Genomic DNA, 57,671 nt, shown 5'->3' with positions numbered 1-57,671 from the left:
ATAGTGAGTAATGATAAGGAAACCACGCTCTTCGGAACGCATAGCGTTGACACCGCTAGCCACGATTCTCAAAGCATCGATATCCAGACCGGAGTCGATTTCATCAAGAATGACAATTTTCGGATCAATCATCATCATTTGCAAAATTTCATTCCGTTTTTTCTCACCACCAGAGAAGCCTTCGTTCAGGTAACGGTGAGCAAACTCAGGATTCATTTCGAGCTCTTTCATTTTGCTTTCCATTTGACGGATAAACTTAATCAGGGAGATTTCTTGTCCTTCTTCACGGCGCGCGTTAATCGCACTACGCAAAAAGTCGGAGTTCGTTACCCCTGCAATTTCACTCGGATACTGCATCGCCAAGAACAATCCTGCACGTGCACGCTCATCCACTTCCATATCCAGCACGTCTTCTCCATCCAAAGTTACTTTGCCATCTGTGACTTCATATTTAGGATGACCCATCAAAGCAGACGCGAGTGTACTTTTACCCGTACCGTTAGGACCCATGATGGCATGGATTTCTCCGCCCTTCATTTCGAGGTTAATACCTTTCAAAATTTCCTTGCCTTCAATGGTCGCCTTGAGACCTTCAATCTTAAAGTTTGTAGCCATATTCGCAATACCCTCCAAAAAATGTAGTGTGGTGTCGAAATCAGAAAGTATATTTAAACAGGGGAGCCCCCTGATTTCAAGTAATATTTAAAAATTTATTTATAATCATTCTAAACTGATTCTCAATGATTCTCAAGTTATTTTATAATAAATATCTTTAAGGGTGCAACCAACAGACACACGTTATCCAACTTTCTTCATAAAATGTTCACCCTACCAGGCACACAAATGGCAAAATTCATCCTGTGGTTGTTCATATAATTATAAATTTGTACAAAAAACATGGGATGCATGATCTTTTTCCAGCCATAAAAACGCTACTGACAGCATGACGTCAGTAGCGTTTTACATGTAGAGAGTTTATTTCAGAGCGTAACCCCATCACTATGGAGTGGAATTAATTTCACCGAACTAGGCATTGGGTAATGGAGCGAAATTCGGCCAATTAGCCCAAATAAGAGCGAAGCATCCACATATGTTTCTCCAGATCCGCTTTATAACCAATCAGCAAATCTGCAGTTGGCTGGTCGGAATTGCTTTCCGCCAGTTCGATACCTTCCTGAAACTCCTCGCATACAGTTGCAAAATCCTCGATCAAGGTTTGTACCATCTTAGGAGCATCTTCGTTGCCGGTTGCTTCCTGAATCGACGACAGCTCCAGATATTCCTTCAACGTTGCGGAAGGAGAACCTTTCAACGCGAGCAAACGCTCGGCGATCTCATCCATTTTCAATGTCACTTCATTGTATAACTCTTCAAATTTAACATGGAGTGTGTAGAAACTAGAGCCTTTCACATACCAGTGATAGTTATGAATTTTTACATATAACACATTGAGGTTAGCGACTTGACGGTTTAAAAGTTCCTCCACCGATTTGGTTTGCGTATTTTTCGAGTTACTTGTTGTTTTAGCCATCATAAATCCCTTCCTTTTTCATCAAATTGACTTTCAGGAACGTTTACATATCCATCACCGTCATTACTGACGGTAAGACGCCAGCGGGCATCCTAATATCACCTGCCGGACGTCTGTCTCATATTTACCCTCTCTATACGGAGACGAAACAAAAAAAGAGTTCTCCTTTCTTCCTCTTTCAATCCCCATAAAAAAAATGTACAAAACTTCAATGATTTTCGTTATACTTTCTCTATCCTATCAAAATACTTGGTTTAATATTGTGATATTTTTTAAACTATTTACATGCGCACATTTTATGGAGGTGACTTCGTTGTCCCAATATCATCCTTTAACGACTGAAGAAGCAATCGAATTCGTGAAGAACATCCCCGGATTTTTTAGTCAGGAAGCCCATCTGGAATGCCGAGAAATCGGTGATGGTAACTTAAATCTGGTTTTTCATATTACGGATTCTGAATCTAACAAGAGTATCATTGCCAAGCAGGCACTTCCCTATGTAAAAATTGTGGGTGAATCCTGGCCGCTTTCACTGGATCGTGCCCGTATTGAACGCGAGGCACTTCAGCAGGAACACTACATTTGCCCCGAATTGGTTCCTGCGGTACTGGCGTATGACGATGAGCTTGCGTTGACCGTGATGGAGGATCTTAGCTCACACACCATCATGCGCAAGGGACTAATAGAAGGAAACACCTATCCATATTTCGCTAATCATATTGGGGAGTTTCTGGCACGCACGCTCTTCTTCACCTCAGATTTGGGCATGAATCAGCAGGATAAAAAAGACCTGGTTAAACGCTTTATCAACCCGGATCTCTGCAAAATAACTGAGGATCTGATTCTGGATGAACCGTATCGGTTCTCAGATAATAACAACTATGGTGCGTACATCGAAGACGAAGCAGAGGCACTACGTACAGATCAAGTGCTTCACCTGGAAGTGGCTTTGCTGCGAGAAAAGTTTTTGACACGAACCGAAGCGCTTCTGCACGGTGACCTTCATACTGGTAGCATTTTTGTAACGACCGAATCGACTAAAGTCATTGATCCTGAATTTGCCTACTACGGACCCATGGGCTTTGATATCGGAGCGGTGATCGCCAATCTGCTGTTGAACTACGCAGCACAACCCGGATGGACCTCTGGCGAGAAGGCTCTAAAGGAAAGGCGTGACTGGGTTCTGGAGACCGCCATTCAGGTATGGGAGCAGTTTGAGCGTAGGTTCCGCAAACTGTGGGATGAGCATGTCACCGATCATATGGCACGTACAGCGGGATATCAGGACTTGTATCTCCAGAAAGTACTGCAAGATACGATTGGTTTTGCAGGGTGCAAAGTGATTCGCCGTATCATCAGCCTGTCGCATGTGGCAGATATCGACACCATTGCCGATCCTGCTATCAAGGAAGCTGCGGAACGTCTGGCGTTATCTATCGGTAAATCCTTGGTTCTTCGCAATCGCGAGCTTCATTCGATTCGGGAACTGGGAGACATTGTTCGGACAGCAACAGCTGCCCAAACTAAAGGAGCTTAATGAATATGAGTGAAAAGAAAGAATCGTCGCCCGTAACCTCTGGGAAAGCTACAGTGCCCAGTCAGGCTCTATCTTCGCTGGTGTGGAAAGGCAACCGCTTGTCTATGTTGGATCAGCGTCTACTGCCCGAAACGATTGTCATGCTGGATTTATTCACGGCCGAGGAAGTATGGGATGGCATACATGCCATGAAGGTACGTGGTGCGCCCGCTATCGGGATGGCTGCGGCCTACGGCGTTGTGCTAGGAGCTACCGCCTACGACGGCACCGACGCTGCTGGGTGGCTGCAGCATGTACACGCCGTGTGCGGACATTTGGCTACTTCACGCCCGACGGCAGTGAACCTGTTCTGGGCCTTGGACCGCATGAAGAAGCGGGCTGGGGAACTCATCATTGAAGCTAGCGGAGGTCAGGTCAAAGACTGGAATGCCGGGCTGGAGCGTGAAGCCACAGCTATTCAGGCAGAGGATGAGGAAGTATGTCGCCAAATCGGCATCCATGCTTTACCTCTGTTCGAGGACGGGATGGGCGTACTTACTCACTGCAATGCAGGCGGATTGGCGACAGCGAAATACGGAACAGCGCTCGCGCCGATGTACCTTGCGCAGGAGAACGGCATTCACCTCAAAGTATTTGCCGACGAAACCCGCCCCGTGCTGCAGGGGGCGCGCCTGACCGCTTTCGAGCTTCAGCAGGCAGGCATTGATGTCACCCTGCTCTGTGACAATATGGCGGGCATGGTGATGTCCAAAGGATGGGTACAGGCCGTTATTGTCGGCACAGATAGAGTCGCTGCTAATGGAGATGTGGCCAACAAAATCGGCACCTATAGCCTAGCTGTGCTAGCGAAGGCGCATGGCATTCCTTTTTATGTCGCTTCGCCACTATCTACCATTGATTTGCAGACCGCAACAGGCGCAGATATTCCGATCGAGGAGCGTTCTGCTGAGGAAGTTACCGAAAGCTTTGGTAAAAGGACCGCCCCGCAGGGCATCAAAGTCTACAACCCAGCATTCGACGTTACACCTCATGAGTACATTACCGCCATCATTACCGAAAAAGGGATTGTACAAGCACCCTTTAGCGAGAACCTGACCCATTTGTTTGCCGAATAATTGTTCTTGCATGTCATACCGTTCGTATATAATTCAAATGATAATTCTACTCGATAGAATAAAACTTTTCACAGAAAAAAACCGGAGCCAAAAAGTCCGGTTTTTTTTCGTTCTTGTTCCTCTACTCTTATGCAACATATGCACATAGGCTTCATTACACCAGTTTCAAAAGTGCTTCGTATCCTGGCATACCTGGCTTAATCCCCAGTTGCTCCGCTTCTGTCGTCACCGATTCCATCGGCGCTTCCAACAATTCTTTCAGCGTTTTTACCCCCACAGCTCGTGCGGCAAGAATTTTCCGATCCGCCAGCCGCTCATTGAGCAGCCCAACATCCAGTGCACCACACATGATGTAACCACGGGAGTTAGAGATCGTCAACAGCGTTGTTTTAGGCAGTTTGACCTCAACTCCGATAAATGTATGCTCACCCACTTGCACGGATTCCATGTGTATCATTGTTCTCACATGCACCTCCTCTTTGTTCACCCGGGATATTTTATGCGGCATTTGCGGGTAAGTGTGGACACTCGTGGATACGTTCAAAATTTTAGGAGGATTATGTATTTACAGCAAAACAGGACATATCAAAAAGACTAGATGATTCATCACATCTAGTCTCTTTATCATCGTTAATGTTCTAAGTCTACGCTTTGTCAAACTTATTTAAGTACTGTGGCGGTACAAGGTCAGCAAGCCAAAACACCATGGTTGGCTTTATAAAACTTCACTTGATTAGCTAATGCCTTTTCTGTGTCTACTTCGAGGATCACTAGTTCCCCACGTCTTTTGCCTGCTAAAATTGCAAACTCAAGGGATTCAGACAGATGTACATACTTCCTGCCCATTGGCTTAATTCCTTCATTGAAAATATTTTGGATTACCTTTGTGTTTGTACCGTGATAGAAGTTGTTGGTGGAGTAGCTTCCTTATAATCTACTCTGCCTGTACTGTGACCATAATTAGCTCTTATGTACCACAATGGTTTACTACTTGCTTGATATCCGACTCGCAGACATCGGCCCATCTATTCTCTGATCTTATCCCTTGAATCAAATCTTAAATGTCCCGTTAACATCACATACTCCTTGTAATAAATATTTGTTTTATTTATAGTAATCTATCCGATGATTCATAGCGCCTTGTGAAGTAAAGCACCAATCCCCCAATAAGGAAAAATGTAGCTCCAATTAAAAAAACTCTTATCAAAGCCATGATAAAAATCTCCGATTCATAAAACCCCTCCCCTCTAATAATCTCATTAGACTATTTTGTTCTTCCCATAATTTTGAGTATGTATCATACTTCATAACATTCACGTACCTTCCGTATACTTTAACCATATCACTAAGTAAGTAGCCTGATTGAAGACTCTCCTGTTTAAACCCACCTCTAAATTCTTAGGTGCATGCAAATTATCTTCTTTATCAGATAAATTACTATGAAAAATGAAAAAAGCTCACTCCTATTTTATTGTTAAAGGAGCAAGCTCGGTTCGTATTATTGAAGCTTCTTTATGATTCAAATGTCAACTTTTCGGGAAATATACCACCTTCTTTAACGAAGCAACGTGCCATCCGCTGTGCAGCCCTATCAAAATAAAATTTATTTGAATGACTCGGATCTGGTAAAGGTTCAATTTCAGAGAATAGCTTAGTCTCTTTGTTCAATTGAATTTTCCCCATAATGTGTTCATTTGGGCCATATCTATAAATAACTACATTCTCATCCTCATGCTCTTTAAAAAGTAAAACAAATGCTCCCATTATAAAATCTCCTCTATTCTATTTCCCATGGACGACCCGACCTTACCGCAGCTTTATGAGCAGTCTCATAGTCTGTTTTAAATATACCCTCAAATCTGGATTCAAACAATTCATGATTAAGCAAATCCATATCTTTTTCTGTTTGTAATCCTTTTTGTAATCTATCCCATGCTTGAGCTATTTCGTAATCAGAATGAAATCTGCCATAACCACTCGACTTTATATGTTCATTTATGAAAACGTGTTCTTTGATTCTTTGAACTCTACTTTCCTTCATTCCAGAATTTTCAGCTATTGCTCTTACATCACTATCAGACGCTCTGATTTGATCATACATCTCATCTGCTTCAGCTTCTCTACGAAAATATTCATCAATTGAAAGATCGTTTCTTCCACCTGTTTGTACTTCTGTTTTAGGTTCAGATTCTATTGAATTACGCAATTTCGAATTCGCATTATTCTTCGGAATCTCATACTTAATAGATGATTTCAAACCAATTTTAGGCTTGATTACTGAACTAACTCCTCCAAACAATCCTGCTGTACCGATCATATTAGCCCAGTGTTCCTTTGACCAGGCATTGTTTGGATTAAACGCCCCTTGAATCGTACCCGTTACTCCAAAGGTACCGAAATTGAGCATGTCATTCCATGAATCGTTTTGTTTAGCTGCCCGTTCCATGTACCCTTGATACATTCCTTTTGGAATACCATATGACATATAATCTAGAAAGCTCCAGACTGAATTAAACTTTTTCTCATAGCGTACTGAGTTAGCGTCTACAAAATCCTGACCTAGTTCAGTTAAGCTATCTACTGATTTTTGGAACGCATTCCGTGTATCTGGAGCAGGAACAGCACATGAATTCGGTGGAGGTGGTAAACAACTTGCGTCAATGTTACCTGCTTCCATCAGATCTGCTAATCTGAATTTATCTGCATGGTGACGTAATTCCCTAGCAATAGAATCCGTCAAGGTAACAAAGTCATTCATATTCTTCTGAGAGGTTTGGAAGGAATAGTAAAAGTGCTCTTTAGTCAGTCCTTCCCACAATTGCCCCATAGATGAAATTTGTTGTACTAAATTACTATTCATTTGAGTTGCCGTTTGCTGTGCTAACTCAAACTGCTTGGAGGCAGTCATAAGCTGCTCAGGTGTCACTTTAATTGTTGTCATAATATACCTCTGTTTGAGTTCGTTATGACATAGTAACATTATTCCGATTTATGGAAAACGAACTTAATTCCTAATTGTTATGTGAAGAGTTAATCTTTCTGCCTATGTCTAAAGGCCTTATAGTTGTAACGACAACCATATCCTGCAACTCAGGAATGAGTGTCAGAAGTTTTTATAATTATGTAGTTGTTGCTTGGTTGTGCTAATTTCTTGAGAAAATACTGAATTGTGTTTTAGGCTCATGTACTAGTAGCTTCAATACTCAATCCATAAGAATAAGCCCCTAACCAGATCGCCTCAACTTTCTGGCATGTATAGGGGCATTCATGTATGAACATATTTAATGAGCTGATAATTAATTCTTTGAATTTTTCCATTTTAGAAATGTATTTATGGCAATAACAATAATTAGAACGATGAGCAAAACATTTGTGATAGTAAGAGTGCTATTTAAGTTGCTCAATCTGGTTTCAATGTCCTGTAAACCTGAACTAGTTTTATCCCCTATTTCACTTATGCTAGAACTCATCCGATTTAAATACTGTACTAATTCACCTATATCCATCCAGCACACCTCCAGTTAATTATTTACAATAACATATTATTTTTATTATTTTTTTATAATTATTTCAGATAGTACTATAATGAGATCGTTAACAAATTCTATGGAGTTTATTGAAAAAAGGTTCAGGGAATGTGATTTACATTGTAGGCGAGTTGAAAGTAAGTAATACGATTAAACTACAACAAACGGCTACGAAACATGTACTGTATATCAAGACTATAAGGATGGGTTTGTAACTGCTAAATTATATTCGGTAATGTCAGTATAAGTAGTGGTTCATTGGCTGAGGTTTCGAATATTTCAGAAACATATTGGACACCTGTTAGTGGTGGATCTTGGAGTTTGGAAAATACACATGCTAATACCATTTCTATAACTGGTAAATTCCCTACCCAAAGGGTTCAAATTACTGGAACTGCTGTGGTTGGTACTATAGAAACAGAGTCTGGTGGGGTTTCTCTAGGTGTTTTCGGTTACAATGTAGGAGTTAATGGTCAAATGAGAAAAGCAATTAGCCAAGGCTTCACATTTAGTTATGGTAGATAAACAGTCCAAATTCTAACTCACTTTAGATCCTAATACGTAGCGGTGCCAACCAGTGTCTAAATTTTGTCATTATCGGTACCGGTGTTTTTTCTACAACTTAGTGAGGTAACCCTAGATAAATATTTTCAATTCCTCACATCTTTATCGCCCTATTCATTCCCTAACATACAAAAAAGGCTAGACGGACAGTCTCGTCTAACCTTTAATTATGATTTAATATTCTCCCTTGTTTCCCATTGGTTCGTATTAGGAATGATTCCTGTTGGGTTCGTAATAAGACCCATTTTATGACTGCATTATTTCAAAGCTTTTTCATTCAAATTTCAGTTCAAGCCCCACCAATTGGATCATAGTATAAAGTAATCTGATCACTAAACTTCCAATCTGCCAGCCCTAAACTTGAAACCAACACTTGGAGTTGCCGTTGGTATAGTTGTAACTTGACTACTCATTGTTTGTGTACTTATGACTAATACTAATAAGAAAGTCGTCGTGCATAGCTTTCTAAATTATGATACTCCGTCTTGGCTTCAGCTAAGACAAATTTCTGATACCGTTCGACAATTATCATGTAACGAAGGATTGAGCGTTCATTATTAATTATAATGGATTTCCTCATACCATCTAATAAGTACCGAACTCCCTTTTCGTACTGGCCTCTGGATAAACAATATTCAGCCAATTCACTCAATATGCCAACAAGCTGATTATTAATATTTTGCTGGTCATTAGTTTGTATTCCTCCGTGATAATCATGTATGTTTGAAACTTCACACTCTAATCGATTCAGAATATCATCAACGTCTATGCTATAACGATTGGCTGCGATCATAATGTTCCATAGACCCGGAAGAATCTCATCTTTCGTCCTTGTGATGAGATCAGTATATGCAGGAAGTACCTCTCTATTGCCAGCCATCAGCTTGGTCAGACACACATTAGCCTCACCCCACTCCTGAAATAAGTTTTTCCAGTGTTTTGTTTCTTTATCAGTCTCTTTCACCCATTCCAAATCAACAGATTCATAGGCTGCTTGCAGTGCTAACTCATAGTTTCCTTGCTCATAGTTAGCGCCTCCAATAAGTGAATTACTGAATGTTATATAAAAAAATAACGGTCGTAAAGGCTTCTTATGTTGTTCTCATTTTAGAGAGTGTGCTATAGAATATTGTGCTTTACCTAAAGTCCTTAAGTCCTTAGCAACTTCCTCAACCCGTTCCCATTTACGCAATGATCGATATACATTAGCCAAATCTACAAGGGCATCTAACTGATCTATAGCGTCGAGTCGTTTGACAAATGACTCAAATTGGAGTGCTGCTTGTAAATTTCTTTCCTGATCGTCTCCAATCTGAATCTTGAATATGCGATATTGACAGACAGCTAAGCGTTCAGAATGCTGATACTTTTCAGCTTCAGCTACACCCTCATAGAGAAGCAACGCAGCATCGTGTCGTCCTTGTTCATATAAGTTTTCCGCAATTTCGAATAACTTTGGCGAATAGAGAAGATTATCCATGATGGCTCCCACCATTCGACGAATTGAATCAAACTTATCCAGTTCTACACAACGATATAAAAATGGCTTGATTCGCCTCATATTTGTAGGGGTGTCGATGATGTAGTTTTCTATAAATAAATCATAAAAGTGACCTTCTGGTAAACTCATGCCCTCAGTCATTAGGTCAAGCTGATTAACAGACATAGATTTGTTTCCTGACACTATGCTACTTATTATTCCCCTATTCATCCCTGTAATTTGTCCAAATTGCGATAGGTTTAAGCCTTCTTGTTTTAGATATTGTTCCAATTCTGCTCTAATCGTGGGTGTAATTTTCATCTATAAACCACCCACAATACGATGCATAGTTAAAATTATTATGTAGTTGTGAAACAAGTATTAAAATGTTCTAACGATCTCGATTTTACCTTCTTTTGGAATAAAATCACATACCTTTCATATATGTACTTGAGATACCTATCGGGATAGTTTACGATGATTTTAGGGTTAAAATTATCATCCTCATATTGATGTATAGTTTATTGGGAAAATCATAATACTACTCATCCAATACAAAGTTACTCTATTGAATAGTCATGTACGTATTCCCTTGTAAATTAATCTATGAATAGAGTTTAGAATGGATGTATAGCATACAAGCAACCTCAATGATATTAGGAATGGTATCGAGTAAAAAAATGACCTGAGTATAGGAGTGGAAGTGCCAAGGGTAATTTTGGAAATTAAATAGACGTTTACGATGTAAAATCCCCCCCACCCTTTTTTTATTGTACCTGCTAGTATTGACCAATAAAACATTAAAAAGCCTAGAAATGAATTAATCTAGGCTTTGCAGATTGAAGATTATTCTATCCTACTTTTTGCTGTTCCTCAAATTCTTTTACCCTACGATAGAACGTGTTAGGCTTCATTTCTACGCGCTTCATTGCTTCGACTGCTGTTATTCCACCTTGCTTCCATTCCTCATATGCTGTAATAAACTCATCACTTATTGCCTGTTTAGGCCGACCAAATACCACACCATTATTTTTAGCTGCTGCTATGCCTTCATTCTGTCTTCCGTTAATCTTCTCCCGCTCACGTTCAGCCATATACGAAAGCAACTCAAGCACAATACTGTATATAACTTTCTCTAAGCCATTATGGTATTGTCTAGTATCAAGAATGGGCATATCAAGAATAACGATGTGTGCGCCTATCTCCTGCGTTATATCTTGCCATTCACGTTTGATTTCTTCTACGTTTCTTCCTAAACGATCCAGTTCCTTAATGAACAGAATGTCGCCTTTCCTAAGCACACTCTTCAATGCTTGATATTGTGGTCTATCAAAATTCTTGCCGCTTTTCTTATCAATAAAGTAATCTCGTTCCATGATACCTAAACCTTGCATTGCTTCCAATTGTCTAGCTTCGTTCTGATCTTTCGTCGATACTCTTATGTAACCATAGTGTCTAATCTCACTCATATGGATCATCCTTTGCTATGTCAATGATTATATTATAGAAAAAATATGTCAAAATGTATATAAAAACATATGAAATATTTCAAAATATTTTATATACTATTTGACACGTACCATAACCACTTATGACATACAATAGATCTCTATTGCAAAAGATATACTTTATGACATAGTGTTGGAAAAGACCTTAGCTAAATTGAGCATAATAAAAAGGGCAACCGAAGTCGCCCTAGATATTCCAATTATACAAATTAACTTTTCAAATGCTTTAGTACACAAATCTATTTACTGTCTTCTTCCTTGATATAAGTAGCATCATATTGAATGATTGCTTTAGTTTCATCAGTAGTCTTTGAAACATCGTAGACCACTTCATCTTGATTTAATTTATCTTCATCATGGAGAGATTGCGGTTTTTTTATAAATAATCCATCTTTAGTATAAATTTTATCAGGATGATTAAGTTCTTCTAATACACTATCAGGGACTATTGCTTTTGTAACGCCCTTCATTTCTTCAGAAGTATCGTCACTAGCAAAAACATTATTACTAATAACTACAGCAAACGTAACAGTAAGGGCAGCCACCCCCAAAAATTTTAATTTAGCCTTCACTTCTTCCCTCACCCTTCATTAATTAATTTACATATCCATTTCCATACAGATTTTAACTATTTATATGTATTCATAACCAATATATTCAAATTGTATGCATGAATTCAACAAAAGTCAAATTGCTCAACTCTTTTTTCAATACATTTGTAATCATAGTTTGAAAGTAATATTTTGATGTTATCAGTAATGAGGATAGGAAGTTGACGCTGTGTCAACCATATGAGGGTATCACCAACTTTGGAGACACTGTAGAGATAACCTGTATCGACACCCGTATCGAACCTCAATCGTAAAACTTGATCATATGTTCAAAAACTCCTTATTCCATATGGCTTTTTGAGCCATTGTGGTTAAAATTGTGCCTGAATATATTTACATCGTTCCATATCGAAAAAACAGTGAAAATGCAGATAAATAAAGGAATTTATAAAGAATTGCTTTGCAACGTGGTTTCAATCGTACGTACCGGAGAAAAATATTCAAAAAAAACTTGATGTATCAAGGGAATTTTGAGCTTTTATAAATTAAATTGTGAAAAACATAAATTTGGAATATCCTTTATTTATCTATGTTTTTGAAAACAGCAAACACGTATCGTAATCATAACAAGAATCGCGGAGTGGAAGACATGTTTTCATCAATTTTCACTCTATCAAGTTCGTTCAACTCATATATATAGAAGAAACTAAAATCTAATTCCCTCACAGTCATTTCATCCACCATCTTCTGTTCATCAGTCGTTGGGACGATATGTCCCTTCGTTATAAATTCTCCACGATCGATCGATTCAGGTAGAGAGAGCATTTCGAATATTTTACTGGTTTGTAACGATGTCGTTACATTTGAAATTGTTCGTAAGCCTGAATGAACCTATGTCCTTGCATTCTACTAAAATCTACATGATTAGCAAGCCACTCTCCCACTCACCATGCTCCAAATCATTCTCCTTAACGTGCTTCAATCGTCGTCCAATCTCAAACACGGACTGACCAGCAATTTGTTTGTAACTGTTTATTTCTTTATAGTAGTTCAAAATAAAAAAATAACCCCGGAATGTTTACCGGGGTAAAGTCTCTATTCTTTTGCAGTTTTAGGGAGAGTTATGTGTATTGAAAGTGCTGGTTTATCATAATTCACTTTCGCACCTATTGATTCACTAATGAACCTAAGATTCACATATAAAATATTCTCACCCAAGAAAGGCGTTTGCGATAAAGAATATGATTTTCCATTTACATATGCTGTCTTATTATCTTGGCTTAATTTTATGACTGTCGAGCCATCCTGACTGCTTGCAGTAACTGTTTTACTAGTATTATCCCAACTAACTTTCATATCATATTGCTCAAATATTTCACGAAAAGGAACCATCGCTACCCCTGAATAGGCTATAAGTGCATTAAAATCCAGTTTTTCATTATTAACATATATGTTAGCCCTCTGTGCTTCTCCGGCAGCGTAAATACTTGTTGAGAAAATAGAGGTGATAAAAAGAACAACCACCAAAACAAACATATTCTTTTTCACAATACTCCCTCTCTTCTTATCACAAATTTTGATCAGCTGTTATTGTAACTGTATTATTACCATCCCTTGTAATGGAAGCATGATCTGTAAGGGGAGCACTAAAAGCACTACTTGGAACCGCCACATCATTTACTTTTATACTTGAGTAAGTCCCCCTATTTCTACCTTTGTCACCTGTAGAAACAACGGTTGACAAGAGTTTCCATTGATTTACAGTATTAATATTAAGACTATTATCGGTTTCCATAATAGAAATTAAACTGGTGTTTGTTCCATCTGAACAACCAATATCCCTACATGTTGCTGTGCCGCTAATTTTCATTCTTGCTTTTCCATTGTAATTATACCATACGTACAAAACAACATCGGAATTTGATAAATAAGCATTAGCGGCTTGTACATTTGAATAGCCTGTAACAAAGCCAGAATGACTTTCCACTCCATTTCTTTTTACAACCATTGTTGGTTTCCAACCTTTTTCAAAAGAACCAGGACCAACAGTAGAATCATAGACTAACCCCATATCTGCTTCATAATCCCCCGAAGTGAAACCAGAATAGTTATATGCCGCTGTCTCTTGGACAACTTGCGAATCAAGTGGAAGTCTTAACAAAGTAGATAGGTAGCTTCCATTTTTGACTATGTTCTGTCTACCTCCAATACCATCCCCAATATTATAAGCAGAAGTGGTGATTCGGTCGTTTTGACCTTCAGTTAAATATTTAACATCCGGCTTCTCAATAGTAAGTTCTGGAGCCTTATTGGGAACCTCTTCATATTTGTATACATAATCTTCACCTATAATAGTGTAGTCATAAATTGTATTATCATAAACACTTTCCGACACATTTTTATTGATACTTATCTTTTGGTTGCTAGCTCTGTCCTCTTCGATTCCCTTCTTGAAACGATTTACAATTTCATTAATTTTTGCAATAGAGATGTCATCCTGTTTATGTATTACAATTTCCCTACCATTAGTCCCCTCCAAAGTATTGTCTGCACTTTCTGCGCTTGCAATATGTCCAGCAAACGGAGAAAAAACTAAAGAAGCAGCTGCCAAAATTGGTAATACCATTTTCTTTTTCATTTTCGCTTCCTCCAAATAGAAAATTTTTGAAATTGTTGCATGAGATAATATTACCTCTTTTTTCCTATTTGTCAACATTAAAATCTATTTAAAACATTATATGTTAATTTTAAAGAGCAAATAGATATATACGCACTTTATTATTAGTCAATTAGTCTCTGTTCTTATTTGGGTTAATATAAAAAGAGCAACCGACACATGTCAGTTGCTCACCTCTCCACGAAATACCTATTGGTCATATACCACGCTTTTCCCTTTACTGTATCCACCATACCCTTTTTACTATCCAGAAACACAATCTCACCACATTATTTGCAGCCCCACTTGTTCCACTTGTACACTGACTCCTCTATATATGAAGCTCCACATTTACACTCTACCTGAATTAATGTTTTATACTGGCTGTATGCTTCCGACAACTGTTCGCTAGCCTTACTTGCGACTGTAGGTTGAATAGCTGCTACATGTTCCCTTTGCTCAGAAAATTCATTATGTACTTTAAAATCTGCTATAAGCTCAGGATTCAATCCAAAATGCTCTTTGCCTACTGTTGTTACGTACCTACTGCTTACTCGATACGATTCTATCCATTCCTGTATTTGTTTGCTGGATAGGTTAACTGACCCTTTAATGCCGCTATTCAAAGTGTAAGTCATTGTGTGATGTTGGTTTGAATTCATATACATCAGATCAACATCCCCAATGCTATAAATTGATTGGCTTTGAATAAATCTTCTTATTGAGTATGTCTTCTTGTTTCTTTAATATTTTAAATCCATCCCTAGAATAAACGTCTGGTTTATCAGACAATAAAATATAGCCCTCATTAGTAGTTTTTAATAAGTAAAGCTCAACATTTGCACCGCTTATGTTATCTATGAAATAGTAAACCCTTCCTTTCTTCTTTGCTACAAAATATAAAAACGCATAAAGAATTAAGCATAATAATAAGCTAAGAATTGAAGATCCTAATATTATAACCTTTAAATCTTTTATAGTTTTTATATCATTTGTAAAAAAACTCATGATGACAATTAATATATCAGTAGAAGCAACAGTTGAGCAATTGACAGTGGTGTTACCATATATTTTTTGTTGCTCTTGTACAATAGCTTTTCAAGAGGAGTTGAGTTAATTAACGCAATTCCTTTGAAAATTAGTATGGCGAGCGCGACTACAGATCCAGCCCCGACTAAAGGCAAATATTTAGTTATAATTTCCATACTTAATCCTCCATTATCTAGATTTAATTATTCACCTAATAAAATCATGGTTTTACTTGAAGCGTTCTCCATTTTTTAATGATTGATTCTTGGTCATTAATATGAGACGAATTAATCATTATACATGAGAAATCTTCCACATCTCCAGTAGAAATAATCTCCAATGCCAATTCTTCTAACCAAATATATTGTTGATCATATGAAATACCATTGTTTCCAAAAACCATTGATGCTCCTAAAGTTAATCTGACCTCTAATTTGGGGATTCCGTTGTCTTGCAATCTAGCACCAATGTAAGCAGCTAAAGGTGCTTCATACGCTGTGCCTATTCTTATAGTTTCCATGGACTCCTCCACACAAGTTAAATAGTGTTGAATCAATTACCCGAAGCAACAAGTTTCTCAGCCTTGCGATCCTTCTTCACAATCTTATCCTTATTCCTATAATCGTCCCATGAATCCAGACTCAAGTAAGGCTCTGCTTCGATGATATCTTTTACTTTGCTGTGCTGTTGTTCTTTGAATAGCTCAATCATTTCAATTAAATCATTGCGATCCAGCAGCTTCACTCCATTAAAACTGGCCAACTTTTCACATGAAGAAGTGTATTTGCTTGAAGTTATGACAATAGATTTCTTAGCTCTATAAAATCGCATACAGCTATACACTTCCTGAACTGCACTCAACCCCACAGGATTGCTTAATGCATACCGTTTTGCCTGAATGACATTACGGTATCCCTCACGATCTGTAAATACCAAGTCTGCACCATAATCTCTAGTGTCCTGCGTCTTATACGCATCACCATAGCCTAAACACAGGAACAGCCTAAACAGATACATTTCAAAGTCCTTGCCATCCTCCATACGGTCTATTTCGTTAATGCCAATTTTATAAGGGTCAATATCCTGCGTTACTTTATATTGCTCTTGAATTTTAGGCTTTTTAAGAAAATACAACAAAACCAAAGCAAGTAATACAGCAATGACACCAACAATCACAAATATAGACAATTCTGCTCCTCCTTAGCTGCTCTATCTCTTTTTCACACTTGCTTATAATACATTAAATAGGGACAATTTCCCACATGTTTTGGATAAGTATAGTAATTTGGTAACAAAAAAAACGCCTATTACTAGGCGCTTAGTTACATATCAAGGGGGGTTAAATTCACCCCTTCCTGACTCCTATATACACTTTCCTTCTAATTTTGCCTTCCTCTTTATACATTTAGTCCAAATTCATTTTACACAGCCTTTCTGTAAGCCTGAGCCAACATCTTGAGGTTGATCCAGTTACCATCTATTGTTTTAATGTATAGTTTACCGTTCATCAGCTTCCCAGTTTTGTACATTGGTATTGCTCCTTTCTTGGTGGACATATGTATCTTCTCCTTTAGGAGAGTTGTCGTATCACGTGACATATTAATAGCCCGAAACAATCCCCCTTGATTCATCCTCAGCACGTTCAATAGCCTGAATAAACGGTAATAATGGTTCCTCTCGTTTATATTGGATAGCCTTCTCAGCAGTACCTCCTGCCGCTTCCCATTCCCAATATGCGACGATATCAATGGATTGTAGGAAATACACGGACAATGCTTCCACGGGATTAACAGCGTACAATTGAATGAACTGTTCATCTGCAAGTTGATCATGCTGTAAATATTCATCCTTCATTTGATGGAGTAGAAGAAACGTGCTTTCTCCGTTAACATTTATGATACGATTTACATACTCATTACGACGCTCAACTGTGTTCAATATGATCTGCACCTCATTGCGGATACCTGTTGCTTCAGGAGCAATATTCAGCATGTTGATTAGATCATTGTTGGACAGATCATGATTATATGAAGCTGGTTCAATTATGCGAGTCCATGTGTCATCGTTACCATGTTCGAATACGCTGATAGCGTCTGAAACGGTAAGACCAATAGTTTTCCATTTGCGATTTAGAGCATCGGTTATGTGGTAATAGTGTAGTTCTTTTTCAGCGGCTCCTTCTTCTAATTCCCATACTTGCTTCATTCGTACAATATCAATGATGGTTTGCTTGTTAGCTTTTTTGGTCACTGGGTATCTTCCTCCTTGAGATATTGGTAAAATGGCAATAGCAATGCTAAAGAAAATACTGTATTTTCCTTTGTTTAAGTGATTACAACTAATTGAACGTTTAACGATCAATTATATAATTCATTTTATCACATTGAACGTTTAGTGTGCAATCATTCTTTAACAGATATGTGGAGGTTTTTTCGGTGGATAATAATGAGTGGATTTTATACTGCAAGCTTGGTGAAATACTTGAAAAGCATGATGTGTCTGCATTAAAGCTTTCTGAAGATATTGATCATAGAAGAACAACTATCACGGATTTAATTCATAATAAAGATATGGACAATAAACGTATACCTGCTTCGTTAATAACAAAACTCTGTGTTTATTTCGATGTAACTCCAAATGATATATTTGAAATCCGTAAGCGTGTTGAAAAATCCTAATTTGAATAATTAAACACGTAAGAAGACCTCATAGATTAGAGGCCTTCTTCTTTATTGATTAGGTCTATTACTTTCTTCGTTACGCGAAATTTTGCGTAATGTTGATTTTACTAGCTATACGAGTCCCCTGATACTCGTTTGCCTTTATTCTTTCCAATTGTTCAAGTTCTTTAGCCCATTTTAGTCGTTCGGATGTCGCAATTCAAGAAAACCAAAAAATCCAGTCACCGTCAATATGGGGGCAACTGGATGGTAAAATTGGTGTTTTACATGGGTTATATTGACTATATATGCTCTCCTTATTAAATCAGACTCAAATACCTTAAACAAGTTGGACATTGCAAAAAAAAATATCTGACTAAGCCTCATCCCCTCCTGATTGTTCATTAATCTATTTCATACGAATAGCTAATTCAACCTACTTTAAGTAAAAAGTACATACTCTTTTGTTTATATTTCATCAATCTCATCTTTATTTATAAAATAGCGGATTTATCAATAATAAACAAAAAGTCCCAAAAGGACAAAAAACGACATCGACTTTTGATTCGAATAGCATATTCAAGTACTTTAAGATGTGTGCTACCTTTGATTATAAATATTACAAAGGGGTGCAATTATGTTAAAAATTATAAGAAAAATTACTAGTCCGATACTTGTTATTTCTTTTTTAACCACCTCATTCTTAGCATCGCCTGCATCAGCAGACGGAGAAAAGGAATTGACGTCGAATGCTAAATCAAATTCGTCTTTTTCTACATTGGTAGATAACATTGTGCAGGGAAAAACTGAGCTAAAATTCAATACCCTTAAAGAAACAAATGTCACAAAAGAGGAAGCCTTAAAACAATATGCTAAAGCTTTTGATATTGTAAAAAAATATATTGCAGAAAAAAACATTAAAATCAATCAAGATCTCGATAACATTGAATATCAAAGATTTATAAAATCATTAGGAGCATCACTTGATGACTTTTCAGAGCCTGACAGACAAGAAATTGTGAAGTTGGTTAAATTTGTGGATTTATACGAAAACACTGAGAAAAACAAGATTATTAATAACCTTAAATCAAAATTATATGCAAAATCCATTAATGAGGAAGGCTTAGCGGAACTGTTGGAACTTGTACCAGTATCCTTATCTGATCCTTCAACAGTTGAGGCTCCTTCAACTGTTGAAGCCTCGGTTTATCAAGAAAAGGTGGACATAAAACCGTTAGCATATGCAAATGGATACAGTTCAGTTAATGCAAGAGCCTATGCTTACCAATGGTGGGATGACCGTAATCCAACTTACTCTAATTACTACGCCGATTATTATGGTTGTTCTGTAAGTAGAGCATGTTGGAATGACTGTACAAACTTTGTTTCACAGGCATTAAATGCTGGTGGTATGCTACAATGGAGTGGTTTATATTTAACTGGTGATGATGCTTGGTACTTTAAAGATAACTTCCTCTCTAAGCCATCCCATAGCTGGGGAGGAGCACATAACTTCTACAATCACTGGAAGTATAGAGCTAAATTAGCATCTAGTACAAACGATATGTCAATGGGAGACCCAGTAAATGCTGACTTTAATAATGATGGTGACATTGATCATACAGCTATTATAACTGAGTTTACGAATGGTCATTTCTTTTTGACTCAGCATACAACAGATCGAAAAGACGCTCCCCTATCTACTTGGTACTCAAATGGGTACAAGGTTTATGCATGGAAAATGAGTACTGCAAAAAGAAACCCAAATGACTGAGGTGTTTTATGCGCTTGATTTGTTTAGTATTATTAATAGTCCTTGCATCATGCTCAAATGTAACAGATAGTTCGACCCAGGAGGTTAGTACTGAATATGAAAATGTTCAGGAACTTAATAATTTGCCTCTTCCCATCACTGCCATCGAAGTCGATGGAAAATCTGCTAAAGATTTAAAAAATTACGAACTTCCTCAACCTTTTGAAAATTTTAACGCTGCATATCAAAAAGAACTTAAAGATGAGGGATGGGAAATAACTGAAGTCGAAAGCAACAAAGTAATATCAGTAGAGAAAAACAATATTAAGTACTTACTGATTATCACTAAAAGCTCTGACAATCAAACAACCAAGGTTACAGTTAGAAAAAATTCTTAAGACCCCACACGGTGTCTTTATTTATATTATAAATAGGAAAGTCTCAAAATCCCCGTAACTCTCACTTGTGTTGGCTTAACGCTCTCTTGACAAGCTTTCATAGCTTTTTTCAATTTACTGATCTGTACTGATACATTCTATTAAAATCTTATAAATGACTGAATTTTGTGACCGCATTTGTGACCTCTTGGAGGGGGACAAGCATGTGACTGTGCATCATACTTCTGTGAGGCCTGCTCAAATTGTTATTTGAGTTGATCCATAACAAATCTATTAAAAGGTGATTAAAAAGAAGATATTTATATATGGGCAAAATGATCGTACGCTACAGCATTCTTCGTCAGAATAGCTTTGGAAAGTTTATTATGGAGAAAAGAATTACAACTGTGAATTGCGAAATGACATTAAAATGTTACGAATATCATCAGGAGAGAATAGTAAATGAGATAAGTTCAACAACAGCGTTGTTTTAGGCAGTTTGACCTCAACTCCGATAAATGTATGCTCACCCACTTGTACGGGTTCCAAGTGTATCATCGTTATTATATGCACCTTCTCTTAGTTCACCCGGGATATTTTATGCAGCATTTCCGGGTAAGTGTGGACACTCGTGGATACACTCAAAATATCCTGGTGAATAACTACAGCTGGAGGGGCCTCTTAACTTTGGCAAAAATCAGTACAATTTAGTGTTGACAATCCAAGTAGCACTTTATTAATTCATAGCGCCTTGTGAAGTAAAGCACTAATGCCCCGATAAGGAAAAATGTATCTCCAATTAAAAAACCTCTTATCAAAGCCATGATAAAAAATTTCTGATTCATCCCCCTCCTCTCTAATAGTCTCATTAGACTATTTTGTTCTTCCCATAATTTTAAGTATGTATCATACTTCATAACATTCACGTACCTTCCGTTACTTTAACCATATCACTAAGTTAATAGCCTGATTGAAGACTCACCTGTTTAAACCCGCCTCTTAATTCTTAGGTGCATGCAAATTATCTTCTTTATCAGATAAATTAATATGAAAAAAGCTTGCCCCCATTTTATTATTAAAGGAGCAAGCTTATGGACATTTATCAATTGCTGTGAATTATATTGATTTAGGATTTTTATAGCACCAGTTTGGATCATAGGGCAGAGATCTGAACTTCTGAATATCTTCCCAACTGTAAACCCAATCATAATCAGGAATCCAAAAATAGTCAGTAGGATTTAGCTTGAGATATTCAAATATAAATCGAAAAATTAGCTCTTCAACACCATAAACATCTTCAATACATCCTACTTGATACAAGGACAAGCTTGAATCTAATCCACTAATATCCTCATCATGCTCATAATTAATTTCGTAATTATCAATTCCGTCAATATAGAATATAAACTGCTGGTTATTTTCAGCACCCAGTGGGTTATAAGATATATTTAGAGTTGTTGAAAAAAACTGTTCGTTCTTATATTTTTTATCATTGTCAAAATATAATCCAGCATCTGCATGAAAGGCAGCTACGATTGCATCTCCCAGTAATTTCTCAGGTGTATATTTTTCTCGTTCTATTAAAATAAAAGCCGAACTTCCCATCACTTAACCACCTTTCTTAATTCCTCTAAGGAATTTACAACAGTTACTCCTAGCTTCTTGATATTATCTAATTTTTCTATATTACTTTGAGATAGATTGCCCAAAGGCTTATCGATATAAAGTATAACTTTCTTCTGTTCTGGATTAAAATAAAGCTTATCAGTCGTAATTGTCATTTTCTCAAGTTGTCCTTCTTTAACTGCTTTGATTGAAGCCTTAACCTCAATTAATTCATTTTTTGTAACTACATCTAAATCACCTGCAAATTGACCATCTTTCTTTAAAATTTTTTGTCCAAAACCAGTGACTTCCCGTTCTTCTTTTAAAAAGCCAGCTACTTTTGCTTCAGTTGCCTTTCCTACATCTGAGCTATTCATAAAGTTCTCAATATCCCGGTTAATATTTTTGGGATGTTGATCAACCCATGTCAATTCATTGCCAGCAGGGTTTGTATATTTCGTCTTATTTCCTTCCTTAATTATACTCCCTATATTATTATTGTGAGTTCCCTCGATTACATGTGGAGCCTTTTCTGCCTTAGCTCCCGAAGATGGAGTAGATTTAGATGAACCTCCACCTTCTCCCTTCATCATCTGCCACAATTCCGCTGAGCTCTTCCCTATTCCGCTTGCACTTTTAACTGCGGTTGTACCTCCATGTGCCGCTAAAGCTGCTGAGCCAATCAATCCAGGTATTCCGATAATACTACCAACTCCTGTGGATGAAACAGCAACTGATAATCCTTCTCCACCTGTTCCAACGATTACCTCACCAGCTCCCTGCAATGTCGTAGCTACGTGACCGAGAATTTCACCTACTTTTGCTGCCATTGGATGATCATAGTCACGGTCTTTGTCAGGAAGCATCCCCAAGGTTAAATCTTCCTGAATAGCACCTTTCGCTCCCTGAGCAGTATCCCACAAAATTTCCCTTTGAAGCTTACTAGCTTCCATCTGAGCTTCAGCCTTGGTGATCTCAGCTTTACCGATCTGTTCAAAGATTTTATGTAACCAACCTTCACCGCTTGATGCCGTTTTAACAGGCACACCATTCCCTGGCACATCCAGTACGACTTTTTCTCCATCTACCTGTGTGAAGTTTTTTGAAATAAAAATGAGTTCTTGTGCAACCGTAGAAAGTCGTTCAAGCGTCACGCCCATGGATTGTCTAGAGACCTGAAAATCTTGGAAAAACCTCTCTCGGGTAGCACCAGACCAACCTTGTTGGACAAAATCAATTCTTCCATTCAGTAAATTCAACATACGTTCCATTTCGTGTTTACCATGCAAGAACTGGTCAGCCACTTCCATTAGCTTGTCAGGTGGAACCAATATTCTCCCCAATTGATCACGTCCATTTTAATTTAGATGGAAATAATCTTATCAGAAGGAGATGTTTAGGGATATCCACCTGTTATCCTGAAATTTCCTTTTATATTATGTGACAAATGGACTGATATGAACGGATTTACTATGTCAAAAGTATTGTATAAAGCCTCTTTTTAATATAAACAAAAATATCAGTGTTAAATTTTTTTAAAATATTGTGGGGGCACAAAATCGGCAAGCCAAACACCATTGTTAGCGATATAGAACTTCACATTATTAGCCATCGATTTTACTGTATCGATTTCAAGAATGACTAATTCACCACGTCTCTTACCTGCCAATGTTGCAAATTCAAGTGTCTCAGATAGATGAACATACTTTCTCCCCATGGGTTTAATTCCCTCGGTAATAATTTTATCAACTACTTTGCTATTTGTTCCGTGATAAAGAGAAGTTGGTGGAGTGAATTCTTTGTAATCTAATCTTCCTGTACTATGCCCGTAGTTAGCTCGTATGTATCCATTTACCATGTGGTATCGCTTCTTTGGACAATTAGTTACGACTTGATCAATTCCTGCTTCTCCTATATCCGACCATCTATTCTCTGACTTAATTGCTGAAATTAAGTCATGCACGTGACAATAACCTTCATGATCCAACTTAATTCCAAACTGTTCTGGTGTATGCCTAAGAATTTTACTCATAAATTTACTAAGGCTCTCTTCTTGTTTTGGTGATAACATCATATACTCCTTGTAATGAAATATTTGTTTTATCTATAGTAACCAATCTGATGATTCATAGCTTCTTGTGAAATAAAGCACCAATCCCCCGATAAGGAAAAATGTAGCTCCAATTAAAAAACCTCTTAGACTATATCTGCTATAAGCCTCCAATAATACTGCAACTCCCAGCCCACAAGGGAAATACCCGAAAATACCCCTTATCAAAGCCATGATAAAAAACTTACGATTCATAAATTTTTCTCCTCGCTAATCGTACTTCATTATATAAAAACGAACAAATTTATTTCATCCATATCCATATATCCTCTTTGTCCCCATTTCACAGCAATCCAAAGTCGACCAACAATACCTTTCCATTCTAAGCCTAAATTAAAAAGACAACAGGTGATACCTGCTGCCTTTACTCACCATTATTCAGCTTCCGTCAACATTTTTAAAATGCCAGTAAATGAGCCGTCAATCGACATAATATCTCCATTAACTTGTTTGCTAAATTGAGACTCCGTAAGTTTATCTTTTCCTGCTGTGTGATTCTTAATGAATTTTATAAGCTCTGCTTTCTGACTTGCAATATCCTTTAATGCTTGTTCGCTTTCTTTTTTGTAATTTTTAACTGTTTTATTTAGTTCCACCTTAGCCACGCCGAGCTGCTTCTTTAATTTATCACAATCAGCCTTGGCTTGAGCTATTACCGCTTTACTTGATTTATTTTTCACTTCGTTTTTATAGCGCGCTGATGCTTGACTTAATCTCTGAGTTAGCTCACGAACTTCTGCCCCCAGAACAGCATTAAGTTTTTTTTGTGCAATTTTAATTTCCTTCACACGATCTTTGTAATTCTCAAAGTATATTTTTTCGATTTCACTTGTTGACATTGCTTTTGTAGATGTTGCTGCCAATACTTGTGATGGAATTAAGATAGCAAACATTAATAGTAGTAGAATAGCTTTCTTCATATGTATCTCCTTCTTTGGTAGTAGTGCAATTATCATAAGGGAAATGAAGGGAATAGGCAATATGTCTTGTTATTTAAATACTACTTTCCACATTTTATAATCTTCCAATGATCGAATAAGCATTTGACAGATAAAAGTCCAAGCTAAGTCACTTCTAGAAGCTTATTTATGTAGAGCAAAACAAACGATATAAAAAAAGCTAGACGGATAATTCCATCTAACCTCTTGATCATAGTTAATTTTCTAGGTCTATTGTGATCTTAAACTTGAGATTATTTTATTCCAACATTCCTCCATGTTGTCCAGTTGGATCGTAATTACTAATGCTACTGACATAAAACTGGATACTAGGAGGGTGGAATCAACTTACTCTTACTCTTCATCTTCATTAACCACTTTAATTAGATTTCCGTAGACTGCCCTCGTGTGAGCAGATGCATGTTCTTTAAAATACGTAAACAACCTCATACATCTAATTGCTTGTATTTTATTATTAACTTCAGCAGACTTTTCCAAACAACTTAACAAAAATGTGAAGCCGTCTGAAAACTTCCCTTTACGTAAAAGATAGATTGCCAATTCCCTTGAAAAATGAGTGTATCGCTCCGTTGTGAATCGATGAGAATACAACCCTTCAACTTTTTCCTGCTCCAGAAAGGAGATAATTTCTCTTTCAAATTGCTTTAAAATATCATCTACATCAAAATGGTATCGGTTTGCTGCCTCAATCATAATATCAAGTGCGGGAAGAATCTCATCTTTTCTTGAAGAAATATAAGCTACATAATCAGAAAGAACGCTCTTATCGCCAGAAAGAAGCTTATTAACATACGTGTTTACTACTGCCCAGTCTTCGTACTTTTTTCTCCATTTCAAAGCTTCTTCATCTGTATCAGTAACCCAACTTAAATCAGCGTATTTTTTAATGTGTTGAAGTCCCTTTTCATAGTCTTTCCTCTCACCACATGCTTGTGAACGAAGTAAATGCGAGAATGCCCAATACGCAAACAAAGGAAAATTAGGTTTCTTCGAATTGTCTTTGTGTACATGATGCCGCTGTTGTTGCAGTTTGTATTGAATTTTTGCCTTGTCTCCCATTGCTTTAGCGAATAGTTCTACTTTATCCCATTTTCGTAACGAGCGGTATGTATTCGCCAAGTCTTTTAAGGCATCTAACTGATCTACCTCATCTAATCGATCAACGTAAGGCTCAAATTGAATGGCTGCATCATAGTTTTTCTCTTGATCGTCTCCAATACGAATCGTAAACAATCGATACTGGCAAACCGCCAATCGTTCTGAATACTGATACTTTTCCCCTTCTGACACGTTTTCATAAAGGAACGCCGCTGCTTCAGTATTACCCTTTTTAAAAGAATCCTCGGCTACTTCAAAAAGTGAAGGAAGATAAATAGGATTATCTAGCAACATACCTACAACTCTTCGCAAGCAATCAAGTCGTCCTAACACCACGCATCGGTACAAAAAAGGGCTGATTCTTCGCCAGTTGAGCGGTTCTTCTTCAATACATTCATCAATATAACGTTCATAAAAATAATCCGGTGGCAAATTCATACCCATAGTGATACGATCTAGCTGGTGAACAGAAATTGGTCGGTTGCCCGTCACAATGCCACTAACTGTTCCTACATTCAAATCAATAATGTGACCAAACTCGGTCATGGTTAAGCTTTTTCTTATCAGATAGGTTTGAACTTCTGCTCTAATCGTAGGTGTGATCTCCATAGATAAACCACCCTTTCAACGTAGACTCGGCATATGATACATAATTAAACCGTGTAATGAGAAACAGTTAGTAAGAATTACTTTAGCCCATCATTGTCTTTTGGAACAAAGTCATATACCCTTCAGTTGTTTACAACAGCACACATAACATTTTTGCACTTTTTACATATATTTCTCAAAAGAAGATTTCCTCATATTGCTTATATACAGCAAAACGCAATAAAAAGGCTAGACGGATCATTCCGTCTAACCACTTAATAATAGTAATTTTTTAGGTTCTACTGTGCCTTATACTGGAGACTTTTTATTCTTAGATTCCCCCGTGGTGCCCTGTTGGTTCGTATCTAGACCCAAACTCTTGATATTGGAAAGGAGCAACCACTATCGTCATTAATAGAAAGCTAGTCACCAATATGGTTAGAACAATTTTATGCTTCATCTTCCTCCACCTCTTTAATCAAATTTCTATACGCTGTCTTTGTTTCAGGTGATGCATACTCTTGATAGGACTCATAGAGTCTTACACATTTGATTATATATGATTTATTATTAATAGCTGTAGATTTTTCCAAACAACTCAACAAAAAACGAAACCCTTCTGGATATATCCCTTTATTCAAATAGTATTTTGCTAATTCATTGGAGAAATGAGTAAAACGTTCTAAAATAATTTGTTGAGTATATACGCCTACTCGATTTTGTTCATTCAAAAAAGATTGAATTTCTACTTCAAACAATGCAAGTATATGATCTACATTTATATTGTATCGATTAGCCGCCTCGATTATGTTATCTATTGCGGGAAGTATTTCATCTTCCTTCGAAGAAAAATAAGCAACATAATCAGAGAGTACGCTTACATCGCCAGACATAAGCCTATTCACATAAGTATTGGCGTCGGCCCATTCTTTAAATTGATTTTTCCATTTTAAAGTTGTATCATCTTTTTCTTCTACCCAGCTTAAGTCGGCATACTTTTGAATATGCTGAAGCGCTGTCTCATAATCTTTATTAGCATCACAAATTTCAGCACGAATTAAATGCGAAAATGCCCAATAAACAAATGGAGGATAAAAAGGCTTCTTTGTTTGCTCACTCTTTGTATGCTGCTGGTCAATTTTATATTGTATTTCAGCTTTATTGCCCAAAGCCGTAGCAAAGTTATTTGCCTTATCCCACTTTCGCAATGAACGACAAGTATTTACTAAATCTCTTAACGCATCTAACTGGTCCGCTTCATCCAAACGTTCCACGTAAGCCTCAAATTGAACAACCGCATCATAATTTTTTTCTTGATTATCTCCTTGCCTCGTTTGGAACAGTCGATATTGGCAAATTGCTAAACGTTCCGAATACTGTTTTTTCTCACTCATAGCTACATTCTCGTACAGAATAGTTGCCGCTTCATAACATTCTTCTTTAAACAGCTCTTCAGCAAGCTCAAATAAGGATTCTGAATAGCCCAACTTATCCATCAATAGATTGACCACATCATGAATGCAGTCCAGTTTGTTTAATTTCGCACAATTATGTATAAAAGGACTCATTCGACGCCAATTCGGATTAGCCTCTGTTAAATACTCAGACACATACCGTTCGTAGTAATAGCCAACGGGATGCCCCATTGCTTTTGTAATTCGGTCTAGCTGATCCACTGAAAGTGTGCGGTTCCCATTAATAATACTGCTCATGGTGCCCGGATTCATTTCTGCCTCTCTAGCTAAATCACTTAGTATTAAATCATTATCTTTCATATGTTTTGTTATCTCTGTGAGTATCGTGGTTGTTGTGTTATACAAAGTAACCACCCCTTATCAGGAACTTAGTAGGATATCAACTTATTAAAAAAGGACTATTGCAATCCAATGATTGTATAGCCTTTCCGCAATTTATTGTACCATCTTTTGGCACAATATCATATACCTTTCAGAACCTTACTTAAGATACCTTTGATGGGCTTGCAAAAAATTTAAGCTCTATAAATCCTGAGACATACGAATCATATCTCTACACTGTATGCCATTCTCATAAATTTCTTCTAGATAGTTGTGTCTGACAAAGAAATCTAGATCTACACCAACAATTCTGAACCCACATTTTTGGTAGAGAGCTAACTGTCCAATGCTAGAGTTTCCTGTACCCATTTCCATCATTTTATAACCTTGTGCTCTGGCTGTTTCAATTGCATGTGTTACTAATTGTCTGCCTATTCCTTTACCATGCATACCTTCTGATACTGCTATATTCACTAACTCAACTGTTTCAGGTCTTGTAGGTAAAAGAACATAGACCCCAACAATATGATGGTCAATCTCTGCTACATAACACTCCCCTCTTTTTAAATATTCCTCAACAAGTTGGTGCGAAGGATCAGCTAGTAACAAGAGCTCTATTGGATATTTTTCATTTGAATGAAGTAGTCTAATATTCATATATTCTCTCCTGAATGTATTATGGTCCCCGGATTTCCCCCTTGTGTAAGCTTTATTCCAAAAATCCGGGGGTGGTGGAGATGGGAAGCACTATCCGTCTGATCTCAATTCATACAAACCATTATGCAGTGAAAGACTGGCAGAGTGTGGACCTTCAAACAAGACACTGATGCTGAACACGGTCGGAAGCCTATCATCAGGAAACCAAGGCCGTTGCTTGTCTATGACTATAAATGATCCTTCTACATCCCCTAGCGGCGCGAATTTCTGTCCAGCCCCTCCCCATGAATTAAGTTGGAACGTTTCGGTAATTATTCTAGATACCTCTGGAACATCATCGACCGGAAGACCAATCTCGCTTATACGAAGTATAGAGTTGGGTCCGAAAGCTTCAGCGACTGCATTATCGAGTGTATGGTGGGCAATGAATTCAACGAGGTTATGATCTGGATCATAGAAATAAAGCGCTGTTGCATTCCAGTTTTCGAAAAAAAACTCATCTTCTTCTTGGGGTCTTGAAATCAATGAAATCCCACGGTCGATGGCCCACTGTTTTGCCTCTATGAATTTATTTGTTGGAATCGTAAAGGCAATATGGTAAAACTCATTTTCTATGTGGGAGGATTCCTGAAAGGCAAGAACCGATTCCCCTACTTGAAACGACAACTGCGAAGGGTTCTCCTCCACAACCTGCAAATCCAGGAGAGAGCCGTAAAAAGCTTTCATCGCTTCGAAACTGTGTGTGCCTAAGAGCACTTCTTTTAATTTCAATGCAATCGTCCTCCTCATAAATAATATTGAAACCCATTTTCCGTCGTATCAAGATCAGCATTTTATCTCAGACTGTATGAGGCCATTACATTGGTTATTGATTATCCTTTAAATCGCTTAGAAGTTTGGCATTCACATCTAACGCCGCAAATTGAAGTAATACATCCTGTTCATCCAGAGCTTTACTTTTCGCCATTTCGAGATAAAGCTTGGGCTGATCCCGAAATGCTCTTGCACTCCCAATCGAGTATGCCTTCTGGAGATATTCATGAGCTAATACAGGATTGCTCTGATGAAGAAGTGTTTCCGCCATCTGAATATAAGGTTCAGCATGTATAATCCGGTACCCTGTACCTTCCAAATCTAAAATCTCCTCATTTAAAAGCTCTACTGATCGCTGAGTATGCCCGTTATAATTGAGAATTTGAACGTATTGATGTAAGGTTACACCTGTAATGCCCCATTTATGCTTAGGCTCAGGGATTAGATCCCAGGCCCTCTGTGCTTTTTCCTCAGCTAAGTTGCTATCTAATGGGAGTATATGAGCTGCTTCCTCACCAAGAGCCCAAATTTCCTCTTCCAATTGAGCCTCCAGATCATGATACATTCGAATATTCATCTATTCCTCCCAATACATAATGTAGAGTACTCTTCTAATGTCTCTCCATATTTTAACGCACGTTGACTTCCGTTGCATTCGAATTGAACAATTTTATTTTTATAATCATAGATAAGAACGCTAGTAGCGCAAACATCATTCCGCTCCAGATGAGCTGGTGTATTCCCAAGTGAGAGATAAACCAGCCGCCTATAGCAGCTCCCATCGTAATACCTAGATTAGAAAATGAGACAAACAGGCTGTTACCAAACTCTGGAGCTTCTTTCGCTTCAGTGGTTAACCATGTTTGACTAATAATAAGCCCCCCGGAATGCACGGCCCCCCAAATGAGCACAACCACAATCATCGGTAGGAAAGAAGTCCCCAGAGCATAAGTGAATACGTAAATGACCATATATAGCAATGGGAACATGATGACGGTCTTAGTCAGATTTTTATGTAATAATCCCCCAAATAAAAAGTTTCCAAAAATCATGACGATTCCAAAGACCATCAACATCATACTGATCCATGACCCGTTCATAAGAGTTACTTCTCCAAGATATTCGGCAAAGTAGCTATACACCGAAAACATAGCTGCAAAGATAAAAATAACAGTCACAATGTTGAACCACAATTGAGGTTTGCGTAATATACCAAGCTGTTTGCCATAAGACATCTTTTCCTGAACTGGCAGGGAAGGAAGCCATACGAGTATTCCTACAAATGCAATCATGCTTACGACAGCACCAAATAAGAAAGCAGCTTCTAACGATATCTTTTCGGCAAGATAAGAAGTCAAAGGCACGCCAAAAGCAAATCCTACTGTAATTCCAGCGAAAACCTTGGTGACCGCTTTACTACTCTTTTCAGGGGGGACAAGATGAGATGCAGTCACGAGAGCGACCGAAAAAAAGACAGGATGAAAAATAGCAGGAAGAACACGAAAAATGAGCATGACCTCAAAATGAGTGGTATAGGCATAGACTATATTGGAAATGACAAAACTGAATACAGCGGTTAATAGAATGACTTTACGATTCATGCCGGAAACGAGTAAGGTCAAGAACGGACCTGAAATGGCAACAACTAAAGAAAAAATACTGACGAGCCAACCAGCCTGGGCAGCTGATACATTGAATTTTTGAGTTACTTGGGGGAGAACACCTATAATCCCCATTTCCGTTGTAATAATGCCGAATACGCCTAAAGCCAGAATGATAATAAGTAACGGGTTAACCTTTTTCATTTTAAGTATAAGCCTCCAATTTAATTATATATATAGATTTGTAGATATGTTATGTAAAAAAAAACCTCCTTTCTGTTTATAGTTCCTTTTGAACGTACTCTGCAAATTCCCGGATTGTTTTTTCATTCCGTCGATAGTACGTCCACTTCCCAATACGCTCAGACTCTAACAAACCGGATTTTTGCATCGTTAATAAATAACTTGAAATCACAGACTGCGCAAGTCCCGCTTTAGCCTGAATATCTCCCACACATACACCAATTTGAAAATTAAGCCCTTGCTTTAGATAAGCCTGTTCATCAAAAAACTCTTCTGGTTTTTTTAACCACAGCATAATTAGACGACGAGTTTCGTTTGACAATGCTTTATAAATCAATGACGGTTCCATATAAAATATTATATCTATTTTATTAGATTTGTAAATATAAAGCCCAATGACTACGTAGAAGAATTAATAATAAAGGCTGCTTCCCCACAGAAAATCCGCTGGGAAACAGCCTGTTTGTGTACATATTCAACTACACTGACTTACTCTTATTGGAGCGATACATCAAGTACAGGAAATACGGTGCACCGATCAGTGCGATCAGCAATCCGGAAGGAATTTCGGTCGGCGCAAGCACTGTCCGGCCAATCGTATCAGCCAGCACCAGCATCACCGCTCCCAAGATGCTCGACAGAACAATGGAGCGGCGTACATGGTGCCCAATCAACGTACGCACGATATGCGGGGCAATCAGCCCGATGAAGCCAACTGTACCCACACAGGCCACCGCTCCGCCCGCCAGCAGCACACCCACTGCCATGGCCAGTAGCCGGGTGCGGCGCACCGGAAGTCCCAGTCCCATGGCGCTGCTATCGTCAAATACCAAAAGATCGAAGCGGCGAGCTAGCCACCAGGCTATTGGCAACAACACGAGCAGAAAAGCCAGAATCGTCGCCACCTGCCCCCAGTTTCGAGCGTAGGTACTACCCGTCAGCCAAATATAGCCTGTGCTGCCCCAAAGCGAACCTTGGATAATCAGTATCTGAATGCCAGCTGCTCCGATCGCTGATACGGCAATCCCAAGTAGGATGACCACAGACGGGTTTAGGTGCTTGTTCCATGATAAAAAGAAGATCACCGCCGCCGACACCGTCGCTCCGGCAATCGCCGCGATGGGCAGCATATAAACAGGCAGCCCAGGCCAAACGATAATTACTGCAAGCGCGCCGAAACCAGCCCCTGAAGAAACACCAATGATCGAGGCATCCGCTAAGGGATTACGAACGGCTAATTGGATCAAGACACCGCTGACCGCAAGCGCGATACCAGCCCCGGCTGCCACCAGCGTGCGCGGAATTCTAAACTGCAGCAAGGCCGAATTTGCGTTCTCACCGCCGAACAGGCCGGACAATAGATCGCCGACAGGAATTCGCATCCCTCCAAACATCAGGCTGAATACAGTCAACAGCACGGCACCGCATCCAAACAACGTGACCAGCCTGCCATACGGTAATTTCCGAGAGCGCACACCTATGTTCATGGAAGACTGCCCGCTAATACCAGAAGGCAGCTTCATTTTCCACAGAATCAGCCAAATTAACCAAGGAGCACCGATCAAGGCCATCATTGCTCCGGTCGGCAGATCCATGCTTGATTGGTGGACCATTTTCGCCAGCACGTCAGCGCCCGTCAACAGCAATGCCCCCCAGAGGAAGGAACCGGGCAGCACCCAACGATGCATTTTTAGACCGCTTAAGCGAACCAAATGCGGAGCTACCAAACCCACAAAACCAATGGGTCCAATGACGCTGACTGTAATGGTCGACAGCAGTACAGCCAATACAATTCCCACCGCCCGGGTCAAGCTAACCTTTTGTCCGAGCGACGTGGATGTGGACTCATCCAGATCCAGAACATCAAACTGCCTTGACAGCAGAACGGCAATGATCGAGAGTCCTACGACCCAGGGCCAGGCGTAAGTCGTCCCGCTCCAGTCGTTTTGCACAAGCGAGCCAGAACCCCAGAGAAACAGTCCCTGCGTTTCAAATGAATAAAAGATATGCAAAGCTCCGGTAAACGAACCGAGAACCATGGATACAATCAAACCGGCAAGCGCCAACCGAATTGGACTTCCAGCTCGTCCCCCGCCCATGAAGTAAGCCAGCACCGCTGCAAGCAGGCCGCCGACAGCGGCAAATAGAAACGGCGCCTGATGCAGCAATCCGGGAAACATCACCGCGCCAAGGACGACCACAAAGTAGGCACCGGCGTTAATTCCTAGTGTATCAGAAGCCGCCAGCGGATTTTTGGTGATGGCCTGGAGCAGAGCACCGGCGATGGCCAGCGCACCACCAGCCAGGATTCCGATGACCGTACGCGGCATTCGGAGATCCCACACCATGTTATGATCGAGCGTATTCTGACGCTGGGTCAACGCCTCAATTACTGTATGCAGCGGGATTGAAGCCTCTCCATAACACAAGCTTACAAAAAAAAGCACGATGAGGACGATCAATCCGCCCCCAAAAATGCTTCCTACACGCCAAGTCTTCGATAAACCCGTTGTGCCTGTTCGGGTCATTTCGTCAGAGCTCCGACTACTTGATCAACCAGCACTTTGGATGAGATTGGGCCGCCGAACGTCCATGTTGTACCGTCCAGTGGGTAGGTCCGTTTTTCTTTGACAAAGTTCAGTCCGTTCCATACCGAGTTGTTCTTCATCGCGGCTCCAAATACATCGTCCGTCTTTTGCGTAATATAGATAAAATTGCTGTCCTGCACAGCTGGAAGAGCTTCAATGCCAACGGTGCTAAACCCATATTTCTCAGTCTTGTCCGACTTCCAGTCGTTCACCATGCCGATTTTCGCAAGCGTTCCCACTACAACCGAATTTTCTTTGAACATTCGTAGACTGGCAGCATTTTGAGCTGTAAAGGCTTGTGTCAGCGCATAGTGAAAGTCTGCTTTGCCTGCCTTCTCCAATGTAGCCTTTGCATCTACATAGTGCTGGTCAAGTTCGCTTAGGACCTTATCAGCCTGTTCCGTTTTTCCGGTAGCCACAGCGACTTGCTTGAAAATTTCGACCATACGGTCGTAATCATAGCCGTTCCCCTTGTAAGGATCGAATTCTATCGTCGGTGCAATCCCCTTAAGCTGTGCATAGATCGCTGCATTGTTATCGGCGTTAGAGATAATAAGATCTGGCTTGAGCGCCGCAATCGCTTCTAGATTCGGTTCGCCCCGTGTGCCGATATCAGTTACGGTATCAGCCAGCTTTGCCTCCGGTGTTACCCACAGCTTGTAGTTTTCATTGTCCGCATTGCCGACAGGCTGTACGCCAAGTGCAATGAGGTCCTCGGTAAACGTCCATTCGAGTACAACGACACGTTCCGCTGGCTTGTCCAGCTTGACTTCCCCGTGGTCGTCCTTAACCGTAACTGGACCAGCCGTAGTAGATGTCTGCTCAGACCCAGCAGTACCTTCCGTCTTCGAGCTATCCCCAGCTGCACCGCAGCCCGCCAATACAATAGTAAATACTACAAATAACAATAGGCTATTCAACATCTTTTTCATTTCTCTCAATCACCCCTGTATGTATATTGCATTGGAAAATGATAATCATTATCAGTAAAAGAGTATAGGGCTTAGTGACTTTTGTCAATACGGATAGATCTAAAATTGAATCGCAAACGGGTTCCGTATATGATAGCTTTATCATTGTTTAAGGGAGGCTACATTTACGTGGCAGTATTAATCAACGAGCAAATTAAAGCTGACGAAGTGGTACTCACTGGACTCGCAGGGGAGAAGCTCGGCGTTGTCTCGAAGTCAGAAGCCTTGGCTATGGCCCGATCCAAAGGGGTGGACCTGGTCTGCACCTCACTGATGAGCAGTCCACCGCCCTGTAGCTTGGTCGCAAAGGGCAAAGGAAAAGCGATTGCGCAAAAAGAAGCCGCAGCAAGCAAAACGAATGTCGGCCGAACCGCAAAAAACAGCGGCAAAGAAAAGGTCAAGGAGCTTCGCTTCACTGCTCATATTGAGGAGCATGATTACGACACGAAGCTGCGTCAGGCAGACAAACATCTGCGTTCCGGCAAACCGGTGCAGTTGGTCGTTAAAGCTTCTGGAGCAAAAGAAGCACCTGTTGCTAAAGCGGTACTAGAGCGGCTACTGGTCGATCTGAAGGAAGCCGGAGTGAAGGAAACTGGAATCCAGACGGGCGGCAAGGGCTCACAAGTGAAATTAAACCCTCGCTGAATGGCAAATCCGTAAATTGGACAAGTCACTTAGACCGTAGGAAATAGAGGGAGATCACTAATGGACATGAATGGACCTGTCAACATTTCTCGAAGTGAGAGACTTCAGACTTGCCACGAAATAGCTGCGAGGTTACATGAAGTATACAGAGACAAAATTCTGGCTATAGGGATCTATGGATCTGTTGCCAAAGGTACTGACGGCCCTTTCTCGGACATTGAAATGTTTTGTGTACTAAGTGAACCAAACGGCCCCGTAGAATTTAGCCATGAATGGTCGGCGGGGCCCTGGAAAGCTGAGGTGAACGTCTGTAGTTCAGACATTCTTCTTAAAATTGCCTCTACTGTTGAGGGCGATTGGCCATTGACACATGAACCCTTCTTTTCCCCACTTCGTCTGTATGATCCTAAAAACTTTTTTTCTATATTAAAGGAAGCGGCCGAATCCCCAACAAAGGAAGATTTCAGGCATGCCATCAACGAAGTGCTTGTAGGTGAAATGTACGAGTTTATAGGAAAGCTTAGAAATGTCCGTGTAAATGGCCCTCATACCTACTTGCCGTACTTGGTAATGCAGTTTGCCCAATATGGGGCTATGTTAGTTGGGTTGCACAATCAGAAGCTTTTCTCAACGGGTTCAATGGTTCTACCGGAGGCCATGGAACTGCCGAGTCGTCCAGAAGGATTTGATGATGTAGTTAAGTTGGTGATGTCCGGAGATTTAGCTGAACCAGCGAAGATCATTTCAGCCTGTGAAGATTTTTGGAGTGGTCTTGTGAGTTGGGCAGTCGAACATGACTACCTTATTCGACCACAACGAATCCCCTTTTGATCGCAAATAAAATTTACTTTAATTGCGATTACTATAATATATCATGTTTTTGATATGCCCCATCCCCCTTTCGTTAAGGGGGATTTTACTTTTCTTCTGGATGGATGATACTGCTTCGTTATATTTTCCCACTGTAACATATTTAAAATTTAAACTACTTGATTTCACCCCCTACCTCCTTTATTCTCTGTATATGTAAACCTGGCTTTGCTTATCTATATCTGGTGCTCACATACTGACCTCATTCGTGTACACATGCAAAAATGTACAATTCCGGTGTACTCCATTAAAATTTTACACATAGGGCTTTATATAGATTTTATTTTTGTTAATATCCAACAACAGGGCCTTAGGCACTATGATAGATTACGTTTTAATGATATATTGATAGGTACTATAAAAGACTAATTACCCATGGCTTGGGCTGGAGGATGTATGAAAAAGGAATCAAATCAAGACGAAACCAGTTATTTATTTAATGTAGATGTATTAGTTAAAGGCCGTTCGAACGTAGAGGCCCTTCAGTTCCTGCTTAATCTCTTGAGCCAAAACGAACACATTGCGGATAGCCGGATTCAATCCGGTATTGAACTTGGGAATTTAATCGAAGCTGCACTGTATCTAAAAAAACAGTCAGCCAGTAATAACCCGTCTGACGCAGCTGCTACGCTTGCGGAAAAGTTCTCCAAAAAGAAGTCAGCCGCAGTTACGAACAAGCCGCCAGTCGTTCAAGAGATCAAACAATCCCACGTACAGCCAAAGCCTGCAACACAACAAGAACTTAGTACGTATGAATGGATCAAACGCTATATACAAGATAATACGCTTGTACGGTTAATCGTGAACCGCTATGGCGGACAGCGTAGCATCCCTTGCCGCATCCTCAATCTGGATCATGATAATAGCCTGCTGAGTGTGTATCATGTAGATGAGAAGCAAGTGTACTCCTTTAAAATGAATGAGATCGATGAAATCACATCGTAAATGTAAATACTTCATAAAAAAACGAAGCAAAAAAAAGAGAACGGGCAAGAAAAACGTTATGTTTTTCCTGCCCGTTCTCTTTTTTTTGCATTATCCGAAAAGAACTCTAATCCTCTTTCTTCAGGCCCATGGCAGCCCATGCCAACAATATCCATCCTGCAATAAAACACACGCCTCCTAAGGGGGTGATAGCCCCCAGCACACGGATTCCGGTCAAACTTAGCACATACAAGCTGCCGGAAAACAAAATGATACCCGTTAATAACAGACGCGCTGCCCATCTCAAACGGTTGGAAGAACCCCACTGTCCAGCAGCCAACGCAATGATCAGCAAACCGACAGCGTGAATCATATGATATTTCACACCTGTTTCATACACGGCCAAAGCATCCGCGTCGATCCGGGCTTTCACAATATGTGCCCCGAACGCTCCAATGGCTACCGCCAACATCATCATTATAGATCCCACAAATATCCATTTTCGTTGCATGTTTGTGTACTCCTTTTCATCTCATCCTTTTAGCCGAATGTTCTTCTTATTTTATCGAAACCGTATGAAGTTTACCAGCCAGCGTGTGTGAACAGACCGCATACAGAATTGGATGATTAGACCCTGTCTTTTGAAGGGTAATGTGTAGGGTGGCTTGCTTTTTTGTTTATTTTGTGGAAAATTAGTACCTGTTCGGACTATGTTCAAGGAGTTGAAAAAATGAGTTACCAAGATCCTAATTTGCAAAAGCCTGCTGCGCCTGAGGAGCACCCTGTTTTTTCAGAAACTCCTGTGTTCCAGCCTCCGGTCAAGCTCAAACATTCCGGTCCCGGAATTGCTTCTTTTATTATGTCGCTTGTCAGCCTGATCGGATATATTATTCTGGCTATTATGGTTATTAATCTGCTGGCTCATTTCGGCCAATACCAAACGATGAACCCGGAAGTCGCTCTGCAGCAAACCGGAACGGTACTGCTTCCTTTTATTTTTTTAGGCAGCCTGTTGCTGAATTGTAGCGGACTTGTGGTCGGTATCATTGGAATTGCGTTAAAAAACCGTAAGAAAACCTTTGCTATTACAGGCTTAATCATTAATGCACTTATTATTGTGGGCTTTATTGCACTTCTTGCCATCGGTCTTTCCGTTCCGAATAGCACAGCGGATATCTATCCTTCCTCCGTGCAATCTTTATAATTTTTCTGCATCACACAGAGAGGATTCAATGTATGAACAAAATTAAAATTTTTGCCGACAGTACCAGTGATATTCCTGCTCACTGGCGTCAACAGTACGAGATTAGTATTGTGCCATTGTATACAGTATTTGGTGATGAAGCATTGCAGGATGGTGTGAACATTCACCCAGAACAATTATTTCAACGTGTAAGCCGCGAGGGACATTTACCGCGTACCGCCGCACCTTCTCCGTCGGATTTTATTCAAGCCTTTGCGCCCTACATAGAACAAGGGGACGACATTTTATATATCAGTCTGTCTTCCGAGCTATCATCGACGTACCAGAATGCGCTACTCGCTGCCTCCGAATTTCCGGAAGGTCGCATTACGGTTTTTGATTCCTTGAATTTGTCGTGCGGCTTTGGCCTGCTTGTGATGAAAGCTGCTCGTGCGGCAGCCAACGGCAATACGATAGAGCAGATTGTAGACATGTTGACAAAAACCAGGCCGTTAATAGACACGGAATTTGTCATTGATACACTTGAATACCTGTATAAAGGCGGAAGATGCTCAGGCATGCAAAACCTGATTGGCAGTCTGCTCAAAATTCGTCCGGTGATCAAAGTGATTGACGGAAAAATGACGCCTGCCTACAAAGTCCGCGGCAAACGTGAAAAAGCACTGGATCAGATGCTGCAAAACGCTCTGAATCAACGAGATCAGATGGATAACGATATCATTATTGTCGTGCACGCTTTGGCCGAGGAAGATGCGCTGATGCTGCAAGCTCGTTTGAAAGAAGAAACGAACGCACAAGAGGTACTGCTAACTACAGCAGGCTGTGTCATTTCCAGTCATTGTGGTCCACAGACTATCGGTATTATGTATGCCAAAAAAGCATAGTTTATCCAATATCAAACCCGTTGCCGCATAGGTAGCGGGTTTTTTGGTGTTTTCCAGCAATTTAGCAATGAATAACTTTCCTCTTTTTGATAGTATTATTCGTCGAGTAACGATATATGAATCTACAATCTATCATAAAAAAGAAGGTTATTTGGTATGAGTTCCAAACGATCACGTTGGTTAACCAGGCTCACCCTTTCAGCAACTGCAGCCATCACAATATTCACAACATTCACTTCATACTTAGCTGCTCCAGCAGCAGCATCCGGCGCTACGTTCCAAGATATTGCACACAGCTATGCCTATCAGTCTATTATTTCCCTGCACGCTAAAGGAATTTTGAACGGTACACAACCTGGTTACTTCTCTCCTAAAAAGGCTGTTACCAGAGCCGAATGGGTTACCGCACTGGACCGTACACTTGGTCTGGAGCCTGTACAAGCAGCCGTTTCCTCCTACCGAGATGTTGCCAAAAAGACGTGGTACTATGGATGGATTGAAGCGGCTTCTCAACTCAATATCGTTCAGGGGGGAACGTCTGCCACATTCCAACCTAATAGTCCTATAACCCGTCAAGAAGCGGCCTTGATGATCGCACGTCTCATCCGTTCTTCGGGCGGATCAGGAAATGCTACTTCCTCCTTCACAGATACTGGGGAAATTGCAGATTGGGCTCTTGATGCGGTAACCACCGTAAATCGTTACGGCTTTATGAAAGGTGAAAGTAACTATTTTCGTCCAGCATCCTCTCTAACCCGCGAAGAAACAGCGGCATTGCTGGAGCGTCTGCTAACGTATTCAACAAAGCATGCTAACCAAACTGCTTCCACGGCTTCTTCCATCCGACTAGGCTGGCAATATGATCAAACCGTTCAGCAGTTTGAAAATACGGTGCTCCAATCCAACATCAACACCCTGTCACCACGTTGGTTTTTTCTAAATGAAACAGGTAGTATAAGCGACTATACCAATGCGTCGCTGCTTACCTGGGCCAAACAGCATCATAAAAATATCTGGGCTATGGTAGGCAACCGTTCCAATCTGGTGCTGACGCACCAAATTCTATCCAGTGAGGTTCTACGGAATAAAACTATAACTCAGCTTGCCAATGCCGTATCTGTATACGGTTTGAACGGACTTGTCATTGATTTTGAAAATGTAGATGGTCAGGATCGTGCCAATTTAACATTGTTCGTCCAACAATTAAAAGCTAAGTTGAAGAGTCAGAATACGGTACTGGCGATTTGTGTATCTCCTGATTATGGAACGGACTGGACTGCCGCCTTTGATTATAAACAGCTTGGCACTGCGGCAGACTATCTGATCCTGATGGGATATGACGAGCATTGGGGAGGTAGCTCGATCCCCGGCTCTGCGTCCTCATTGCCATGGCTCCGTGAAAGCGTACGGCGTTTTGTACAAACCACCTATCCGGAGAAAGCGATCTTGGCGTTGCCATTATTTACACGGAACTGGACGCTTAACGCTAGCGGACATTCAATCGCTTCCTCTGATATATCACTAGATCAGCAAAACCAGCTAGTATCCCGTTCCGTCTCCAAACCAATCTGGAATGAGGATATTCAGCAGTATACCGTGTCTTACAAAGACACACAGCTTCATAAGCTGTGGCTTGAGGAAGGACGATCCTTCACTCGTAAGTATCGCTTGGGGCAGGATGCTGGGTTTGCTGGCTTCGCCTACTGGTATCCGGGCGGAGCCAGCTCTGATCTATGGTCCAGTGTAAAAAACGCAGACCGATTTATACAGCGTGGTTTATAAAATACAAAGCCTTCAACCTCACGTGAAAAGTGAAGTTGAAGGCTTTTGGCATACAACTTATCACCAGCCTATGACCGATATGCTACTTTCCCGTTTACAACTGTCATTCGTACCCTCACGTCAAGTAAAGCTTGCGGGCTTTCCGATACATCACGGTCAATGACTGTAAAGTCAGCGGCTTTCCCTTCAGCTATCGCCCCTCTCTCATCAGCTTCCCCGGCTGCTACTGCGCTTCCCGTGGTAAACAAACGAATGGCTTCATGTACATCTAGCTTTTCAGCGGGAAGATAGCCCTCATGTATTTCTTCGGGCTTGGCGCGAGTCACTGCCGCATGAATACCAAGAAAAGGGTTTAACGGCTCAATCGGCGCGTCACTACCTCCAGCACATGGAATGCCTGCTTCCAGCAGCTTTTTCCAGGCATATAAATATTCAGTCCGTTCTTTCCCCACCCGATCCAGTACCCAAGGGAAGTCACTTGCGACAAAACGGGGCTGGATGTCCGCAATCAGCGGCAGCTTCGCCATTCTCTTGATCAAATCCCTCCTAAGCACCTGTCCATGGATCAGGCGATCTGGCAAACCGCTTTCCTCCGTGAGCACATGGGCCTCCATCGCTGTCAAAATCATGTGCGCTGCCCCATCCCCTATAGCATGTACAGCCACTGGAAAGCCTGCGGCCCTCGCAGCTGCCACCATCTGATTCAGCTCTGGCTGCGGTTGAATCGCCATTCCGCGGGTATGTGGAGCATCACTATAAGGTTCTGACAATAATGCCGTTCTTCCACCAATAGCGCCATCGGCAAACATTTTAATCGCACCGATTTTAAACCACTCATTTCCGGTACCTGCACGCAGCCCTTGCACTTTCGCTTCTTCCATAAAGGGATGATAGATGAGCTGGTGTGTGCGAAAAGCAAGACCTTCTTCCCTCAGCTCCCTGTAAATTCGCTGCATCGTCTCCACGCTGCCCAAAAAACGTAAATCTTCCGTGTGCGCAGCAGTTAGACCAAGCCGTAGCGCATCCAGGCAAGCCCGCCGAATCGTATCCTTCTTAACCGAATAATCCGGCTCTGGCTGCACGCTAGTAAAGGCAAAGGATGCTTCCTCATAAATCAATCCGTTCAACCGTCCATGTGCGTCTCGTCCATAGGCTCCCGAAGCCGGGTCAGGGGTGTCCTCGCTAATACCCGCACGCCGAAATGCCTCTGAATTGGCCAAGAACGTATGAAAGCACGTACGAGTGAGATATACCGGATGCTGATCTGTAATGGCATCCAGCTCGGCTATACCTGGAATTTCAACAGGAATAAACGCATTTTCATTCCAGTTAAGTCCTAAAATCCACTCTCCCGGCGGTGTTACAGCGACCCGTTTGCGCAGCATAGCCAGCATCTCTTCCTTGGAGGTAGCTGATGTTAAATCCAGCATAGCCAGCTTCATACCATGCATAGACAAATGCATATGTGAATCGGTTAAGCCTGGCAGTACATAGGCGTCTTCCCAATCCACAGTTTCATATTCCTTACCGGTCAACTGCAATTCAAGCTCCCGAGCATATCCGATGGCTTGTATCCGACCCTGCTGTACAACGATGGAGTCTCCTTTGGAAGCCCAATCCCCATGCAACCGGCCGTGCTTGAACAAAACGAATGTCAACGCCACTCATCTCCTTTTTTCAACTATACGCATATCCACTTCATATTACGCCTGTGTTGCCACTTCCAAGCGTAGTGTATTTATATCTACCTGCTGCACCTGCTGGGCAAATTGGTCATGAGCTGCACAGACAGCCATTTTATAATCCTGATCCAACTCATACTGCTTAAAATGACAATACTCGGTGGTAAAGCCCTCTGTCGTGAAGCCTATGAACGGTTGTGCCTTCAGCTCGAATGAAAAAGACTTCAACGGTAGAGTTAGTCCCTGCCCCTCGGCCTTCACAAAGCTTTCTTTAAGCGTCCATAGATCGTAAAAATACGATAAGCGGTTGTCTGCATCCTGACGCATTAACGCATCATACTCTGTGTCCGAAAAGCACACTCTACCTACCTCAAAATCTATAGGACGGAGCTGTTCAATGTCGATTCCAAGCGGGTGATCATCAATAGCGCACACCACCCATTTTCCCGAGTGAGAAACATTAAAATGGAATGCGGGTGCATTTATCAAGGAAGGCTTACCGAACGCGTTGTATGTAAATTGAAGACTGGAATTAGATACCTTCAATTGCCGGCAGACCAACCATCTTAGCAGCACATCGGCATATAAGCCCCTCAAAGCATCTTCCCGATGTAAAAAACGATCTAACTTGTGCTGCTTTTCCAGCGAAACCCGATTTACCAGTAATTCGTAATGCTCCTCAGCTTCCGGCTTGCTCGTATCAATCGCGTATATTTTCATGGTTGCCTCCTGTATATCTAATGAATATCAGCCAGTTTGTAACACTCACCGTTCGATTGAAGTCTGTTAGATATGGATGGCGTGTGCCGTGTACATGGTCAATATACTACTCTAGCACTTTCAATTCAATATGGATACAATTGGGATAAGCATCTCTATTAAAACTACTTCATAGAGCCTATTAATGAAAGCGCTTTAAAATAACGCATACAGAGGAGGACGAAACAATGAAATATGATTTTGCCCGCTTGCTGTGTATTATGCTCTCTATTTTGCTGACGTTGAGCATTTTTCAGATGTTTTCTCCTAAGATCGCTTCAGCCGCTTCAGCGAATGTTGTGAATGGCATTCAGTTTAAAGATACAGATGGAAACGTGGTCCATGCCCATGGGGGTGGTATGATTAAAGTAGACGGTTACTATTATTGGTTTGGTGAAAATCGTAATCCCAACGGCACGTTCAAGGCGGTATCCGCCTACCGTTCCTCTGATTTAAAAAACTGGGAGTTTCGTAAAAATGTACTGACCAGCAGCTCCGCTGTGGAGCTGAATGTTTCGAATATTGAACGTCCGAAAGTGATTTACAATGAAAAAACACGTAAATACGTATTATGGATGCATAAGGAGAATGGGGTTAATTACAACGAGGCCCGAGTGGCTGTTGCTTCTTCCGATACCGTGGACGGCGATTACACGTATCAGGGCAGCTTCCGTCCTCTGGATTACGATTCGCGCGATATGACCGTCTACAACGATAACGGTACAGCTTACCTGATTTCGGCTACCCGGGTAAACGCGGATCTGAACATCTATCGTCTGACACCGGATTTTCTGCAAGTTGAATCGCTGGTGACTACACTTTGGCCAGGACAATATCGTGAAGCTCCGGCGATGTTCAAAAAAGGAGACGTCTACTTCCTGATTACATCCGGGGCAACCGGCTGGAATCCCAATCAAGCCAAGTATGCTACCGCATCCAGCATTGAAGGAACCTGGAGTAATACGATAAACTTCGGGGACGGTACGACATATGGTTCACAGTCGGCTTACGTGATTCCTGTTGAAGGTGCCCAGACAACTTCATACCTGTATTTGGGCGACCGTTGGGCGGGTGCGTGGAGCGGTCCTGTGCAGGATTCTCAATATGTATGGCTGCCACTGCGTTTTCCAACAGCGACTTCATTAGCCATGGATTGGTTCGACAGCATTAATATTGACACCGCCAGTGGTGCGGTCGAGGGGATAACAACATCAATTGCCATTGATCCGGATGCCTATTATCAGCTAGTGAATCGCAAGAGCAATAAGCCACTAAGCATTATTGGCAATGCAACGACGGACGGTGCAGACCTGGAGCAGCGTGCAAATTCCGGAGCAGCAAACCAGCAATGGCAGCTCAAGGATGCAGGCAGCGGATATTATAAAATTGTGAACCGCAACAGCGGAAAGCTAATTGGTGTTGAAAGCGGTACCACAACAGACGGTACAGTTATTGAGCAGTGGAGTGACGGAGGCTGGTCCAGTCAGCATTGGCAATTAGTATCCGTAACCGGTGGTTATTACAAGCTGAAAAATCGGGCAACCGGCAAGCTGATCGATATTTCTGAAGGCGCCACCGCCGATGGAGCCAAAGCCATTCAATGGGGCGATAATGGTGGGACGAATCAGCATTTCCGTGTAGTTAAAGTAGAATAGCTCAAGTTATTTTCAAAAGGAGCCGTATTCCGAGCAGACATGGTGACTGCTAACGGAAAAGACGGCTCCTTTTTACGTAAAACGATGAAAATTGATAATCTCTAGTACGTTACAATTCCCACGGATAATCTGTTGTCAAAAAACTAGCCAACTGTTTGCTTTCTTCCCTCCGCTGACGCCGTATGGCTGCGCGTGATGGAGCCGTCTGGTGCAATTGTAACTGCTCTTCTGTTTCTGGAATCACCTGCGGGACAGTCACCTTACGGTTGTTCTCGTCCAATGCCACAAAGGTCAGGAAGGCGGTGGCTGCGATTTTCCGGTCGCCAGTCATCAGTCCTTCACGAATTACCTTTACGAACACCTCCATCGAGCTACGGCCTGTCCAGGTTACGAACGCTTCTAGCGTGACAGAATCACTCGGATGGATAGGTAGCAAAAAATCCACCGAATCCGTAGAGGCTGTAACTGTGTTCGTACGACACAGCTTAGCAGCTGCAATAGATGCGATATCGTCGATATACGACATTAATCGGCCGCCGAAGAGCGTGTTATGATTGTTGATATCGTTGGGAAATACTCGGGACGTCTTGAAGCAGTAGGTTTCTCGGATGTACTTGCTTTCCATGGATTCTTTCCTCTCTTTTCCTCGTTGCTCTCTTTTTATATCTCAGGATTTTGCAAAATCATGATGTGGAAGCCTGTTTTAGACTATGCTAATCATCCCACTAATCCGCATAATAAATCAATACATAAAAATCGGCATCCTCATCCGAATCATTTCGGTAGGTATGTATGTCAGATACTTGAAATTGCACGGCATCCCCTGCACTCAGCTTGAGCTGTTGCCCCTGCATTTCAAAGTACATTTCCCCACGGATCATGAGAATCGTTTCCTCCCCCAAATGCTTCTCTGCCTGGTGTGTAAAACCTGGCTTCAGACTTACCGTGAACACCTCAAACTTCTTTTCAGCGTGATACGGGAATACAGGGTAAACAAAATAGTTACCGTCCTCATCAATAACCGGATGCAGGTCTTCCCTCCGAATCTTCGTGATTTGCGGCGGATCTTCTTTGAGAAAGGTGGAGAAGGATACATGCAAACCGTTCGCAATTTTCCAAAGGGTTGTTACCGTAGGATTGGATTTCCCCTTCTCAATCTGAGCCAGCATCCCTTTGCTGACCCCTGTCAGTTCAGCCACCTTATCCAAACTTAATCCTCTAGTCTTCCTGATTTGAGCCAAATTAGAGCCAATAATATGCTGCATTGAATCCACGGACGATGCCTCCTTGTATCCAAAAGTCTATATAAGAAGAATACACAAAAGACTGTGTGTTCGCTATATATAGACTGTATCGTAAAATATCATTTATCTTTTGCAATTTTGGATGCATGACTTATTATCCACAGTAAATTAAGTGTAGCCGATCAAGGTAATACAAAGCTTAAACGGGAAGTAGACATGCTACAATTTACTGTAATTGTAATATGGTCAGGTTCCTCGCTTACTTCAACATGCAATAAAAACATTTGACATTGAATATAAATGTCCTTAAACTTTTCACTTATTAAAACTTTTTTCAAAACTATTGTAATATCCTGAAGGAGGGCTGCTATCCTATGACTTTTCCGTCCCTGAACACCCAACAGGTGAGAAAATCAAGTTTGGCTATCTAGGAGGGACTAAATTTGAATCTGCAAACCCGCAAGTCCCGCCACATGTATACGATGCAGCTGGCGACAATTTTTATTGGCTTTATTGTATTTGGCATCTCGGAAAATATTAAAGGCCCTGCCATTCCACGCATCCAATTCGACTTCAATCTGGATGAACAGCAGCTCGGAACATTGTTGTCTCTAAACGCACTTGGTTATTTGATTGCCTGCTCGTTCACCGCTGTCCTTGTCCGTAAGTGGGGAATCAAGGCGGTCAGCATCATTTCCTTTGCTTCCATGATCATCTCGGGAGTGTTCATCTATCTGTCGCACACGTATCCGTTCTTCGCCTCGTCCTACTTCTTGATGTATATCGGGAACGGCATGCTGGAGATTGCGCTCGCAATTTTGGGGGCGAGGATTTTTGTGAAAAATACCGGCACGATGATGAATTTGTCCCACTTTTTCTATGGGCTCAGCTCAACAGTCGCCCCTTTGCTGGCGACGGGAGTCATGTCACTGACGGTATTTGGACATATGCTGGACTGGCGGGGGATGTATCTGGCTATGTTGTCGCTCTGCTTGCTGCCGATTGTGGCCGCACTGCTCAGCACCTTCCCGGGAGACGATTTGCAGCATGAGGATCGAACCTCACTCAAGACGCTAACCCGCGATCCAGCACTCTGGATGATGGTAATGATCCTGTCGTTTGGAGTAGTCTCTGAGCTCGCAGTTGGGGGCTGGCTGGTCAACTTTTTAGAGAAAGCGTATTCATGGAGCACGGTGGAGGCGTCCAGCATGCTCTCAGCGTTCTTTCTTACCTTCTCGTTGGGGCGCCTATTGCTTGGTCCACTCACAGACCGGATGGGGTTCGTGCTTTCGACGATTCTATTCTCCGCCTTCTCAGCGATATGTACGTTCGCAGCAATCGCGGGTGGAGAGAGACTGGCGTTTCTCTTTGCCGTATCAGGTGCAGGTATTGCAATGATCTATCCGACCGTGATGGCGTTCATAGCAAGGAGATATCCGAAGGACAGTGATACAGCTATTACGTTCGTCGTCACGCTGATGGGCATAGGTAGTGTCATTGGCAACTATGTGATCGGCTGGGTAATCGAAGGGGTCAAGATAGTCTACGGCGCAACCACTGAGCTTGGCATACTGCGCGGACTTCAGGCGGGATATGGAGTTATCGGTCTATGCGCAGCCATCTGCGCGATCTCGGGAATTATTCTCTACGGATATCTGAAAAAGCGGCAGGAGCTTATATAAATCACCACCTTAGGGTTGCCCCATAAGTCATGAACTGACTGGGACGCCCTTTTTTTACGAGTTCCCCATTCAGTCAAAACAGCCCTTATATGAACACATCCGAGCTGCTTTGATTCATCATCAGTTCTTGCTCATTTTCCATTTCGAAGAGCTCATCGGGAGCACATTTGAACACCACTTTTGGATGACTGGCTGCTGCCAAATCGTCTGGAACCGGAACACGACCGAACCTTTTTGGTAAGTACATAGCCTTCATTGGGTTGTCAACAGTAAAACAGCTTTTTAAGAGCAATTCTCCTGCAGGAACTATTCAACATAACATACAAACGTATAATATATTGATACTTTACAACTTACGTTATATACTATTATAAAATTTATACACTGGGGGTAAGGTTAAAATGTCCATAGCTTCGGAGTTGAGCGGAACGAAGCACGATTCACTCAGCTTTTTACAAGGGGTTAAAGATTGTATTCCTACATTGCTCGGTTATGTATGTATTGGGTTCGCGGCAGGCATTGTGGGCGCTTCATCAGGGGTTAGCACCATGGAAATTGCCTTCATGTCGGCGCTTGTATACGCAGGAGCCTCCCAGTTTATCATGTGCTCGATGCTGGCTGCAGCCAGTCCTCCATCCGTCATTATTTTAACGACTTTCATTGTGAATGCTCGTCATCTGCTGTTAAGTGCGTCGCTGGCTCCTTACTTTTCTAAATATTCATTGTGGAAAAACATAGGCATCGGTGTTCTTTTGACGGACGAATCCTTTGGAGTAGCGTCGGATAAATTGGCTAAAGGCGGGCAGGTCAGTGACCGCTGGATGAACGGGCTTAATATTACAGCTTATCTCGCCTGGATTGCATCCTGTGTAGCGGGAGGGGTTCTCGGGAACTGGATTTCCCGGCCGGAGGCTTTTGGTCTGGACTTTGCCTTGCCAGCGATGTTTCTTGCCCTGCTCATTTCCCAGCTCCAAAGTGTCCAGACCTCCAAACTCAAGCATCGTCTGCTGCTTGTGCTATGTATGGCTGTTCTGATGTACCTTTTGGCCTGGTGGGTGCCATCACATATCGCCGTCATTATAGCGACCATGATCACCGCAACGATTGGAGTGTTAAGCGACAAATGAACATTAATCCCAATGTCCTGTATATCATTATCGGTGCCATGATTGTCACGGCGATTCCAAGGATCATTCCCTTTGTCGTGCTGCAAAGGCTGGCGCTACCCAAGCCAGTGCTACAATGGCTTTCCTATATTCCCATCTGCATATTCACGGCCCTCGTGATGGAAAATCTGCTCGTTCGAACCGAAACCTCAGTCACTCTTAATGGGCAAGTGCTTATGGCTGTTCTTCCTACGCTAGTGACCGCCTTGTGGAGCAAAAACCTGCTGGCTACCGTCGTTGTCGGTATTGTGAGTATGGCTGTAATTCGACTTTTGTGGTGAAGAAAAAAATTACCCTCCTACAATAGGAGGGCATCTGTCCTTTCTTAGGCTCCACCTGTCGTCCTTACTAACGAGGGCGACAGATCTCCTTCCTCAAAACCACGTTCTCGTTGTGAAAGATACGAGGAGGCTTGCAGCCTAAACATTTCTGCATACACTCCGTCTATATCCATTAAGTGTTCATGACTACCTGCTTCCACAATTTTGCCCTCCTCCATTAAAATAATGGTTGGGATTACATCCTCATGCTATCCTAACTACAACCAGTCCCTATTCACAAACATCTTTCTTCCACCATACAGATAGGCTAAAAACGTAAAAATGACAATCAGTCCGAGACTGTAAGGCTCAACTCTGGGTGCATAAGTCGCTGTTTGCGGCATCATAATATAATAAGGAATCGTAAAAGGAAACCACGCACCTATGGAAGAGTGAAAGCCTGTTATAACAATATTAGGAACCACACAACAAATGGACATTCCCAGAGAAGCTCCAAAATTCCGAATTTTTATCGAGAGCATAAGCTGTAGTGCTGCCAGGGGAAAAATCCCGAGCCACCCTCCCAAACCGGTAGAAAGAACGACAGACCAAGGGATCTCTCCTGGAGCACCTGCTATATTTCCACTTACAAAATAGCCTACTATAAATATAAGCTGATCCAGACCCAGTATGAGAATGAGCAATATATATTTTGCATAATAAATTTGCTGACGAGGATACGGGCTGCTCAATAAAATCTTCCATCCTCCATCCCGGTGCTCGTACGCACACAAAAGAGAAGCAATAATTCCACAATAGAGCGGATAAAAAAACATAGAGTGAAATTGCGCTGAATAAGTATATAAAGTTAACCAACTGGGTGAAAAAAACTGCTTCAAATCATTCAGTTCCAGGACTCCCATTAAAGAATTTATGATCGCATCCAATATAATGAGAATCCAAACCATGATCCATTGAAGCTTTATTGTCTCCACGCGTAAAATAGAGCCCATGTATCTTTTCCTCTCTATTTGAATTCATGCTTGGTAAACTGTAGTGTACCAAGTCCCGTAAAGATGACTCCTGCACTTAAAGCAACGATCACCCAAATCATGTGTTCCTTCATCAGAGGACTTGATAATGCAGGGTACGACCAAGGCAATATTTTAATCCACAGAATACTTGTGCGTGCCAAAAACAAGCTTGCAATTGAACCGAATATACCAAACGCTAATGGGAATGCCTGATTAGTGAAAAGCGTAGACAGCCAAAGTTGAATTGCAAGTACTGGTAGGGTAGCCAAGCTTGCATTAATCGGCTGTAACAACATGATCCGCCAAGGAATGGGTTCGTTTGTATATAACACCCAGATGAGGCTCATACCTGCTACAGTGATAAAGGCGGTACCCAACTGCAGAATCACAATCCATACGATTTTGGATAAATAGATATAACTTCTGGGAACAGGCATGGCCATAAGCTGCTTCCATGTTTGAGTATCATGCTCTGTACCGGCCATAATACTCGCCAAAAGTGTACCGCCAAGCAGCATCACAAACGAAAGGAACATAAACATAACGGCAAAACCAGCGTAGACACCTCCCGGTCCTTGCCGAAAGTAAAGATACCATTCCACAGCAGTCATGCCTGTAAGTACACACCCCTGTATAAGAGGAATCCACCAGCATATTTTCTTCAGCTTAAGCCCCTCTGCCTTTATAACCCGGAGTATCATAAGCTTCGCTCCTTACCTGTCAGTTCCAGGAATATCTCCTCCAATGTTTTTTTCTTCTCTGTGACCCGATAAATGGGATGATTGTGTTCCACAAGCACCTTGATCATCTCCGAAGATTGTTGCCGATCTACAATAGGAGTCACGACCTCATTTTGTTCAATCGATTCAGCCCCGGCCGTCCACCCATGCTGAATCAGTGCACCGGCAGCCAGAACAGGATCTGGGGTTTCAATGAATAATTGAGGCTTGCTTTTGGCGGTGAGTTCCTTCATCGTTCCCTGGAAGATCATTTCACCCTGATTAATAATTCCTACATAGGTTGCAATCTGCTCAATTTCGCTTAATAAATGGCTCGAAACCAGTACCGTCATTCCGTAAGCGCCAGGGAGGCTCATAATTAACTCCCGAATTTCCTGAATACCAGACGGGTCCAAACCATTCGTCGGTTCATCAAGTATCAATAATTTGGGGTTGGCAATAAGCGCCATAGCAATCCCCAGTCTTTGTCGCATCCCCAAGGAATATCCCTTTACCGGACGATACGCATCCTTGGTTAATCTCACTAAATCCAGCACTTCATGAATTCTTCGGGTCGGCAGTCCACGCATGGTTGTAACGATTTCTAAATTTCGATATGCGGATAAATGGGCATAATAGGCAGGTGATTCAACCAAGGAACCAATATCCTTCAATATTTCCATACGCTGATCCTTCAGCTTTTTCCCGAAAATCTCAATTTCCCCGGATGTGGATTTAATCAGCCCAAGTAGCATACGAATCGTGGTTGTTTTACCCGCTCCATTAGGTCCTAAAAATCCATAAATCTGCTGTCCGGGTACCTGGAGATTTATTCGTTTTACAAATTCCCGTTTTCCAAAACGCCTAGTTAGCTGCTGTGTATGTATTACATATTCAGACATTTCCTGATCTCCTCTCGACTTCTAATGCTGAAGCTTAAGTTACATACAGTTTACTGAAGTAAAGTAAACATCAGGTAAACAGTCCCTAAACAACAGGCAAAAAAACCGAGCAAACTGCAAAATGTGAGATCAAATGTTAAAAAGTTAGATGTTTAGCGGCAGTGAAATCTCCATCCTAGTACCCGCTTTACTGCCTGAAAGGATATGAAGCGTTCCGTTATGCGCCTCAATAAAGCTTTTGGCAATAGGTATTCCATGCCCTTGGGAATGAGATACCTGCATGTACTCATTGGAATTCATTCCTATTCCGTCGTCTTCGATAGAAATATGAAGCTTATCGTTCGCTTTGCTTACTTCCATGGAAACGTGTGTACCTGGAGGATTATGAATGATAGCATTAATCAAAAAATTCTGCAGCGCTCTGCCTAATAATTTACTATCGAAGGGCATAATACATGCCGCGTCCATTGACGTAAAAGAAAATTCGTATTGCTCGGCTGAAGGATGGTTAGCGATATCTATGACTGTACTACGGAGAAACTCCACAATGTCCTCCTTCTCCAATTGGATTGGCAATGGACCTTCCTTAAGCTGCATAGAAGCATTCAAATCCTGAATCAACTGCTTCATTTCCGTCACTTTCTCACTGATACCCATACTAAAGCTTCTTCTTTCTTCATCAGACCAGTCATACTCTTGAGCAGTTAGCATAGCCGCATATCCTTCAATATAAGATAATGGTGTTTTGAGATCATGGCTTACACCTGCTACCCACTGCTGTTTTCGTTTCTCTAATTCCACTCTCTCTTCCTCATTGCTGCGCAATTGAGCCGATAAGATGTTCATTTGTTCAAAAACTTCTTTATACAATTGATACGGAGGTTTATAACTATTTTTCTGATTTTTTTTGCCCTCTGGCAGTTCCAGTTCACTTAGCGGCGCTTGGAATTCCCCTGTCGCAATATTTCCAATCCATTTAATTACATACACCAAAGGTTTGCCTATATACCATCCGTAGGCAGCTATGAACACAACACTCTGCACGATACCAAGTCCTGTCCAGAATAGATCAATATTTATATTTTGAGATGCTCCAAATATACTTTTTATAAAAATATATAAGATCGTGCAAATAACAAAACATAGAACATAGGCCAGTACAAAGCATAATGTTACTTTCATAAAACGAAAGGACATCTTAACTAGAGAGTTCATTCTTGCTCCTCCATCTTGACTGACATCATTTTATAACCAAGTCCTCTTACATTGATTAAAAATTGCGGGTGCTTGGGATCAGGTTCTATTTTTTTCCGCAAACGGGAGATATGAATCACTACAGTCTTCTCATCACCCAAGAAGGCCTCGCTCCATATCGCCTCATAAAGCTGCCGTACACTGAAAATACGGTTAGGATGCTTGCACAGAAATACCAGCAGTAGCCATTCACGTGCCGGACAATCGACCTGCTTGTCCTCCACATACAATACACCGGATTCCAGTTCCAGACGAAAATATCCAAAATCTAAAGTGCGTAAGGTCGGTTTCATGGCCACTGTCGAAACTTTCCGATATTTCATTCGAGCTTTCATACGCGCAACGACTTCCAGCGGGTTAAACGGTTTGGTAATATAATCGTCCCCTCCGATACCAAACCCCATTAATTTGTCTAGGTCTGTATCTCTTGCCGTCAAAAAAAGAATAGGGGCATCCGTATATAGACGCATTTGACGACACACCTCAAACCCATCGTTATCAGGCAGCATAACATCAAGTACAATCACATCCACATGAGATTCCATCACGACTTGCAGCGCTTCCCGACCCGTTGCAGCATGCTTGACTTGAAGGAATCCTTCTTTTTTTAACACCGTTGTCAGCATATCCCGCAACCCCTGCTCATCGTCTACTATAAGTACTGCAATTTCTTCCATAACCCAAGGTTCTCCATTCTTTTTTTACATTTTTTACTTTCATTATAAAAGCAAACGGGCAGAATTTAAATCGAGTTCCATCACATATCGTTCATCCCCGTGAATATACTTAATAACCAACAAGGCCAAACTGTGCCGTGTATCCACTTGGGGGGTGCCTAATAATGCCGGAACCACGCCAGCCATATTCATTCGTCGTATCCCGCGAAGATTGGTCGCTGCATCGCAAAGGGTACCAGGACCAGCAACGTCATCAGCAGAAGGTCAAAGATGTCATTAAGCAAAATCTACCCGATCTGATAACGGAAGAAAATATTATTATGTCGGACGGTCAACAGATTATTAAAGTGCCGATTCGCAGTCTGGATGAATATCGCTTCATTTATAACTATCAAAAGCAAAAGCATGTAGGCCAAGGAGATGGCGACAGTCAGGTGGGGGATGTCATTGGACGTGATCCTGCTTCCCAGAAGCCAGGTAAAGGTGAGAAAGCCGGCGACCAGCCGGGACACGATATTATGGAAACGGAAGTCAGCATAGAAGAACTGGAAGATATGCTGTTTGAGGAAATGGAATTGCCGAATTTACAGCAAAAAGACAAGGATCAAATTGAGGTTGAATCTATCGTATTTAATGATATACGTAAAAAAGGCATGCAAGCGAACATTGACAAGAAACGAACCATTCTCGAAAATCTGCGCCGCAACGCCCGTGAGGGGAAACCGGGCATTCATCATATTAGTCCGGACGATCTTCGCTACAAAACATGGGAAGAGAAGACCATTCCCCAATCCAACGCGGTGATTATAGCTATGATGGACACCTCAGGTTCGATGGGCTCTTTTGAAAAATATTGCGCTCGCAGCTTCTTTTTCTGGATGACCCGCTTTTTGCGCCGTCAGTATGAAAAGGTGGAAATTGTCTTTCTCGCGCATCATACCGAGGCTAAAGAGGTTACGGAAGAAGAATTTTTTACCCGCGGAGAAAGTGGCGGCACGATCTGCTCTTCCGCTTATTTGAAAGCACTGGAGATTATCGACAAACGATATCCTCCTTCCAGCTACAATATTTATCCCTTCCATTTCTCGGATGGCGATAACCTGACCTCGGACAATGAGCGGTGTGTGAAGCTAATCGAGGAACTTATAAAGCGGAGCAATATGTTCGGCTATGGAGAAGTGAATCAATATAATCGCAGCAGCACGCTGATGTCAGCCTACAAGAATATTAAAAAGGATCAGTTTATGTACTATGTCATCAAGGAAAAAGGTGAGGTATACCAAGCCTTACGTACCTTTTTTCGCAAACGGGAAGGGGGATCGGTGGGATGAGTACCGACCAGAAGGAGCTAGAATATGCGATATCAGAAATTATGGAGATTGCCGATGGATTCGGGCTCGATTACTACCCGATGCGGTATGAGATTTGTCCGGCGGATATTGTATACACGTTCGGAGCCTATGGTATGCCCACGCGCTTCAGCCACTGGAGTTTTGGAAAAACATTTCACAAGATGAAAATGCAGTACGATTTTGGATTGAGCAAAATCTATGAGCTGGTCATTAACTCCAATCCCTGCTATGCCTTCCTGCTGGAAGGAAATTCTTTGGTGCAAAATAAACTGATTGTCGCCCATGTACTGGCACACTGTGATTTTTTCAAACACAACGCTCGCTTCTCAGCTTCTAATCGCAATATGGTAGAGAGTATGTCGGCCACAGCAGATCGAATCAACAGCTATGAAATGGAATACGGGTCAAAGGCTGTAGAATCCTTCATTGACTCTGTACTGGCGATACAAGAGCATGTAGACCCACAGATCATCAAACCAAGGCATCTGGATAAACAGCGTTACATGGAGCTCAAAATTCGGGAGCAGAAAGAACCCGGAAAACGCCAGCGTCCCCCTGGGCCTTACGATGATCTATGGTCACTGGACACAGTGAAGCAGCATGATCCCGCCGAGACCGAGGGCATCAAGGTACGCAAGTTCCCACCGGAACCTGAAAAAGATATCGTCTGGTTTATTCAGGAATTCTCGGAGGTACTGGAGGACTGGCAGCGGGATATTATGACGATGCTACGGGACGAAATGCTGTATTTCTGGCCTCAAATGGAGACCAAAATCATGAATGAAGGCTGGGCCTCCTATTGGCACCAGCGGATTGTAAGGGAACTAGATTTGACCGGGGAGGAAACCGTTGAATTTGCGATGCTGAACGCTTCTGTCGTACAGCCTTCCAAGCAAAGCCTGAACCCGTACTATTTGGGACTGAAAATATTTGAGGATATTGAAAAACGATGGGATAACCCAACCCGTGAGGAGCAAGAGCGACAAGGACGCAAACCGGGCGAAGGACGCGCTAAAATGTTCGAGGTACGAGAGTTCGACTCAGACACCTCTTTTATACGCAATTACATGACCAAGAAACTGACAGAGGATTTGGATCTGTACGTGTTTGAGAAACGGGGACCCGATTGGAAAATTACCGATAAATCCTGGGAAAACATACGGGATCAGCTCGTGTTTTCACGTGTGAATGGAGGCTCCCCTTATATCGTCGTCGAGGATGGAGATTACCTGCATACGGGCGAGTTGAAGCTCAAGCACCAGTACGAAGGCATTGAGCTGGATTTAAAATATATGGAGCGCACACTTCCGTATGTATATCAGCTGTGGGGGCGCACCGTTCATTTGGAAACATTGATTGAGGGTAAGCTCGCCTTATTCTCATATGACGGTAAGAAACATCATCGTAAGTTTGTATAGTCATACAAAATCAAATAGCCAGCCTAATTTAAAAAAGGGGCATTCCTAAAAAGGATATGCGCCTTTTTTTACTATTTCATACAACCTTAAGCGACCTTCGTTTCTTGCCAATTTCAGGACACCTGTTTCGTTTTGGATCAGGGGTGTATTATACTAATATAATAAATGACCCACGGGTCATAATTGAGAAGCAGAACAAGGAGCGTTGATATAGATGAACACCCATCCCAGCTTTCGTGAA

The 57,671-nt window shown here is 41.4% G+C and carries 61 protein-coding genes and 2 pseudogenes (2 of these 63 running past the window's edge); 19 read left to right on the top strand and 44 right to left on the bottom strand.

Features of this window, described 5'->3' with window-relative positions:
• Both sufC and NLX82_RS09680 read right to left on the bottom strand, forming a co-directional pair.
• A protein-coding gene (gene sufC, locus NLX82_RS09685) for a Fe-S cluster assembly ATPase SufC (RefSeq protein WP_013309552.1) crosses the window boundary here: on the bottom strand, positions 1-615 show its 5' portion. It extends 168 nt beyond the left edge of the window; the window shows 615 of its 783 coding nt (coding positions 1-615); its start codon is at positions 613-615; its stop codon lies off the left edge, out of view.
• A gap of 445 nt (positions 616-1,060) precedes the next feature.
• Entirely contained in the window at positions 1,061-1,531 is a 471-nt protein-coding gene (locus NLX82_RS09680) for a Dps family protein (protein WP_013309551.1), read from the bottom strand.
• 313 nt (positions 1,532-1,844) lie between these two features.
• Between NLX82_RS09680 and mtnK the strand changes: the two genes are divergently transcribed.
• Together mtnK and mtnA are read left to right on the top strand one after the other, a co-directional pair.
• Positions 1,845-3,068 (top strand): S-methyl-5-thioribose kinase, encoded by a 1,224-nt coding sequence (gene mtnK, locus NLX82_RS09675; protein WP_068940174.1) that lies wholly within the window; start codon positions 1,845-1,847, stop codon positions 3,066-3,068.
• Positions 3,069-3,073: 5 nt separating this feature from the next.
• Positions 3,074-4,183: an S-methyl-5-thioribose-1-phosphate isomerase gene (gene mtnA, locus NLX82_RS09670; protein WP_160788877.1), complete on the top strand. Its 1,110-nt coding sequence runs from the start codon at positions 3,074-3,076 to the stop codon at positions 4,181-4,183.
• A 154-nt stretch (positions 4,184-4,337) separates the two neighbouring features.
• Here the strand turns inward: mtnA and NLX82_RS09665 are convergent, their stop codons facing one another.
• The 4 genes from NLX82_RS09665 to NLX82_RS09650 form a co-directional block, all read right to left on the bottom strand.
• Positions 4,338-4,640, bottom strand: coding sequence for a YunC family protein (locus NLX82_RS09665; protein ID WP_023987881.1), 303 nt, complete (start codon positions 4,638-4,640; stop codon positions 4,338-4,340).
• Between the two features lie 230 nt (positions 4,641-4,870).
• Entirely contained in the window at positions 4,871-5,038 is a 168-nt protein-coding gene (locus NLX82_RS09660) for an RNA 2'-phosphotransferase (protein ID WP_367995881.1), read from the bottom strand.
• A gap of 657 nt (positions 5,039-5,695) precedes the next feature.
• Positions 5,696-5,947 (bottom strand): hypothetical protein, encoded by a 252-nt coding sequence (locus NLX82_RS09655; RefSeq protein ID WP_023987879.1) that lies wholly within the window; start codon positions 5,945-5,947, stop codon positions 5,696-5,698.
• Between the two features lie 13 nt (positions 5,948-5,960).
• Entirely contained in the window at positions 5,961-7,124 is a 1,164-nt protein-coding gene (locus tag NLX82_RS09650) for a WXG100 family type VII secretion target (protein WP_254347913.1), read from the bottom strand.
• A gap of 907 nt (positions 7,125-8,031) precedes the next feature.
• Here NLX82_RS09650 and NLX82_RS09645 point away from each other — a divergent pair.
• Entirely contained in the window at positions 8,032-8,235 is a 204-nt protein-coding gene (locus NLX82_RS09645) for a hypothetical protein (protein ID WP_076294943.1), read from the top strand.
• Between the two features lie 475 nt (positions 8,236-8,710).
• On the opposite strand, the pseudogene NLX82_RS27915 reads toward NLX82_RS09645, so the two are convergent.
• The 11 genes and pseudogenes from NLX82_RS27915 to NLX82_RS09595 form a co-directional block, all read right to left on the bottom strand.
• Positions 8,711-10,075, bottom strand: a pseudogene (locus NLX82_RS27915) (transcriptional regulator).
• A 530-nt stretch (positions 10,076-10,605) separates the two neighbouring features.
• Complete coding sequence (locus NLX82_RS09635; protein WP_254347911.1) at positions 10,606-11,223, bottom strand: recombinase family protein; 618 nt, start codon at positions 11,221-11,223, stop codon at positions 10,606-10,608.
• Positions 11,224-11,501: 278 nt separating this feature from the next.
• Positions 11,502-11,834: a hypothetical protein gene (locus NLX82_RS09630; RefSeq protein ID WP_254347909.1), complete on the bottom strand. Its 333-nt coding sequence runs from the start codon at positions 11,832-11,834 to the stop codon at positions 11,502-11,504.
• An 895-nt stretch (positions 11,835-12,729) separates the two neighbouring features.
• On the bottom strand, positions 12,730-12,867 hold the full coding sequence (locus NLX82_RS09625; protein ID WP_254347907.1) for a DUF3102 domain-containing protein: 138 nt from the start codon (positions 12,865-12,867) through the stop codon (positions 12,730-12,732).
• 41 nt (positions 12,868-12,908) lie between these two features.
• Entirely contained in the window at positions 12,909-13,361 is a 453-nt protein-coding gene (locus NLX82_RS09620) for a copper amine oxidase N-terminal domain-containing protein (RefSeq protein ID WP_254347905.1), read from the bottom strand.
• A gap of 19 nt (positions 13,362-13,380) precedes the next feature.
• Positions 13,381-14,451 carry a YrpD family protein gene (locus NLX82_RS09615; protein WP_254347903.1) on the bottom strand — a complete coding sequence of 357 codons (1,071 nt, stop codon included), beginning with the start codon at positions 14,449-14,451 and terminating at the stop codon, positions 13,381-13,383.
• A gap of 209 nt (positions 14,452-14,660) precedes the next feature.
• Positions 14,661-15,131: pseudogene (locus tag NLX82_RS09610) on the bottom strand (hypothetical protein).
• A 587-nt stretch (positions 15,132-15,718) separates the two neighbouring features.
• Positions 15,719-16,018: a hypothetical protein gene (locus NLX82_RS09605; RefSeq protein WP_254347901.1), complete on the bottom strand. Its 300-nt coding sequence runs from the start codon at positions 16,016-16,018 to the stop codon at positions 15,719-15,721.
• A gap of 32 nt (positions 16,019-16,050) precedes the next feature.
• Positions 16,051-16,686, bottom strand: a complete 636-nt coding sequence (locus tag NLX82_RS09600) for a restriction endonuclease (protein WP_254347899.1) — start codon at positions 16,684-16,686, stop codon at positions 16,051-16,053.
• Positions 16,687-16,919: 233 nt separating this feature from the next.
• Positions 16,920-17,054, bottom strand: coding sequence for a hypothetical protein (locus NLX82_RS27555; protein WP_302055784.1), 135 nt, complete (start codon positions 17,052-17,054; stop codon positions 16,920-16,922).
• A gap of 43 nt (positions 17,055-17,097) precedes the next feature.
• Complete coding sequence (locus tag NLX82_RS09595; RefSeq protein ID WP_254347897.1) at positions 17,098-17,748, bottom strand: hypothetical protein; 651 nt, start codon at positions 17,746-17,748, stop codon at positions 17,098-17,100.
• A 185-nt stretch (positions 17,749-17,933) separates the two neighbouring features.
• Here NLX82_RS09595 and NLX82_RS09590 point away from each other — a divergent pair, with 185 nt between their 5' ends.
• The 3 genes from NLX82_RS09590 (at position 17,934) to NLX82_RS09580 (ending at position 20,309) form a co-directional block, all read left to right on the top strand.
• Positions 17,934-18,176 carry a helix-turn-helix domain-containing protein gene (locus NLX82_RS09590; protein ID WP_254347895.1) on the top strand — a complete coding sequence of 81 codons (243 nt, stop codon included), beginning with the start codon at positions 17,934-17,936 and terminating at the stop codon, positions 18,174-18,176.
• Positions 18,177-18,795: 619 nt separating this feature from the next.
• Positions 18,796-19,932: an amidase domain-containing protein gene (locus NLX82_RS09585; protein ID WP_254347893.1), complete on the top strand. Its 1,137-nt coding sequence runs from the start codon at positions 18,796-18,798 to the stop codon at positions 19,930-19,932.
• Positions 19,933-19,946: 14 nt separating this feature from the next.
• The gene (locus NLX82_RS09580; RefSeq protein WP_483312057.1) at positions 19,947-20,309 is read left to right on the top strand and encodes a hypothetical protein; all 363 of its coding nucleotides are present in this window, start codon (positions 19,947-19,949) and stop codon (positions 20,307-20,309) included.
• Positions 20,310-20,687: 378 nt separating this feature from the next.
• Here NLX82_RS09580 and NLX82_RS27910 read toward each other — a convergent pair whose 3' ends face one another.
• The 15 genes from NLX82_RS27910 to NLX82_RS09505 form a co-directional block, all read right to left on the bottom strand.
• On the bottom strand, positions 20,688-20,846 hold the full coding sequence (locus NLX82_RS27910; RefSeq protein WP_254347890.1) for a hypothetical protein: 159 nt from the start codon (positions 20,844-20,846) through the stop codon (positions 20,688-20,690).
• Between the two features lie 558 nt (positions 20,847-21,404).
• A complete protein-coding gene (locus NLX82_RS09570; protein WP_254347888.1) occupies positions 21,405-21,893 on the bottom strand; it encodes a hypothetical protein in 489 nt (162 codons plus the stop codon).
• Positions 21,893-23,236, bottom strand: coding sequence for a WXG100 family type VII secretion target (locus NLX82_RS09565; RefSeq protein WP_254347887.1), 1,344 nt, complete (start codon positions 23,234-23,236; stop codon positions 21,893-21,895). The genes NLX82_RS09570 and NLX82_RS09565 overlap by 1 nt, the downstream gene beginning before the upstream one ends.
• 182 nt (positions 23,237-23,418) lie before the next feature.
• Complete coding sequence (locus tag NLX82_RS09560) at positions 23,419-23,964, bottom strand: RNA 2'-phosphotransferase (RefSeq protein WP_069080738.1); 546 nt, start codon at positions 23,962-23,964, stop codon at positions 23,419-23,421.
• Positions 23,965-23,997: 33 nt separating this feature from the next.
• The gene (locus NLX82_RS09555; RefSeq protein WP_023987867.1) at positions 23,998-24,198 is read right to left on the bottom strand and encodes a hypothetical protein; all 201 of its coding nucleotides are present in this window, start codon (positions 24,196-24,198) and stop codon (positions 23,998-24,000) included.
• 179 nt (positions 24,199-24,377) lie between these two features.
• Positions 24,378-24,923: a hypothetical protein gene (locus NLX82_RS09550; RefSeq protein ID WP_023987866.1), complete on the bottom strand. Its 546-nt coding sequence runs from the start codon at positions 24,921-24,923 to the stop codon at positions 24,378-24,380.
• A 372-nt stretch (positions 24,924-25,295) separates the two neighbouring features.
• Entirely contained in the window at positions 25,296-26,669 is a 1,374-nt protein-coding gene (locus NLX82_RS09545; protein WP_075153993.1) for a helix-turn-helix domain-containing protein, read from the bottom strand.
• 428 nt (positions 26,670-27,097) lie between these two features.
• Positions 27,098-28,423: a helix-turn-helix domain-containing protein gene (locus NLX82_RS09540; protein ID WP_075153992.1), complete on the bottom strand. Its 1,326-nt coding sequence runs from the start codon at positions 28,421-28,423 to the stop codon at positions 27,098-27,100.
• 222 nt (positions 28,424-28,645) lie between these two features.
• On the bottom strand, positions 28,646-29,101 hold the full coding sequence (locus NLX82_RS09535) for a GNAT family N-acetyltransferase (protein WP_075153991.1): 456 nt from the start codon (positions 29,099-29,101) through the stop codon (positions 28,646-28,648).
• A gap of 90 nt (positions 29,102-29,191) precedes the next feature.
• Positions 29,192-29,872: a VOC family protein gene (locus NLX82_RS09530; protein ID WP_075153990.1), complete on the bottom strand. Its 681-nt coding sequence runs from the start codon at positions 29,870-29,872 to the stop codon at positions 29,192-29,194.
• A gap of 94 nt (positions 29,873-29,966) precedes the next feature.
• Positions 29,967-30,491, bottom strand: a complete 525-nt coding sequence (locus tag NLX82_RS09525) for a hypothetical protein (RefSeq protein ID WP_075153989.1) — start codon at positions 30,489-30,491, stop codon at positions 29,967-29,969.
• Positions 30,492-30,543: 52 nt separating this feature from the next.
• Positions 30,544-31,719 carry an MFS transporter gene (locus NLX82_RS09520; protein ID WP_075153988.1) on the bottom strand — a complete coding sequence of 392 codons (1,176 nt, stop codon included), beginning with the start codon at positions 31,717-31,719 and terminating at the stop codon, positions 30,544-30,546.
• A gap of 76 nt (positions 31,720-31,795) precedes the next feature.
• A complete protein-coding gene (locus NLX82_RS09515) occupies positions 31,796-32,107 on the bottom strand; it encodes an ArsR/SmtB family transcription factor (RefSeq protein ID WP_023987858.1) in 312 nt (103 codons plus the stop codon).
• A 130-nt stretch (positions 32,108-32,237) separates the two neighbouring features.
• Positions 32,238-34,286, bottom strand: coding sequence for an iron ABC transporter permease (locus NLX82_RS09510; RefSeq protein WP_254347885.1), 2,049 nt, complete (start codon positions 34,284-34,286; stop codon positions 32,238-32,240).
• Positions 34,283-35,278, bottom strand: coding sequence for an ABC transporter substrate-binding protein (locus tag NLX82_RS09505; protein WP_023987856.1), 996 nt, complete (start codon positions 35,276-35,278; stop codon positions 34,283-34,285). Before NLX82_RS09505 ends, NLX82_RS09510 begins: the two co-directional genes overlap by 4 nt.
• Positions 35,279-35,446: 168 nt before the next feature.
• Here NLX82_RS09505 and infC point away from each other — a divergent pair, with 168 nt between their 5' ends.
• From infC to NLX82_RS09490, 3 genes are all read left to right on the top strand, one after another.
• Positions 35,447-35,962: a translation initiation factor IF-3 gene (infC, locus tag NLX82_RS09500; RefSeq protein ID WP_053325060.1), complete on the top strand. Its 516-nt coding sequence runs from the start codon at positions 35,447-35,449 to the stop codon at positions 35,960-35,962.
• Positions 35,963-36,022: 60 nt separating this feature from the next.
• Positions 36,023-36,793, top strand: coding sequence for an ANT(4')-I family aminoglycoside nucleotidyltransferase (locus tag NLX82_RS09495; protein WP_254347883.1), 771 nt, complete (start codon positions 36,023-36,025; stop codon positions 36,791-36,793).
• 435 nt (positions 36,794-37,228) lie between these two features.
• Entirely contained in the window at positions 37,229-37,777 is a 549-nt protein-coding gene (locus tag NLX82_RS09490) for a hypothetical protein (RefSeq protein WP_023987852.1), read from the top strand.
• A gap of 106 nt (positions 37,778-37,883) precedes the next feature.
• On the opposite strand, the gene NLX82_RS09485 is transcribed toward NLX82_RS09490, so the two are convergent.
• On the bottom strand, positions 37,884-38,267 hold the full coding sequence (locus tag NLX82_RS09485; protein WP_071640103.1) for a DUF423 domain-containing protein: 384 nt from the start codon (positions 38,265-38,267) through the stop codon (positions 37,884-37,886).
• Positions 38,268-38,486: 219 nt separating this feature from the next.
• Between NLX82_RS09485 and NLX82_RS09480 the strand changes: the two genes are divergently transcribed.
• The 3 genes from NLX82_RS09480 (at position 38,487) to NLX82_RS09470 (ending at position 41,626) form a co-directional block, all read left to right on the top strand.
• Positions 38,487-38,960, top strand: coding sequence for a hypothetical protein (locus tag NLX82_RS09480; protein ID WP_053325059.1), 474 nt, complete (start codon positions 38,487-38,489; stop codon positions 38,958-38,960).
• Between the two features lie 32 nt (positions 38,961-38,992).
• Complete coding sequence (locus NLX82_RS09475; protein ID WP_053325058.1) at positions 38,993-39,844, top strand: DegV family protein; 852 nt, start codon at positions 38,993-38,995, stop codon at positions 39,842-39,844.
• Between the two features lie 156 nt (positions 39,845-40,000).
• A complete protein-coding gene (locus tag NLX82_RS09470; RefSeq protein ID WP_254347881.1) occupies positions 40,001-41,626 on the top strand; it encodes an S-layer homology domain-containing protein in 1,626 nt (541 codons plus the stop codon).
• Positions 41,627-41,694: 68 nt separating this feature from the next.
• Here NLX82_RS09470 and NLX82_RS09465 read toward each other — a convergent pair whose 3' ends face one another.
• Together NLX82_RS09465 and NLX82_RS09460 are read right to left on the bottom strand one after the other, a co-directional pair.
• Entirely contained in the window at positions 41,695-43,284 is a 1,590-nt protein-coding gene (locus NLX82_RS09465; protein ID WP_068940137.1) for an amidohydrolase, read from the bottom strand.
• Positions 43,285-43,329: 45 nt separating this feature from the next.
• Positions 43,330-44,028, bottom strand: a complete 699-nt coding sequence (locus tag NLX82_RS09460; RefSeq protein WP_068940135.1) for a 4'-phosphopantetheinyl transferase family protein — start codon at positions 44,026-44,028, stop codon at positions 43,330-43,332.
• 227 nt (positions 44,029-44,255) lie between these two features.
• Here NLX82_RS09460 and NLX82_RS09455 point away from each other — a divergent pair, with 227 nt between their 5' ends.
• On the top strand, positions 44,256-45,722 hold the full coding sequence (locus tag NLX82_RS09455) for an RICIN domain-containing protein (protein WP_254347879.1): 1,467 nt from the start codon (positions 44,256-44,258) through the stop codon (positions 45,720-45,722).
• Positions 45,723-45,831: 109 nt separating this feature from the next.
• Here NLX82_RS09455 and NLX82_RS09450 read toward each other — a convergent pair whose 3' ends face one another.
• Both NLX82_RS09450 and NLX82_RS09445 read right to left on the bottom strand, forming a co-directional pair.
• Positions 45,832-46,347 carry an acyl-CoA thioesterase gene (locus tag NLX82_RS09450; protein WP_013309488.1) on the bottom strand — a complete coding sequence of 172 codons (516 nt, stop codon included), beginning with the start codon at positions 46,345-46,347 and terminating at the stop codon, positions 45,832-45,834.
• 100 nt (positions 46,348-46,447) lie between these two features.
• Positions 46,448-46,996 carry a helix-turn-helix domain-containing protein gene (locus NLX82_RS09445; protein WP_023987843.1) on the bottom strand — a complete coding sequence of 183 codons (549 nt, stop codon included), beginning with the start codon at positions 46,994-46,996 and terminating at the stop codon, positions 46,448-46,450.
• 413 nt (positions 46,997-47,409) lie between these two features.
• On the opposite strand from NLX82_RS09445, the gene NLX82_RS09440 reads away from it, so the two are divergent.
• On the top strand, positions 47,410-48,648 hold the full coding sequence (locus tag NLX82_RS09440; RefSeq protein WP_028542931.1) for an MFS transporter: 1,239 nt from the start codon (positions 47,410-47,412) through the stop codon (positions 48,646-48,648).
• Between the two features lie 85 nt (positions 48,649-48,733).
• Here NLX82_RS09440 and NLX82_RS09435 read toward each other — a convergent pair whose 3' ends face one another.
• Positions 48,734-48,895, bottom strand: coding sequence for a hypothetical protein (locus NLX82_RS09435; RefSeq protein ID WP_254347877.1), 162 nt, complete (start codon positions 48,893-48,895; stop codon positions 48,734-48,736).
• A 154-nt stretch (positions 48,896-49,049) separates the two neighbouring features.
• Between NLX82_RS09435 and NLX82_RS09430 the strand changes: the two genes are divergently transcribed.
• A complete protein-coding gene (locus tag NLX82_RS09430) occupies positions 49,050-49,775 on the top strand; it encodes an AzlC family ABC transporter permease (protein WP_254347869.1) in 726 nt (241 codons plus the stop codon).
• Positions 49,772-50,095 carry an AzlD domain-containing protein gene (locus tag NLX82_RS09425; protein WP_023987839.1) on the top strand — a complete coding sequence of 108 codons (324 nt, stop codon included), beginning with the start codon at positions 49,772-49,774 and terminating at the stop codon, positions 50,093-50,095. Before NLX82_RS09430 ends, NLX82_RS09425 begins: the two co-directional genes overlap by 4 nt.
• 44 nt (positions 50,096-50,139) lie before the next feature.
• Here the strand turns inward: NLX82_RS09425 and NLX82_RS09420 are convergent, their stop codons facing one another.
• The 6 genes from NLX82_RS09420 to NLX82_RS09395 form a co-directional block, all read right to left on the bottom strand.
• Positions 50,140-50,295: a hypothetical protein gene (locus NLX82_RS09420; protein ID WP_155613660.1), complete on the bottom strand. Its 156-nt coding sequence runs from the start codon at positions 50,293-50,295 to the stop codon at positions 50,140-50,142.
• Positions 50,296-50,352: 57 nt separating this feature from the next.
• Positions 50,353-51,087, bottom strand: a complete 735-nt coding sequence (locus tag NLX82_RS09415; protein WP_013309463.1) for an ABC transporter permease — start codon at positions 51,085-51,087, stop codon at positions 50,353-50,355.
• Positions 51,088-51,101: 14 nt separating this feature from the next.
• On the bottom strand, positions 51,102-51,809 hold the full coding sequence (locus NLX82_RS09410) for an ABC transporter permease (protein ID WP_254347867.1): 708 nt from the start codon (positions 51,807-51,809) through the stop codon (positions 51,102-51,104).
• Entirely contained in the window at positions 51,806-52,729 is a 924-nt protein-coding gene (locus NLX82_RS09405) for an ABC transporter ATP-binding protein (RefSeq protein ID WP_023987831.1), read from the bottom strand. Before NLX82_RS09405 ends, NLX82_RS09410 begins: the two co-directional genes overlap by 4 nt.
• 144 nt (positions 52,730-52,873) lie before the next feature.
• Positions 52,874-53,944 (bottom strand): sensor histidine kinase, encoded by a 1,071-nt coding sequence (locus NLX82_RS09400; RefSeq protein ID WP_069080729.1) that lies wholly within the window; start codon positions 53,942-53,944, stop codon positions 52,874-52,876.
• Positions 53,941-54,660, bottom strand: a complete 720-nt coding sequence (locus NLX82_RS09395) for a response regulator transcription factor (RefSeq protein WP_023987829.1) — start codon at positions 54,658-54,660, stop codon at positions 53,941-53,943. The genes NLX82_RS09400 and NLX82_RS09395 overlap by 4 nt, the downstream gene beginning before the upstream one ends.
• A gap of 164 nt (positions 54,661-54,824) precedes the next feature.
• Between NLX82_RS09395 and yhbH the strand changes: the two genes are divergently transcribed.
• From yhbH to NLX82_RS09380, 3 genes are all read left to right on the top strand, one after another.
• The gene (yhbH, locus tag NLX82_RS09390; protein ID WP_023987828.1) at positions 54,825-55,991 is read left to right on the top strand and encodes a sporulation protein YhbH; all 1,167 of its coding nucleotides are present in this window, start codon (positions 54,825-54,827) and stop codon (positions 55,989-55,991) included.
• Positions 55,988-57,430: a SpoVR family protein gene (locus NLX82_RS09385; protein WP_069080728.1), complete on the top strand. Its 1,443-nt coding sequence runs from the start codon at positions 55,988-55,990 to the stop codon at positions 57,428-57,430. Before yhbH ends, NLX82_RS09385 begins: the two co-directional genes overlap by 4 nt.
• Before the next feature lie 214 nt (positions 57,431-57,644).
• Positions 57,645-57,671, top strand: the beginning of a protein-coding gene (locus NLX82_RS09380; protein WP_028542939.1) for an aromatic ring-hydroxylating oxygenase subunit alpha. It continues 1,005 nt past the right edge of the window; only the first 27 of its 1,032 coding nucleotides appear in the window; its start codon is at positions 57,645-57,647; its stop codon lies off the right edge, out of view.

The sequence above is a fragment of the Paenibacillus sp. A3M_27_13 genome (assembly GCF_024213315.1).
Classification (GTDB): Bacteria; Bacillota; Bacilli; order Paenibacillales; family Paenibacillaceae; genus Paenibacillus; species Paenibacillus polymyxa_B.
Note: the sequence above shows the minus strand (reverse complement) of the source record. Positions and strands in the feature narration are given on the sequence as shown.

Excerpts from the sequence above, each read along its gene's own strand:
- NLX82_RS09680 (WP_013309551.1), bottom strand. The coding sequence starts at position 1,531 with ATGGCTAAAACAACAAGTAACTCGAAAAATACGCAAACCAAATCGGTG.
- mtnA (WP_160788877.1), top strand. The coding sequence starts at position 3,074 with ATGAGTGAAAAGAAAGAATCGTCGCCCGTAACCTCTGGGAAAGCTACA.
- NLX82_RS09665 (WP_023987881.1), bottom strand. The coding sequence starts at position 4,640 with ATGATACACATGGAATCCGTGCAAGTGGGTGAGCATACATTTATCGGA.
- NLX82_RS09655 (WP_023987879.1), bottom strand. The coding sequence starts at position 5,947 with ATGGGAGCATTTGTTTTACTTTTTAAAGAGCATGAGGATGAGAATGTA.
- NLX82_RS09650 (WP_254347913.1), bottom strand. The coding sequence starts at position 7,124 with ATGACAACAATTAAAGTGACACCTGAGCAGCTTATGACTGCCTCCAAG.
- NLX82_RS09635 (WP_254347911.1), bottom strand. The coding sequence starts at position 11,223 with ATGAGTGAGATTAGACACTATGGTTACATAAGAGTATCGACGAAAGAT.
- NLX82_RS09615 (WP_254347903.1), bottom strand. The coding sequence starts at position 14,451 with ATGAAAAAGAAAATGGTATTACCAATTTTGGCAGCTGCTTCTTTAGTT.
- NLX82_RS09605 (WP_254347901.1), bottom strand. The coding sequence starts at position 16,018 with ATGGAAACTATAAGAATAGGCACAGCGTATGAAGCACCTTTAGCTGCT.
- NLX82_RS27555 (WP_302055784.1), bottom strand. The coding sequence starts at position 17,054 with ATGTCCACCAAGAAAGGAGCAATACCAATGTACAAAACTGGGAAGCTG.
- NLX82_RS09585 (WP_254347893.1), top strand. The coding sequence starts at position 18,796 with ATGTTAAAAATTATAAGAAAAATTACTAGTCCGATACTTGTTATTTCT.
- NLX82_RS27910 (WP_254347890.1), bottom strand. The coding sequence starts at position 20,846 with ATGATACACTTGGAACCCGTACAAGTGGGTGAGCATACATTTATCGGA.
- NLX82_RS09570 (WP_254347888.1), bottom strand. The coding sequence starts at position 21,893 with ATGGGAAGTTCGGCTTTTATTTTAATAGAACGAGAAAAATATACACCT.
- NLX82_RS09560 (WP_069080738.1), bottom strand. The coding sequence starts at position 23,964 with ATGTTATCACCAAAACAAGAAGAGAGCCTTAGTAAATTTATGAGTAAA.
- NLX82_RS09555 (WP_023987867.1), bottom strand. The coding sequence starts at position 24,198 with ATGAATCGTAAGTTTTTTATCATGGCTTTGATAAGGGGTATTTTCGGG.
- NLX82_RS09550 (WP_023987866.1), bottom strand. The coding sequence starts at position 24,923 with ATGAAGAAAGCTATTCTACTACTATTAATGTTTGCTATCTTAATTCCA.
- NLX82_RS09545 (WP_075153993.1), bottom strand. The coding sequence starts at position 26,669 with ATGGAGATCACACCTACGATTAGAGCAGAAGTTCAAACCTATCTGATA.
- NLX82_RS09540 (WP_075153992.1), bottom strand. The coding sequence starts at position 28,423 with ATGAAAGATAATGATTTAATACTAAGTGATTTAGCTAGAGAGGCAGAA.
- NLX82_RS09535 (WP_075153991.1), bottom strand. The coding sequence starts at position 29,101 with ATGAATATTAGACTACTTCATTCAAATGAAAAATATCCAATAGAGCTC.
- NLX82_RS09525 (WP_075153989.1), bottom strand. The coding sequence starts at position 30,491 with ATGAATATTCGAATGTATCATGATCTGGAGGCTCAATTGGAAGAGGAA.
- NLX82_RS09520 (WP_075153988.1), bottom strand. The coding sequence starts at position 31,719 with ATGAAAAAGGTTAACCCGTTACTTATTATCATTCTGGCTTTAGGCGTA.
- NLX82_RS09515 (WP_023987858.1), bottom strand. The coding sequence starts at position 32,107 with ATGGAACCGTCATTGATTTATAAAGCATTGTCAAACGAAACTCGTCGT.
- NLX82_RS09510 (WP_254347885.1), bottom strand. The coding sequence starts at position 34,286 with ATGACCCGAACAGGCACAACGGGTTTATCGAAGACTTGGCGTGTAGGA.
- NLX82_RS09505 (WP_023987856.1), bottom strand. The coding sequence starts at position 35,278 with ATGAAAAAGATGTTGAATAGCCTATTGTTATTTGTAGTATTTACTATT.
- NLX82_RS09495 (WP_254347883.1), top strand. The coding sequence starts at position 36,023 with ATGGACATGAATGGACCTGTCAACATTTCTCGAAGTGAGAGACTTCAG.
- NLX82_RS09490 (WP_023987852.1), top strand. The coding sequence starts at position 37,229 with ATGAAAAAGGAATCAAATCAAGACGAAACCAGTTATTTATTTAATGTA.
- NLX82_RS09485 (WP_071640103.1), bottom strand. The coding sequence starts at position 38,267 with ATGCAACGAAAATGGATATTTGTGGGATCTATAATGATGATGTTGGCG.
- NLX82_RS09480 (WP_053325059.1), top strand. The coding sequence starts at position 38,487 with ATGAGTTACCAAGATCCTAATTTGCAAAAGCCTGCTGCGCCTGAGGAG.
- NLX82_RS09475 (WP_053325058.1), top strand. The coding sequence starts at position 38,993 with ATGAACAAAATTAAAATTTTTGCCGACAGTACCAGTGATATTCCTGCT.
- NLX82_RS09470 (WP_254347881.1), top strand. The coding sequence starts at position 40,001 with ATGAGTTCCAAACGATCACGTTGGTTAACCAGGCTCACCCTTTCAGCA.
- NLX82_RS09460 (WP_068940135.1), bottom strand. The coding sequence starts at position 44,028 with ATGAAAATATACGCGATTGATACGAGCAAGCCGGAAGCTGAGGAGCAT.
- NLX82_RS09455 (WP_254347879.1), top strand. The coding sequence starts at position 44,256 with ATGAAATATGATTTTGCCCGCTTGCTGTGTATTATGCTCTCTATTTTG.
- NLX82_RS09450 (WP_013309488.1), bottom strand. The coding sequence starts at position 46,347 with ATGGAAAGCAAGTACATCCGAGAAACCTACTGCTTCAAGACGTCCCGA.
- NLX82_RS09435 (WP_254347877.1), bottom strand. The coding sequence starts at position 48,895 with ATGTACTTACCAAAAAGGTTCGGTCGTGTTCCGGTTCCAGACGATTTG.
- NLX82_RS09430 (WP_254347869.1), top strand. The coding sequence starts at position 49,050 with ATGTCCATAGCTTCGGAGTTGAGCGGAACGAAGCACGATTCACTCAGC.
- NLX82_RS09425 (WP_023987839.1), top strand. The coding sequence starts at position 49,772 with ATGAACATTAATCCCAATGTCCTGTATATCATTATCGGTGCCATGATT.
- NLX82_RS09415 (WP_013309463.1), bottom strand. The coding sequence starts at position 51,087 with ATGGGCTCTATTTTACGCGTGGAGACAATAAAGCTTCAATGGATCATG.
- NLX82_RS09410 (WP_254347867.1), bottom strand. The coding sequence starts at position 51,809 with ATGATACTCCGGGTTATAAAGGCAGAGGGGCTTAAGCTGAAGAAAATA.
- NLX82_RS09405 (WP_023987831.1), bottom strand. The coding sequence starts at position 52,729 with ATGTCTGAATATGTAATACATACACAGCAGCTAACTAGGCGTTTTGGA.
- NLX82_RS09400 (WP_069080729.1), bottom strand. The coding sequence starts at position 53,944 with ATGAACTCTCTAGTTAAGATGTCCTTTCGTTTTATGAAAGTAACATTA.
- NLX82_RS09395 (WP_023987829.1), bottom strand. The coding sequence starts at position 54,660 with ATGGAAGAAATTGCAGTACTTATAGTAGACGATGAGCAGGGGTTGCGG.
- yhbH (WP_023987828.1), top strand. The coding sequence starts at position 54,825 with ATGCCGGAACCACGCCAGCCATATTCATTCGTCGTATCCCGCGAAGAT.
- NLX82_RS09385 (WP_069080728.1), top strand. The coding sequence starts at position 55,988 with ATGAGTACCGACCAGAAGGAGCTAGAATATGCGATATCAGAAATTATG.